General features: G+C 49.8%; 54 protein-coding genes and 2 tRNA genes (2 of these 56 cut by a window edge). 34 read left to right on the top strand and 22 right to left on the bottom strand.

Translation table 11 applies throughout. From position 1 onward, the window contains the following. Together HC248_RS08905 and HC248_RS08910 are read left to right on the top strand one after the other, a co-directional pair. Window positions 1–219, top strand: the 3' portion of a protein-coding gene (locus HC248_RS08905) for a hypothetical protein (protein WP_168922188.1). The gene continues 165 nt to the left of window position 1, outside the view; only the last 219 of its 384 coding nucleotides appear in the window; its start codon lies off the left edge, out of view; its stop codon occupies window positions 217–219. Window positions 220–472: 253 nt separating this feature from the next. Continuing rightward, complete coding sequence (locus tag HC248_RS08910; protein ID WP_168922189.1) at window positions 473–5,122, top strand: MBG domain-containing protein; 4,650 nt, start codon at window positions 473–475, stop codon at window positions 5,120–5,122. Between the two features lie 30 nt (window positions 5,123–5,152). On the opposite strand, the gene alkB is transcribed toward HC248_RS08910, so the two are convergent. Further along, window positions 5,153–5,845 (bottom strand): DNA oxidative demethylase AlkB, encoded by a 693-nt coding sequence (gene alkB, locus HC248_RS08915; protein WP_168922190.1) that lies wholly within the window; start codon window positions 5,843–5,845, stop codon window positions 5,153–5,155. A 137-nt stretch (window positions 5,846–5,982) separates the two neighbouring features. On the opposite strand from alkB, the gene HC248_RS08920 reads away from it, so the two are divergent. Continuing rightward, entirely contained in the window at window positions 5,983–7,242 is a 1,260-nt protein-coding gene (locus HC248_RS08920) for a DEAD/DEAH box helicase (protein ID WP_168922191.1), read from the top strand. A gap of 36 nt (window positions 7,243–7,278) precedes the next feature. Here HC248_RS08920 and HC248_RS08925 read toward each other — a convergent pair whose 3' ends face one another. The 3 genes from HC248_RS08925 to HC248_RS08935 all read right to left on the bottom strand — a co-directional run bounded on the left by HC248_RS08925 (window position 7,279) and on the right by HC248_RS08935 (window position 8,619). Next, window positions 7,279–7,620 (bottom strand): DUF6172 family protein, encoded by a 342-nt coding sequence (locus tag HC248_RS08925; protein ID WP_168922192.1) that lies wholly within the window; start codon window positions 7,618–7,620, stop codon window positions 7,279–7,281. Between the two features lie 153 nt (window positions 7,621–7,773). Beyond that, on the bottom strand, window positions 7,774–8,304 hold the full coding sequence (locus tag HC248_RS08930; protein WP_168922193.1) for a DsbA family protein: 531 nt from the start codon (window positions 8,302–8,304) through the stop codon (window positions 7,774–7,776). 39 nt (window positions 8,305–8,343) lie between these two features. Further along, entirely contained in the window at window positions 8,344–8,619 is a 276-nt protein-coding gene (locus tag HC248_RS08935; protein WP_168922194.1) for a hypothetical protein, read from the bottom strand. A gap of 546 nt (window positions 8,620–9,165) precedes the next feature. Between HC248_RS08935 and HC248_RS08940 the strand changes: the two genes are divergently transcribed. Then, entirely contained in the window at window positions 9,166–9,438 is a 273-nt protein-coding gene (locus HC248_RS08940) for an oxidative damage protection protein (RefSeq protein ID WP_168922195.1), read from the top strand. 20 nt (window positions 9,439–9,458) lie between these two features. Then, window positions 9,459–11,360, top strand: a complete 1,902-nt coding sequence (gene mnmC1 / locus HC248_RS08945) for an FAD-dependent 5-carboxymethylaminomethyl-2-thiouridine(34) oxidoreductase MnmC1 (RefSeq protein ID WP_168922196.1) — start codon at window positions 9,459–9,461, stop codon at window positions 11,358–11,360. A 15-nt stretch (window positions 11,361–11,375) separates the two neighbouring features. Here mnmC1 and HC248_RS08950 read toward each other — a convergent pair whose 3' ends face one another. Next, window positions 11,376–12,617: an ABC transporter substrate-binding protein gene (locus HC248_RS08950; protein ID WP_168922197.1), complete on the bottom strand. Its 1,242-nt coding sequence runs from the start codon at window positions 12,615–12,617 to the stop codon at window positions 11,376–11,378. A gap of 196 nt (window positions 12,618–12,813) precedes the next feature. On the opposite strand from HC248_RS08950, the gene HC248_RS08955 reads away from it, so the two are divergent. The 11 genes from HC248_RS08955 (at window position 12,814) to HC248_RS09005 (ending at window position 24,796) form a co-directional block, all read left to right on the top strand. Then, window positions 12,814–13,605: a sulfite exporter TauE/SafE family protein gene (locus HC248_RS08955; protein ID WP_168922198.1), complete on the top strand. Its 792-nt coding sequence runs from the start codon at window positions 12,814–12,816 to the stop codon at window positions 13,603–13,605. Between the two features lie 78 nt (window positions 13,606–13,683). Beyond that, window positions 13,684–15,522: a nitrite/sulfite reductase gene (locus tag HC248_RS08960; protein WP_168922199.1), complete on the top strand. Its 1,839-nt coding sequence runs from the start codon at window positions 13,684–13,686 to the stop codon at window positions 15,520–15,522. A gap of 9 nt (window positions 15,523–15,531) precedes the next feature. Further along, a complete protein-coding gene (locus HC248_RS08965) occupies window positions 15,532–15,942 on the top strand; it encodes a DUF934 domain-containing protein (protein ID WP_168922200.1) in 411 nt (136 codons plus the stop codon). A 14-nt stretch (window positions 15,943–15,956) separates the two neighbouring features. After that, window positions 15,957–16,805, top strand: coding sequence for a phosphoadenylyl-sulfate reductase (locus HC248_RS08970; RefSeq protein ID WP_168922201.1), 849 nt, complete (start codon window positions 15,957–15,959; stop codon window positions 16,803–16,805). Next, on the top strand, window positions 16,805–17,746 hold the full coding sequence (cysD, locus tag HC248_RS08975) for a sulfate adenylyltransferase subunit CysD (RefSeq protein ID WP_168922202.1): 942 nt from the start codon (window positions 16,805–16,807) through the stop codon (window positions 17,744–17,746). Before HC248_RS08970 ends, cysD begins: the two co-directional genes overlap by 1 nt. Further along, a complete protein-coding gene (locus HC248_RS08980; protein WP_168922203.1) occupies window positions 17,746–19,062 on the top strand; it encodes a sulfate adenylyltransferase subunit 1 in 1,317 nt (438 codons plus the stop codon). Before cysD ends, HC248_RS08980 begins: the two co-directional genes overlap by 1 nt. A 144-nt stretch (window positions 19,063–19,206) precedes the next feature. Continuing rightward, window positions 19,207–19,536: a ferredoxin FdxA gene (fdxA, locus tag HC248_RS08985; protein ID WP_168922204.1), complete on the top strand. Its 330-nt coding sequence runs from the start codon at window positions 19,207–19,209 to the stop codon at window positions 19,534–19,536. A 30-nt stretch (window positions 19,537–19,566) separates the two neighbouring features. Continuing rightward, entirely contained in the window at window positions 19,567–20,619 is a 1,053-nt protein-coding gene (locus HC248_RS08990) for an NAD(P)/FAD-dependent oxidoreductase (RefSeq protein ID WP_168922205.1), read from the top strand. A gap of 374 nt (window positions 20,620–20,993) precedes the next feature. Then, window positions 20,994–22,979 (top strand): glycosyltransferase family 2 protein, encoded by a 1,986-nt coding sequence (locus HC248_RS08995; RefSeq protein WP_168922206.1) that lies wholly within the window; start codon window positions 20,994–20,996, stop codon window positions 22,977–22,979. Beyond that, window positions 22,976–23,572 carry a hypothetical protein gene (locus HC248_RS09000; RefSeq protein WP_168922207.1) on the top strand — a complete coding sequence of 199 codons (597 nt, stop codon included), beginning with the start codon at window positions 22,976–22,978 and terminating at the stop codon, window positions 23,570–23,572. The genes HC248_RS08995 and HC248_RS09000 overlap by 4 nt, the downstream gene beginning before the upstream one ends. Window positions 23,573–23,992: 420 nt before the next feature. Beyond that, the gene (locus tag HC248_RS09005; protein WP_168922208.1) at window positions 23,993–24,796 is read left to right on the top strand and encodes a sensor histidine kinase; all 804 of its coding nucleotides are present in this window, start codon (window positions 23,993–23,995) and stop codon (window positions 24,794–24,796) included. 63 nt (window positions 24,797–24,859) lie between these two features. Here HC248_RS09005 and HC248_RS09010 read toward each other — a convergent pair whose 3' ends face one another. Then, window positions 24,860–25,840, bottom strand: a complete 981-nt coding sequence (locus HC248_RS09010) for an IS30 family transposase (protein WP_168921224.1) — start codon at window positions 25,838–25,840, stop codon at window positions 24,860–24,862. A 546-nt stretch (window positions 25,841–26,386) separates the two neighbouring features. Here HC248_RS09010 and HC248_RS09015 point away from each other — a divergent pair. The 5 genes from HC248_RS09015 to HC248_RS09035 all read left to right on the top strand — a co-directional run bounded on the left by HC248_RS09015 (window position 26,387) and on the right by HC248_RS09035 (window position 30,912). Beyond that, on the top strand, window positions 26,387–27,250 hold the full coding sequence (locus HC248_RS09015) for a branched-chain amino acid ABC transporter permease (protein ID WP_168923764.1): 864 nt from the start codon (window positions 26,387–26,389) through the stop codon (window positions 27,248–27,250). 2 nt (window positions 27,251–27,252) lie between these two features. Further along, entirely contained in the window at window positions 27,253–28,215 is a 963-nt protein-coding gene (locus HC248_RS09020) for a branched-chain amino acid ABC transporter permease (protein WP_168922209.1), read from the top strand. Further along, window positions 28,208–28,972 (top strand): ABC transporter ATP-binding protein, encoded by a 765-nt coding sequence (locus HC248_RS09025; RefSeq protein WP_168922210.1) that lies wholly within the window; start codon window positions 28,208–28,210, stop codon window positions 28,970–28,972. Before HC248_RS09020 ends, HC248_RS09025 begins: the two co-directional genes overlap by 8 nt. Further along, the gene (locus HC248_RS09030; RefSeq protein WP_168922211.1) at window positions 28,959–29,666 is read left to right on the top strand and encodes an ABC transporter ATP-binding protein; all 708 of its coding nucleotides are present in this window, start codon (window positions 28,959–28,961) and stop codon (window positions 29,664–29,666) included. Before HC248_RS09025 ends, HC248_RS09030 begins: the two co-directional genes overlap by 14 nt. Window positions 29,667–29,727: 61 nt before the next feature. Further along, a complete protein-coding gene (locus tag HC248_RS09035) occupies window positions 29,728–30,912 on the top strand; it encodes an ABC transporter substrate-binding protein (RefSeq protein ID WP_168922212.1) in 1,185 nt (394 codons plus the stop codon). Window positions 30,913–31,127: 215 nt separating this feature from the next. Here HC248_RS09035 and HC248_RS09040 read toward each other — a convergent pair whose 3' ends face one another. Then, window positions 31,128–32,330, bottom strand: a complete 1,203-nt coding sequence (locus HC248_RS09040; RefSeq protein WP_168922213.1) for an ammonium transporter — start codon at window positions 32,328–32,330, stop codon at window positions 31,128–31,130. Window positions 32,331–32,594: 264 nt separating this feature from the next. Continuing rightward, window positions 32,595–33,581, bottom strand: coding sequence for a Bug family tripartite tricarboxylate transporter substrate binding protein (locus HC248_RS09045; RefSeq protein ID WP_168922214.1), 987 nt, complete (start codon window positions 33,579–33,581; stop codon window positions 32,595–32,597). Between the two features lie 187 nt (window positions 33,582–33,768). Here HC248_RS09045 and HC248_RS09050 point away from each other — a divergent pair, with 187 nt between their 5' ends. Next, the gene (locus HC248_RS09050; RefSeq protein WP_168922215.1) at window positions 33,769–34,542 is read left to right on the top strand and encodes an SDR family oxidoreductase; all 774 of its coding nucleotides are present in this window, start codon (window positions 33,769–33,771) and stop codon (window positions 34,540–34,542) included. 42 nt (window positions 34,543–34,584) lie between these two features. Here the strand turns inward: HC248_RS09050 and HC248_RS09055 are convergent, their stop codons facing one another. Beyond that, a complete protein-coding gene (locus HC248_RS09055; protein WP_168922216.1) occupies window positions 34,585–35,541 on the bottom strand; it encodes a hydroxymethylglutaryl-CoA lyase in 957 nt (318 codons plus the stop codon). A 179-nt stretch (window positions 35,542–35,720) separates the two neighbouring features. Here HC248_RS09055 and HC248_RS09060 point away from each other — a divergent pair, with 179 nt between their 5' ends. From HC248_RS09060 to HC248_RS09070, 3 genes are all read left to right on the top strand, one after another. Continuing rightward, window positions 35,721–36,119, top strand: a complete 399-nt coding sequence (locus HC248_RS09060; protein ID WP_168922217.1) for a glutaredoxin family protein — start codon at window positions 35,721–35,723, stop codon at window positions 36,117–36,119. Window positions 36,120–36,208: 89 nt separating this feature from the next. Then, window positions 36,209–36,397: a hypothetical protein gene (locus tag HC248_RS09065; protein WP_168922218.1), complete on the top strand. Its 189-nt coding sequence runs from the start codon at window positions 36,209–36,211 to the stop codon at window positions 36,395–36,397. A 68-nt stretch (window positions 36,398–36,465) separates the two neighbouring features. Beyond that, complete coding sequence (locus tag HC248_RS09070) at window positions 36,466–37,026, top strand: pseudouridine synthase (protein ID WP_168922219.1); 561 nt, start codon at window positions 36,466–36,468, stop codon at window positions 37,024–37,026. 18 nt (window positions 37,027–37,044) lie between these two features. Here the strand turns inward: HC248_RS09070 and HC248_RS09075 are convergent, their stop codons facing one another. The 5 genes from HC248_RS09075 to HC248_RS09095 form a co-directional block, all read right to left on the bottom strand. Then, window positions 37,045–37,371: a c-type cytochrome gene (locus tag HC248_RS09075; RefSeq protein WP_202882355.1), complete on the bottom strand. Its 327-nt coding sequence runs from the start codon at window positions 37,369–37,371 to the stop codon at window positions 37,045–37,047. 74 nt (window positions 37,372–37,445) lie between these two features. Beyond that, window positions 37,446–38,726 (bottom strand): PQQ-dependent sugar dehydrogenase, encoded by a 1,281-nt coding sequence (locus HC248_RS09080; RefSeq protein WP_168922220.1) that lies wholly within the window; start codon window positions 38,724–38,726, stop codon window positions 37,446–37,448. Between the two features lie 329 nt (window positions 38,727–39,055). Next, window positions 39,056–39,865, bottom strand: a complete 810-nt coding sequence (hpaI, locus tag HC248_RS09085; protein ID WP_168922221.1) for a 4-hydroxy-2-oxoheptanedioate aldolase — start codon at window positions 39,863–39,865, stop codon at window positions 39,056–39,058. Window positions 39,866–39,941: 76 nt separating this feature from the next. After that, window positions 39,942–40,625 carry a 4'-phosphopantetheinyl transferase family protein gene (locus HC248_RS09090; protein ID WP_168922222.1) on the bottom strand — a complete coding sequence of 228 codons (684 nt, stop codon included), beginning with the start codon at window positions 40,623–40,625 and terminating at the stop codon, window positions 39,942–39,944. Next, window positions 40,589–44,593 carry a Pls/PosA family non-ribosomal peptide synthetase gene (locus tag HC248_RS09095; RefSeq protein ID WP_168922223.1) on the bottom strand — a complete coding sequence of 1,335 codons (4,005 nt, stop codon included), beginning with the start codon at window positions 44,591–44,593 and terminating at the stop codon, window positions 40,589–40,591. Before HC248_RS09095 ends, HC248_RS09090 begins: the two co-directional genes overlap by 37 nt. Before the next feature lie 698 nt (window positions 44,594–45,291). Here HC248_RS09095 and HC248_RS09100 point away from each other — a divergent pair. From HC248_RS09100 to HC248_RS09140, 9 genes are all read left to right on the top strand, one after another. After that, window positions 45,292–45,795, top strand: a complete 504-nt coding sequence (locus HC248_RS09100) for a transporter substrate-binding domain-containing protein (RefSeq protein ID WP_168922224.1) — start codon at window positions 45,292–45,294, stop codon at window positions 45,793–45,795. Window positions 45,796–45,879: 84 nt separating this feature from the next. Then, window positions 45,880–46,836: an IS30 family transposase gene (locus HC248_RS09105; protein ID WP_168921001.1), complete on the top strand. Its 957-nt coding sequence runs from the start codon at window positions 45,880–45,882 to the stop codon at window positions 46,834–46,836. Between the two features lie 45 nt (window positions 46,837–46,881). After that, complete coding sequence (locus tag HC248_RS09110) at window positions 46,882–47,292, top strand: type 2 periplasmic-binding domain-containing protein (RefSeq protein ID WP_168922225.1); 411 nt, start codon at window positions 46,882–46,884, stop codon at window positions 47,290–47,292. Then, window positions 47,289–48,089, top strand: coding sequence for a class I SAM-dependent methyltransferase (locus tag HC248_RS09115; RefSeq protein ID WP_168922226.1), 801 nt, complete (start codon window positions 47,289–47,291; stop codon window positions 48,087–48,089). The genes HC248_RS09110 and HC248_RS09115 overlap by 4 nt, the downstream gene beginning before the upstream one ends. Window positions 48,090–48,232: 143 nt before the next feature. Beyond that, complete coding sequence (locus tag HC248_RS09120; protein WP_168922227.1) at window positions 48,233–48,841, top strand: transporter substrate-binding domain-containing protein; 609 nt, start codon at window positions 48,233–48,235, stop codon at window positions 48,839–48,841. Beyond that, window positions 48,754–49,779 (top strand): type 2 periplasmic-binding domain-containing protein, encoded by a 1,026-nt coding sequence (locus tag HC248_RS09125; RefSeq protein ID WP_168922228.1) that lies wholly within the window; start codon window positions 48,754–48,756, stop codon window positions 49,777–49,779. Before HC248_RS09120 ends, HC248_RS09125 begins: the two co-directional genes overlap by 88 nt. Continuing rightward, complete coding sequence (locus tag HC248_RS09130; RefSeq protein ID WP_168922229.1) at window positions 49,772–50,410, top strand: polar amino acid ABC transporter permease; 639 nt, start codon at window positions 49,772–49,774, stop codon at window positions 50,408–50,410. The genes HC248_RS09125 and HC248_RS09130 overlap by 8 nt, the downstream gene beginning before the upstream one ends. 214 nt (window positions 50,411–50,624) lie before the next feature. Continuing rightward, window positions 50,625–51,551 (top strand): M14 family metallopeptidase, encoded by a 927-nt coding sequence (locus HC248_RS09135; RefSeq protein ID WP_168922230.1) that lies wholly within the window; start codon window positions 50,625–50,627, stop codon window positions 51,549–51,551. A 174-nt stretch (window positions 51,552–51,725) separates the two neighbouring features. Continuing rightward, entirely contained in the window at window positions 51,726–52,163 is a 438-nt protein-coding gene (locus tag HC248_RS09140; RefSeq protein ID WP_168922231.1) for a methyltransferase family protein, read from the top strand. A 159-nt stretch (window positions 52,164–52,322) separates the two neighbouring features. Here HC248_RS09140 and HC248_RS09145 read toward each other — a convergent pair. From HC248_RS09145 to HC248_RS09180, 8 genes are all read right to left on the bottom strand, one after another. Further along, window positions 52,323–52,398 (bottom strand) — tRNA-Lys (locus tag HC248_RS09145). Between the two features lie 27 nt (window positions 52,399–52,425). Next, window positions 52,426–52,501: transfer RNA gene (locus tag HC248_RS09150), tRNA-Lys, on the bottom strand. 78 nt (window positions 52,502–52,579) lie between these two features. Next, window positions 52,580–53,503 carry a tRNA threonylcarbamoyladenosine dehydratase gene (locus HC248_RS09155; protein ID WP_168922232.1) on the bottom strand — a complete coding sequence of 308 codons (924 nt, stop codon included), beginning with the start codon at window positions 53,501–53,503 and terminating at the stop codon, window positions 52,580–52,582. Between the two features lie 223 nt (window positions 53,504–53,726). Next, window positions 53,727–54,518: a tol-pal system protein YbgF gene (gene ybgF, locus HC248_RS09160; RefSeq protein ID WP_168922233.1), complete on the bottom strand. Its 792-nt coding sequence runs from the start codon at window positions 54,516–54,518 to the stop codon at window positions 53,727–53,729. Between the two features lie 51 nt (window positions 54,519–54,569). Next, a complete protein-coding gene (pal, locus tag HC248_RS09165; protein ID WP_168922234.1) occupies window positions 54,570–55,115 on the bottom strand; it encodes a peptidoglycan-associated lipoprotein Pal in 546 nt (181 codons plus the stop codon). Window positions 55,116–55,319: 204 nt separating this feature from the next. Next, window positions 55,320–56,621: a Tol-Pal system beta propeller repeat protein TolB gene (gene tolB / locus HC248_RS09170; RefSeq protein WP_168922235.1), complete on the bottom strand. Its 1,302-nt coding sequence runs from the start codon at window positions 56,619–56,621 to the stop codon at window positions 55,320–55,322. 43 nt (window positions 56,622–56,664) lie between these two features. Next, a complete protein-coding gene (locus HC248_RS09175; RefSeq protein WP_168922236.1) occupies window positions 56,665–57,507 on the bottom strand; it encodes a glycosyltransferase family 2 protein in 843 nt (280 codons plus the stop codon). Window positions 57,508–57,530: 23 nt separating this feature from the next. Further along, window positions 57,531–57,671, bottom strand: the 3' end of a protein-coding gene (locus tag HC248_RS09180; protein ID WP_168922237.1) for a glycosyltransferase family 2 protein. Its footprint extends 642 nt past the window's final position; the window shows 141 of its 783 coding nt (coding positions 643–783); its start codon lies beyond the right edge, outside the window; its stop codon occupies window positions 57,531–57,533.

Consider the following 57,671-nt stretch of genomic DNA (forward strand, 5'->3'; position numbering starts at 1 on the left):
TATAGCCTTTTTTCTGACTGGCCCAATTGGCTACATCGCATCGTATTGCCTCGTGATGAGGCCTTAAGTGTTTGGCGTTTGGAGTTTCGCCTTAAAACGTACAAAGTCATCGCTCAAAACGCCAAGTTTTTTTATCGTTTTTCGCCGACTCATTATTTCTTTCTTAAGTTTCTGCTTGGCGTGGTCACGCAGAGCGATTCATGGCACGCCATGACATGACATGACATGGAAAAATAAATTAATTTCGTAATACCCAAAAAATATGTTGCTTAATGATTCACTTCGTTACAACATGCACTCGTTAATTAATAAGAACTGATTAGTATTCATTCGCTATTTTTTCTCGACCACGTTTTTAATAAACCCTAAAACATCTTCAACTTTAAAAAACTCTTTGTCTCAGCTAGCAGGCATTGACACAATTCCCGCTGGTTCTAGGCCTTGAGACTGTTTAAACCCAAGGACATGCATCATGAACCATGTATACCGCTCAATCTGGAACGACAGCACAGGCACTTTTGTCGCCACCTCGGAACTAACCCAAAGTGCAGGTAAAAAAGCTACTTCTACCAACACTAGCGCTGGCAAATGTTGCGAAAAAAATGCAAGAAAATCGCATCACTCAACTCGCCATACTCGCTTTTGCGACACCTTTAAAGCCGCGGCCATAGCGCTGTTGCTGATGTTTGGTTCAAACCTTTACGCGCTGCCGTCTGGTGGTGAAGTTGTATCGGGTAGCGCGAATATCGCAAAAGATCCGTCGGGACTGCTTATTACCCAAACTACTCCAAAAGCGGCCCTTAACTGGCAGAGCTTTAACATCGGCGCGACTGAATCGGTCAAGTTTGTACAACCCAATGCCAGCTCAGTCAGCCTTAACCGCGTGTTGGGCCTTGAGTCCTCAGGTATTTTCGGAAGTCTCTCGGCTAACGGAAAAGTCATACTGATCAATCCAAACGGTATCTTGTTTGGTAAAAGCGCATCCGTTAATGTTGGTAGCTTGATCGCGTCTACCCATGACATGTCAGACGCGGATTTCATGGCCGGAAGATACAAGTTTGCAGGAAGCAGCAGCGCCTCAGTAATCAACCAAGGCGACATCACCGCAACTGCGGGTGGTTACGTAGCTTTACTTGGCGCTAGTGTTCACAATCATGGCACGATTTCTGCCAAGCTAGGCACGGTAGCGCTGGCGGCTGGTAATGCCATGACGTTGGATATGGCTGGCGACGGTTTACTCAACGTCACCGTTGACACAGGCGCAGTTAATGCAATGGTGGGTAATACAGGCTTGATTCAAGCCGATGGCGGCAAAGTATTTTTGACCACGCATGCGGCGACGGGACTGCTAAACACCGTGGTCAACAACACCGGCTTAATCCAAGCCCAGACCTTGGAGAACCACAAAGGCCGCATCGTGCTGCTGGGCGACATGAAAAACGGCACTGTTCATGTGGGCGGAACGCTAGACGCATCAGCACCGAATGGCGGTGATGGCGGCTTTATCGAAACCTCAGCCGCGCGAGTAAAAATATCAAACAACGCCAGCATCACCACCAAAGCCGCAAATGGAAAAACCGGCGAATGGTTGATAGACCCGGTTGATTTCACCATCGCAGCAAGCGGCGGCGATATGACAGGCGCAGACCTGAGCACGGACCTCTCCAGCACAAATGTGAGCATCAGCAGTACCAGCGGTGCAACCGGCACACTGGGCAATCTCAATGTTAATGACGCAGTGAGCTGGAGTACCAACAAGCTCACCCTTACAGCTGTCAATGATGTGAATATCAACGCCGTGATGACGGCAACTGGTGCGGCATCGCTTGAATTAAATCCAACCGGAAAAGTAAATGTGGCGCTGGGTGTGAGTGGGTTTACTGGGAGTGTTGATTTTTCTAATCTGAATCCGGGCGCTTTGACTATCAAGGGCTTTGCGCAAACCGTTATTACTAACCAAGCTGGCTTGCAGAGCATGGGAAACAGTCCAGCCACTTTATCTGGCCGCTATGTGCTGGGAAATAATATAAACCTAGGTGGATCTTTTTTTAACCCGATTGGTAATGCAATCAATTCATTTAATGGTTCACTCGACGGTCTCGGTCATACGGTCAGCAACCTTTCTATAAATCCAGCCATAACTAGCTATGTAGGTTTATTTGGATTTGTCGCTGCTCAGGGTGATATTCGCAATATTGGAATTGTTAACTCTAATATAACAACCGGAGCTAGTTACGTCGGCGCACTAGCTGGATATAGCAATGCAAGCATTGCCAACAGCTATTCTTCGACAAACGTAACTGCAGCGAATTATGTAGGCGGCCTAGTTGGAGTAAACATTGGTGCTATCAACCAAAGTTTTGTGACAGGATCAGTAAATGGATCATTTTACGTGGGAGGTTTGACTGGATATAACAATGTAAATGCAACAATAAATAATAGTTACGCTACTGGCTCAGTGCTTGCTTCTTCTAATTATGCTGGTGGTTTAACCGGGGTTAACGAGGGTTCAGTTCGTGACAGCTATGCCACAGGATCTACTTATGGTGTAAATTATGTTGGAGGCCTAGTTGGATACACTGAAAGTAGAGGCTCTATCGATATGAGTTATGCGACAGGATCAGTAAAAGGAGTATCTTATGTTGGTGGTTTGATTGGTTATAACAAGAGCTCTTCAACAATAAATAATAGTTACGCCACAGGCTCAGTGCTTGCTTCTTCTAATTATGCTGGTGGTTTAATTGGAAATAACTATGGAGCAGTTATCAACAGCTATGCATCAGGTTTTGTGAGTGGCACATCGTCTGTTGGCGGACTAATTGGGTCGAATCAGAATAGCTTAATTAGCAATAACTACTGGAAAATTAATGAAACAAATCCAAACCAGTTAGGTATTGGAAGCGGTATATCAACTGGCGCCACAGGTTTAACAGCAGCCCAAATGACTGATGAATTTAAATTTACAGGCTTTAATTTCACTCAACCAATATGGGGATTCGCCACAGGCGTCAATAATGACCAACCTATTTTGTGCGCGGTCAGTGCTTGCAGCGTCACTGTTTATGTGAACCCAACTGCTGGCACTAACGTCTATGGCACAGCGCCGGTATTTGCCTACAAACTGGTCGATCGCAATGGCGCCTCATACAGCCTTAACAATGCGTCGTTGAACGGCACTGCAACAAACACGTCGACAGCCCCAACTAAATTTAGTGACGTCGACAACTACACATTCAGATATGCCAGTGGCTATGGTTTGTCTGGAACCGATGCCAGTAACTACGTTTTGAAAGCCTGGAAAACACCAACAAACTGGACGGTTACCCCAGCTTATTTAACCATTACCCCTGACAACCTGTCTCGCTTATATGGTGAAGTCAATCCAGACCTGACCTACAAGGTCAGTGGTTTTGTTAACGGCGAGAGCTTGAGCACGCCCAATATTGGATCCCCTCTGCTCACCACAACAGCTATGCCAACAACCAGTGTCGGTAATGTCAGCATTAACGTCACCGTAAACGATCTTGGCGCTAGAAACTACAGAACTACTGGGCTCAACGGTAGGTTAACCATAAATAAAGCGCATTTAACCGTCACCGCCGACAACCAATCGCGCCTATACGGCCAAGCCGATCCAATCCTAACGACAACGGTCAGCGGCTTTGTTAATAGTGAGAATGCTGCCTCGGCAACAAGCGGTACCGGCAGCGCCGTAACGACAGCTTCATCAACCACTAATGTTGGTAATGTCAGCATCACCGCCGGCATTGGCTCACTGGCCGCTACAAACTACGACTTTACTAATTTTGTTGACGGTACGTTAACCATTAACAAAGTGCATTTAATCGTCACCGCCGATAACCAATCGCGCCTCTACGGCCAAGCCAACCCAAGCCTAACGACAACGGTCAGTGGCTTTGCAAACAGCGAGACGGCAGCCACGGCAGTTAGCGGCACCGGCAGCGCCGTAACGACAGCTTCATCAACCACTAACGTCGGTAATGTCAGCATCACCGCAGGCGTCGGCTCACTGGCCGCTACAAACTACGACTTTACTAATTTTGTTGACGGTACGTTAACCATAAACAAAGCGCATTTAACCGTCACCGCCGACAACCAATCGCGCCTTTACGGCCAAACCAACCCAAGCCTAACAACAACGGTCAGTGGCTTTGCAAACAGCGAGACGGCAGCCACGGCAGTTAGCGGCACCGGCAGCGCCGTAACGACAGCTTTATCAACCACTAACGTCGGTAATGTCAGCATCACCGCAGGCATCGGCACATTGGCCGCTACAAACTACGACTTTACTAATTTTGTTGACGGTACGTTAACCATAAACAAAGCGCATTTAACCGTCACAGCCGATAACCAATCGCGTCTCTACGGCCAAGCCAACCCAAGCTTAACCACTACGGTCAGCGGCTTTGTTAATAGTGAGAATGCTGCCTCGGCAACTAGCGGTACCGGCAGCGCCGTAACGACAGCTTCATCAACCACTAATGTTGGTAACGTAAATATAAGCGCCGGCGCCGGCTCACTGGCCGCTACAAACTACGACTTTACTAATCTGATTGACGGCACGTTAACCATTAACAAAGCGCATTTAACCGTAAACGCCGACAACCAATCGCGCCTATATGGCCAAGCCAACCCGAGCTTTACGACAACGGTCAGCGGCTTTGCAAACAACGAGACGGCGGCTACGGCAACTAGCGGTATCGGCAGCGCCACAGCAACAGCTCCATCAACCACTAATGTCGGTACAGCAGACATTACGCCTTATGCCTTTTTAATCGCTAAAAATTACGACCTCACAAATTTTGTGAAGGGCACGTTAACGATTAATAAAGCGCCGCTGCTTGTGACAGCCAATAACCAGACGCGTTACTTTGGCGCGATCAATCCGACGTTCACAGAAAGCATCACTGGTTTTGTCTTGGGTCAAAATTTACTCACATCCGGCGTCACCGGTACGGCATTTGGCAACAGTACTGCGACAACTACAACCTTGCCTGGAACGGCTGTCATTACGGGAAGTCTTGGCACTCTGGCGTCGACTAATTACTACTTTCTCGCCCCTGTAAATGGTGTTATGACTATTCTTAAAGCTAAAAAATAAAAGGATAAAACAGCCGCCTAAAAACGGCTGTCAATCAAAGCCAGAACTCGCCAGCTTTTCCCCAGCGTGGCGAAAAGTCAGGTTGATACGGCGTGACCCGAGCAGGCCGTGCCAGCCGTCTGCAAGTGGGGCGACGCCATGAAAGGCCAGTCTTGAGGGGCCGCCCCAAACCACTACATCGCCATGCGAAAGTAACAAGCGCTGCGGCTTATCAGATCGACTCAATCCACCAAATAAAAAAACCGCCGGCAGTCCCAACGAAACCGACACGATGGGAGAAGTCATATGCCGTTCATTGCGGTCTTGGTGTAGCGACATGCGCGCTGCTGGCAGATATTCATTAATCAAACAGGCGTCAGGCGCGAAGTGAGGAAAACCAGCGGCGAGTGCTGCGGCCGTGGCCAAAGTTAAAAAGATTTCTGGCATAGCCGGCCAAGCCAAGCCGCTGATTGGGTCTTGTGCTGTATAGCGGTAACCGTGTTGATCAGACCCCCAACCAAAACTGCCGCAATTAGTCATGGCCACTGACATCGGATAGCCGCCCGGCGTGACCAAATGGCGTAGCGGCGCGTGTTTTATAAGGTCTTCAATATTGGCTAAAAGTTGCGCTGCTTGCGCACGTGCAAAACCGCGCAGCAAGGCAGCACCAGGCGCGATGGGGCTAAACGATTCACCGGGTTCGGGCATATCGCCAAAAAGATCAAGATTAAAACTACTGCGCATATACCCACCATATCAGCATGCAAGCACTAGCTGCTGTCTACGGCGATTAAACTCTATGCTTATGCGAGGCAAAGCCCCGCACCCGTTGCGCACTGCGCGGCATACAGGGCTAGCGCCTGTCTTGATTGATTTTTTTCATGCTATTTACTGATCTGGGTTTTTCGCCCGCTACATTGCCCGCTCTGCTCAAAGCACTTAGCGACAACGGCTACAGCGCACCCACCGAAATACAGTCGGCGGCTATACCGGCAATTTTGCAAGGCCGCGATGTAATCGGCTCGGCTCAGACCGGCTCCGGGAAGACCGCTGCGTTTTGTTTGCCTTTGCTTGAGCAGGTAATGCTTGCCCAACCGCAATCAGTATCACCCCGCCGCATTCACGCACTGATTTTGGTGCCGACGCGAGAGCTTGCTGCTCAGGTCGGCGCAGCGATTGATGGCTTTGCCAAACACCTTGCCAAACGTGTCAAGGTTGCGGTTGTTTTTGGCGGTGTGTCGATTAATCCGCAAATGATTAATCTGCGCGGCGGCGCTGATATTTTGGTCGCAACGCCGGGGCGACTACTCGATTTAATTGAACACAATGCAGTCAGTATTAGCAAGGTCAATTGCGTGGTGCTAGACGAGGCAGATCGTTTGTTAGACCTAGGTTTTGGTGAGGAGTTGGGGCGTGTTTTGCAATTGCTACCAGCCAAGCGCCAAAGTTTGTTTTTCTCGGCCACTTTTGCGCCCGCAATTGAAAAGCTTGCGCAAAGCATGCTCAGCAATCCGTTGCGAATAGAAATTGCAGCGCTGGCTGCGACTGAACCCGACATCACCCAACGCGCTATTGCGGTTGATGCTAGCCGCCGCACACAACTGCTCAGGCACTTGGTGCAAACTGAAAAATGGAGTCGGGTTTTGGTCTTTGTCGCAACCAAACATGCAGCAGAAATGATTGCCGACAAGCTGCGTAAATACGCTATCGAGGCCGAGCCGTTTCACGGCGAATTAAGCCAAGGCAAACGCAATCAAGTGTTGATGGATTTCAAAGCCAAAACCGTTCAAGTGGTGGTGGCCACTGACGTGGCGGCGCGCGGCATAGACATCAATCAATTACCCGTCGTGGTGAACTACGACTTACCGCGCTCAGCGACCGATTACACCCACAGAATAGGTCGCACAGGTCGCGCTGGCGAGAGTGGTATGGCGGTGAGTTTTGTCAGCGGCAGCACACAGGCGCATTTCAAGCTGATTGAAAAACGCCAACGTTTATCGGTGGCGCTGGAAGAAATTGTTGGCTTTGAACCCATTGAAACCGCAGTCGTCAACGCGGTTGATCCGCTGTCAGTAGGCGGCATTAAGGGCAAGCGCCCAAGCAAAAAAGACAAACTGCGCGCCGCTGCTGCTGAAGAATAAAATGCAAAAAAAGTCTGCCAAGCAGACTTTTAGCTGTTAGTTATCCTGATAGTCTGCGTCAGCTTGTGCTTGGGCGTCCCGACTGGCGTCATACGGTTTAGCCGTGCGTTGGCCGTGGCTGGTAACGACTTCGGCGTAGAACTGGCTTGCACCGTCTTTGGTCAGCGTATCAATCGCCGTAAATAGTGCGGCGAAGTGGACTTCAACAGCGGTTTCTTGGCTGCTACCAAGGCGGCAGTTAAAGTCAAAAAAATCAACCTCAGCCGGCAGAGGACGCGCACGTTCACGTTTGACGTATTTGCGAATGTCGTGCTTTGCCGCATCCAACAGACGATCACGGTTTTTACCCTCAACGTTGAGGAGGTATGTTTTTTTCATGGGGACCTTGTAGCGTGCTGTGCGTGGCTTGAATAGCCAAGCTATCTGAAGATTATCAGTGCCAAGCTGGCACTAAATGAGAAATGAATGGTGAAAAGATTGCGCAATGAAGGCGTACAACTTAAACAGCTAACACCTTGCGTGCATTAAGTTTTAATGCCGCAACACTAGCGCTTCCACCGATTTATGTAAATGATCTAGGCCGAACGACACATCGACTAATTGACCGTTAACGAAAAAGCTAGGCGTAGCGCGTAAAGCCAGTTTGTGGCCGTCCGCTATGTGCTCCCGTACGCGTTGCAGATAAACATGACCTTGAATGTCGTTGTGGTAGCGCGCCATATCAAGGTCAAGCTGTTGAGCCAATGTCTGCAAGTAGCTTTCGCTCAAATGTTGTTGATGGTTAAACAGCAAATCGTGCATAGGCCAAAATTTCCCCTGTGCGCCAGCCGCTTCTGCGGCTTGTGCAACCAATTCAGAAAGCGGATGCAATTCACGTACGGGGAAATGCCTAAAAACTATGCGCATCTGGCCTTCAAACTGCACTGACATGATCTTAAGTGCGCTTTGCGCTTGAAGACATGAGGGACAAGAAAAGTCAGCGTATTCAATCACCGTAATTGGCGCCGACAAAGGCCCCAAAATATGGTCTGATGATTCGCGGATTGTCAAAAGCGATTGCATAGTTTTAAGGCTCACAAATTGTTTGACTACCGCTACAACTTAAGTATTGTTAGATGCTGCGGCGGCAGCGGCAGCAGCTGCTGCGTTTTCTAAGGTCTCGTCGAGTGCTTTGCACGAAGGCGAGCAAACTGCTTGCGATTTACCCAGCACTTTACGCGTACCCATCAAAGAGCGGGCCCGATGTTTACCGCACATAAAACATGACATGGTGGCAGCACCAAAAGATGTTGTGGCGGCGAAAGGAGAGCCAGAGACCTTCGATTTGTAGCGCAGTCCGTCAGCTAGGACAGCAGTTTTAGCGTCAGCTCTTGCCATAATTTATTTCTTCCGTAGTTAAAGTTGATAAATGGCATACAGCAGTGGTGGTGTCCATGCCTAGCCTATTTATGAGTAGTACTTGTGAATGGAAACGGCTAACAAAATAAAGACTTACTAATTACGCATTTACCAAAAAAATAATCAAAGTTTATTGATTTGGATGACTGTTAAACTTGAAGTTTTGCTTCAGTTGTTAACTTATAGTTATCTTGTTGTCAAATTAATAACAATTAAATAAGAAATTTGATTTTTACAAGGCAAATTTGATGATTATTAAGTGCTATATTTTTGATAGCTCGCAATGCTTTTATACACTGCTCGAAAAACATAATTTTACCCTAGATATCGAAACCTTTAAGGTGGCAGCAAAAGCTTGAGGCTTATTTGAGGGCATTGGACTACACGTGCAAGCCTGCCAGCAAACGCCGTCTTAATCACCAATCAGCTCAAAAAACAATGGCTAGATAGTCATCACTGACCTTAGTGGTGGCGCCATTCCTTATACTCAAATAATCTTTAAAGTTAACGGAAATACATATAAACATGACACGTCTCGTCAAATGCATAAAACTCGGTGTTGAAGCTGAAGGTCTAGATTTCCCACCCTATCCCGGACCACTGGGCAAGCGGCTTTGGGAAGAAGTCAGCAAACAAGCTTGGGCTGATTGGATGAAGCAGCAAACCATGCTGGTCAATGAAAACCGGCTCAACCTAGCCGATGCACGTTCGCGTCAATACTTAGCACGGCAAATGGAAAAACACTTTTTTGGCGACGGCGCCGATGCAGTGCAAGGCTACGTGCCCCCTACTGCCTAAGTAGGTCTAAAGCGCTAGGAATGACAGAGCGCATTGAATGGCCAAAAGGCGGCGCAACCAGCACTGCACTTAAAAGTTCTAGCCTGTTGAGTCGCCAGCTTATTGACGACATTCATCTCAGCCAAGCAGCAAAGGTTTTTTTAGCCGGCTGTGGCCTACCCATGGTCTGGCGTAAAAAGTCTGACTGGCGAATTTTAGAAGTCGGCTTTGGATTGGGGCAAAATTTTCTTCTCACTTGGCTAGCTTGGAGAGACGATGCAGATAGGCCGAACCAGCTGCACTTCGTTGCAACCGATACCTACTTTCTCAGTGCGCAAGCCATGCTGGACGCTAACCAAGCCTACCCCCAGCTGTTGCCGTTAATTGAGCAGTTACAAGCGCAACTATGGGGTTTGCTACCAGGCATGCACCGATTGCTGTTTGAAGACGGATACGTGCTGCTCACCCTGTGTGTGGGAGATGCCAAAACCATGCTGCAGCAGCAATTGCTAGAGGTTGACTCGCTATACCTCAATGGTTTTGACCATCAACAGTCCCCACTTATCTGGGATTTACACACCATCAAAGCCGTTGCCAGTTGCTGCCGGCGCGGCACTCGCTTAGCAACAAACGCGACAGATCACGCATTACCAGAGCGCTTAAAACAATGCGGCTTTGAAACCGAAAAAACATCCGCTACAACACCACAGCAATACAGCTTACAAGGCCTATATAACCCGGCTTGGGAGCCAAGAAAAGCAATCGATCAACGGAGACCACGGGCATTGGCAGCGAGCAGCTGTATTGTCATAGGCGCAGGCCTAACTGGCGCGGCAATCGCAGCCAGCTTGAGTAAGCGTGGCTGGAAGGTCACGGTATTGGACGCAGCCGCTACGCCCGCAAGCGGGGCATCGGGTTTACCTGCAGGACTATTGGTGCCGCATATCTCTGTCGATGACAGCTTGCTGTCAAAACTATCACGCAGCGGTGCACGCATCACGCGCCAACAGGCCAAAGCATTGCTGGAAGATGGCAAAGACTGGTGTCACAACGGCGTTCTGCAACGCGATTTGGATGGCACAGGCCCGCAGTTACCTAAAGCTTGGTTCAACGAGTGGTCTAAAGCGGCTGCTGAGTGGAGTTGCCGGAGTTCTGAAGAACAAAATATTGCCTGCGGCCTAAGCCCCCAAGCAGACGGTATTTGGCATGCCAGCGCTAGCTGGATCAAACCCGCAAAACTGGTTGAAGCTTGGTTAAAAACGCCAGGTGTTAGTTGGCAAGGCAGTGCGCGAGTAGCAAGTCTTAAAGCCGCAAAAACTGTTCAAGCAGGTTGGCAAGCGCTGGATGCGGACGAAAAAGTACTCGCACAAGCTGATTTGGTGGTGATCGCCGCAGCATTTGACAGCCAAACGCTGGCGCAATCACTAGGCGTTGAACTGCGTATGCACCCGATACGCGGTCAAGTTTCATGGGGTTTGCATCAGTCTGGCGAGTCGCCCAATAAGGCGGCTCTAAACGGTCACGGCAGTTACACGCCCGCCCTGCCGTTAGAACAAGGCTTGGCATGGATGGTGGGCGCAAGCTATGAACGCGACTGCGCAACGGCTGAAATAAAAGCGCAAGATCACGCGCAAAATTTAGCTAAATTGCAGCAGCTATTGCCAGCAGCCGCAGAGCAGATGCAAAGCGAACTGGCAAAAAATCAAATTCATGGCTGGGCAGGCGTGCGCTGCGCCACACCTTCACGTCTACCCATGCTCACGCGCTTAGCTGGCGCTTCAGTCGGCCCGCAGGTTTGGGTTTGCAGTGGCATGGGTTCGCGTGGCTTGACGTTCTCAGGTCTTTGCGCCGAACTACTCGCCGCTTGGCTACACGCTGAGCCTTTGCCCATGGAGCAAAGACTGGTCAAGGCCTTGATGATAGATAAGGCCAAGGCAAGTTAAAAAGCCGCGCACTCTTTACTGCATAGCCTCAGCGGGACGCCGCGCTTTGACATAAGCATTGCTTGGCATGTAGGCTTTGCCATCGGCATAACGCCAATCCGTCATAGTGCCTTTGTTAGCGCGCACCTCTAATTTACCGACAAAAGCACCCATGGTGGACTGCTGATCCAAAGCCCGGAACTCGGCCGGTCCAAAAGGTGTGCTGAACTTCAAACCACGAAAAGCGGTCACTAGCTTTTCACCATCGGTGGAATTGGCCTTTTTGATAGCTGCAAAAATCGCTTGCATGGTGGAGTAACCCACGACAGACCCGACTTTTGGGTTCTCGTTAAAGCGCTTGTAGTAATTAGCTGCAAAGCTCGCGTGCTCACGCGTATCGATTTGATCCCAAGGGTAGCCGGTAACTATCCAGCCTTTTGGCGTTTCATCCTTGAGCACGTCAAGATATTCAGGCTCGCCCGAGAGCAGCGAGACAACTGGTGTTTTAGGAAAAATGCCGCGCTGATTGCCTTCGCGCACCAGCTTGGCCAAATCTGAACCAAAAGTCACGTTGAAAATGGCATCCGGTTTTGACTGCATAGTCGCTTGCAAAGTAGTGCCAGCGTCTAGCTTGCCAAGAGCCGGCCACTGTTCGCTGACAAACTCCACATCTGGTCGCTTGGCTTTGAGCAATTCTTTAAAACTAGCGACGGCGCTCTGACCATATTCATAGTTGGGCGCAATCGTCGCCCAGCGTTTGGCGGGTAGCTTGGCGGCTTCTTCTACCAGCATGGCAGACTGCATATAGGTGCTCGGGCGCAAGCGGAAGGTATAGCGATTGCCTTTCTCCCAGACCAGCGCGTCGCTCAAAGGCTCGCTGGCGATAAAAACGGTTTTGTTTTTATGTGCAAAGTCAGCCAGTGCAAGACCAACGTTGGACAAAAAACCACCGGCCAAAATATCAACTTTTTCTCGTGAACGAAGCTCAACCGCATGGCGAACTGCTTCTTCGGGTTTGCCTGCGTCATCACGCGAAATCACCTCAACCTTGCGGCCCAGCAGACCACCGGCGGCATTGATCTCTTCAACCGCAAGTTGCCAGCCTTGGCGATAAGGCTGGGTAAATTGCGGCATGGTGGAGTAGCTATTGATCTCGCCAATTTTGATATTGGCTTGCGTCGATGATTGCGCTAGGGCTGAGCTGTAAATGCCGGTTAAATAAACCAGCAGAGCAGCGCTCAGCAGCCGACGTTGTGTGAAATTCAATCTAGTCTCCATCCATTTAAAAATTAGCTAGGCAACCGACATGCAGGGTGCATTGAGGGAGGCTTTTATAGTTGAAGGGACTTTAACAGCGCAGTCGCTAGTTTTAGAAGAGACCTTTGATGAATAAGCCCTATATAAGCTTATGCACATAAAGGAACAACAATTTTGTAGTTTGTTTTCATAAAGACTGCCTCTACATTAGTTGCCTATGAATGAATTTGTCTTTATCTTTGCTGGCTTTGGTGTTGGTCTCATTGTTGGACTAACAGGTGTGGGTGGCGGCTCGCTCATGACACCTCTTTTGATTTTTGCGTTTGGTGTCAAACCGCATTTAGCGATTGGCACAGATTTGTTGTTTGCAGCTTTCACCAAAATGGGCGGGACGGTAAATCTAGCGCGCTCCCGATTAATCGACTGGCGAATCGTGGGTCAAGTCGCCGCAGGCAGCATACCGGCAACCTTAATTACCCTTTACATTCTTCGCGATTTAGGTCCGGCCGATCCAGCCATCCAATCTTTGATGACAACAACTTTAGGTGTGGCCTTGCTATTTACCGCAGCCGCTATGCTTTACAAGGCGATTCGGGGCAAGACTGCGCCCACCAAGATAGACCCTGCTCTGCTGGATCAAGCCACGCGGCCCAAGCACTGGTCACTGCCAGTACTGTTTGGCGCTGTTCTGGGCACGCTTGTTACACTGACTTCAGTCGGCGCGGGTGCCATCGGCGTGATTGTGTTGATGTTGCTTTACCCCGCACTGCCAATGCCGCGTATTGTGGCCGCCGACATTGCCCATGCAGTACCGCTCACACTGGTTGCGGGCCTAGGTCACGCCAGCATTGGTTCGGTAGACTGGATGTTGTTGGCTAAATTATTGGCGGGCTCCCTGCCCGGAATTTGGCTAGGCACGTACCTCATGCACAAAACCTCTGATCGCATCATCCGATCCTTGTTATCTGTGTTGCTTGCCTACGCTGGCGCCAAACTTATTTCGATATAGTCAAAGACACGGATTTTTCAAAACATTTATCTTCGTACGCATACATATTAATTACACAGAAACAGACAACTGATAGCCATGTACCAATACACAGAATTTGATCGCCAGTTTGTACAAGCCAGAGCCAGCCAATTTCGCGACCAGCTCACACGCTGGCAAGCCGGTGAATTAGCAGAAGACGAATTTAAACCCTTGCGCCTGCAAAACGGCTGGTATGTGCAGCGTTACGCACCCATGCTCAGAGTTGCAGTTCCTTACGGCGAACTCTCAAGCGCCCAGATCCGTGTACTAGCGAAAATCGCCAGAGACTACGACCAGCCCAGCACAGCACTGATAGATTCAGCCCAAGCAGCGCAAGACAAGCTGGGCAGCGTGCCGCTAGCGGGTGGCTTGTCCGTCAAGTCACACCTCAGCAAAGGCTACGCACACTTCACTACTCGTCAAAACATTCAGTACAACTGGATTCCACTCGACAAAGCTGCCGACGTGATGGATTTACTCGCCAGCGTGGATATGCACGGCATTCAAACCAGCGGCAACTGCATTCGCAACATTACCAGTGACGAGCGTGCCGGTATTGCGGTTGACGAGATGGCAGACCCACGCCCGTTTGCAGAAATCATGCGTCAGTGGAGCACACTACACCCAGAGTTTGCTTTTCTACCGCGCAAATTCAAAATCGCCATCACCGGTGCTCACGAAGACCGCGCTGCCACAGCTTGGCACGACGTAGGTCTGCACTTGATTAAAAACGAAGCCGGCGAGCTAGGGTTTCAAGTCGCGGCGGGCGGCGGCATGGGCCGCACTCCCATTTTGGCAAGCACGCTGCGCGAATTTTTGCCGTGGCACCAGTTACTTAACTACATCGAAGCGATTGTTCGCGCCTACAACCGTTTTGGCCGCCGCGACAACATTTACAAAGCCCGTATCAAGATACTGGTCAAGGCCGAAGGCCAACGCTTTATAGACCAAGTCGAAGCTGAATACAAAGACATTGTGGAACTCGACGGCGCACCACACACGATTACCCAAGCCGAACTAGACCGCGTCACCAGTTGCTTTGTCGCCCCCAACGTGAGCAACAAACGAAGCGCTGCACAAGACCAGACCGCCAAGGTTTTGCTCGCTGCAACCCAAGACGACAAAGAATTCATCCGCTGGTTAGAGCGCAATGTAGCGCCACACCAAAATCCAGATCTGCGCATAGTCACGCTGTCCTTTAAACGCCTTGGTCAAGCGCCCGGCGACGCCACTGCCGATCAGCTTGAGATCGCCGCCGATTTGGCCGATCAGTTCGGCGCTGGCGAAGCACGCGTCACACACGACCAAAATCTGGTGTTGCCTTGGGTGCGCTACGACCAACTCGCCGAACTTTGGACGCAAGCGCGTAAAGCCGGCTTTGCACGTGCCAACACACGCTTGCTTACCGACATGATTGCTTGCCCTGGCGGCGACTTTTGCTCCTTAGCTAATGCCCGTTCATTGCCTTTGGCAGAGGCAATTACCCAGCGCTACCAAGACCTCGATGAATTGCATGACCTCGGTGAAATAGACCTTCACATTAGCGGCTGCATCAACTCTTGCGGTCACCACCATAGCGGCCATATCGGTATTCTTGGTGTCGATAAAGATGGCAAGGAGTGGTATCAAATCACGCTTGGCGGCTCTGACGGTTCAACACTATCTGGCAAACCGGCAGTCGGCAAAGTAGTCGGCCCATCGTTTTCTGCAGCAGAAGTACCGGAAGTCATTGAGGCAGTTTTAAACACCTACCGCGATTTGCGCGAATCCACCGGCCTACAAACCGAAACCTTTATTGACGCCCTGCACCGCTTGGGCGCAGACCCGTTCAAAATCGCCGCGAATGGCGCACGCTTTTCCGCCAAGGTCAAAACTGACCTCGAAGAAACCGTCTGAATAAATACTATGAAACTCATTACAAGCCAAGAACTCAATGCTGCGGCAACGCCAGAAGAAATCACCGCTAATCCTGAAGTGGCAGTGCTGGCAAACGACAGCGACCCACGCGAAATCTCGCTAGAAGGTATTAAACGCATCGATTTAAATTTTCCAAAATTCACCGATGGCCGAGCCTTTACGCAAGCTTTTTTACTCAGCCGCAGGCTAGGTTTTAAGGGCGAAATACGCGCAACCGGTGATGTATTGGTCGACCAATTAGCGCAAATGGAACGCAGCGGTTTTACCCAAGCCGTCTTGCGCGCGGACCAGAGCGTAGCAGTCGCACAGCGTTTGCTGAGTCAATATCCGGGCCACTTAGTGGGCAAATATCAGGGTGACGCAGTGCAGGCTAGCCCGCACTTTGTGGTCTCGGCTTGAAAGGCTTAGCAGTTATGAACGCTATAGAACTCTACGCAAAACCGTCGGCCAATTTCGCAGAAAAACTCAAAGCCAGCCAAGACTTATTGCGCTTGGCCGCTAAAGATCACTCACCACTGACACAGGCTTCAAGCCTTGGCGCAGAGGACATGGTGATTACTCACCTGATTAGTCAGACCAGCATAGCGTCCAGCATTTTTGTGCTCGATACCGGCATGCTTCACACGGAAACGCTGGACTTGATAGGTCGCATCGAAGCGCGTTATGCGCGCAAAGTTGACAGCTACAAACCCGACGCAGAAGTTGCCGAGCAATTCATTGCCGACAACGGCAAAGACGCCATGTATAAAAGTTTGGCGCTGCGCAAAGCTTGCTGCGGCTTTCGCAAAATGGTGCCTCTGGATCTGGCCTTAGCCGGCAAAAACGGCTGGATTACTGGTCTGCGCCGCGAGCAGTCTGATGCCCGTGCCGAAGTGCATGATCTTGAAATGCAAGATATTAATGTCGATGGCAAGGCCACCCAGCGTGCGAAAGTCAATCCTTTAGCCGACTGGACTTGGGGCGATATCTGGTATTTCATATCGGAAGAAAAAATTCCCTACAACCCGCTACACGACGAATTTTTCCCCAGCATAGGTTGCGCACCTTGCACACGTGCCGTCACTCTGGGCGAAGACTTTCGCTCTGGCCGTTGGTGGTGGGAACAAGAAAGTGCCAAGGAGTGCGGCCTGCATGTCGACGGTGCGCATGACGAATCCTTGGTTTCCGAGCTACCAACCTCGTCGCCACTGTCATCACCGATGTCATCTCCGCTATCACCAAGCTCGCGCCTGTCGAGCATCCCAATCAAAGAAATTCCCTGATGAACGCAAGAGCCGAAAATCCCATGCCAATTTTGAGTAACGCCCACCTCGACGCCTTAGAGGAAGAAGCCATCTTCATCATGCGCGAGGTCGCCGCCGCATTCGAGCGACCTACCCTGCTGTTTTCCGGCGGCAAGGACTCTTTAGTGCTGCTCAAATGCGCTGAAAAAGCCTTTGTCGACACCCAGCGCGGCAGCACTATTCCCTATCCGCTGTTGATGATTGATACCGGTCACAATTTCCCGGAAGTCACAGACTTTCGCGACTTCAGAGCCCATCAGCTTGGCGCAAAACTGATTGTGTGCAATGTCGAAGACTCGATGAAACGCGGCACTGTGCGTCTAGCCCATGCCGGTGAGTCACGCAATGCGCACCAATCCGTCACGCTGCTTGAAGCGATTGAAGAATTTCGCTTTGACGCCCTCATAGGCGGTGCGCGCCGGGATGAAGAAAAAGCCCGCGCCAAAGAGCGTATTTTTTCGCATCGCGATGCTTTCGGTCAGTGGCAACCCAAGGCTCAACGGCCAGAGTTGTGGACGCTGTTCAACACCAAAATTCAACCGGGCGAGCATTTCCGCGTGTTCCCAATTTCTAACTGGACTGAGCTCGACGTCTGGCAATACATTGAACGTGAAAACGTTGAACTGCCGTCGCTCTACTATGCACACCAGCGCCAAGTTGTAGACCGCAAAGGCTTGTTAGTTCCTGTTACCGATTTGACACCGCTTAAAAACGGCGAAGTCGCTGTCGAGCGAACCGTGCGCTTTCGCACGGTTGGCGACATCACCACCACCTGCCCAGTCGCTAGCCCAGCAAGAAATGCCGCTGAAGTGGTCATGGAAACATTGACTGTAGACGTCAGCGAGCGCGGCGCTACCCGCATGGACGACAAAACCTCCGATGCGTCCATGGAAAAACGTAAAAAAGAAGGCTATTTCTGATGAGCAACCCCACCCTTGAATCAATTGCCGACTTAGCGTTAGCCGTCAGCCAAGACACACGCGCCGCATTGCGTTTCGTCACTTGCGGTAGCGTAGACGATGGAAAAAGTACCTTAATCGGTCGCTTGCTGGTTGACAGCCGCGCCGTGTTGCAAGACCAACTCGCCAGCGTTCACCGCAGCGGCAAAGTCGACTTGGCTTTGCTGACCGACGGCCTGCAAGCCGAGCGCGAACAAGGCATCACGATTGATGTGGCCTACCGCTACTTCAACACCGTGGCGCGTAAATTCATCATTGCCGATGCACCCGGCCACGAGCAATACACCCGCAACATGGTGACCGCTGCATCTAGCTCTGACGCCGCTGTAGTTTTAGTCGATGCAACCAAACTCGACTGGACCTCAAACCTGCCCGAGTTGTTACCGCAAACCCGTCGTCATTCACTGCTGGTTAACCTGCTGCGCGTGCCGTCGATTGTGTTTGCGATTAACAAACTCGACGCAGTTGAAAACCCAGCCTTGGCATTTGCAAACATTAGCGCCGCATTGATAGCGTTTGCCGAACACGCAGAAATACCGGTCAAAGCGATAGTGCCAGTCTCAGCGTTGGTCGGCTATAACGTGGTGGATGCCAACCCTGGTTGGTGCGACTACAACGGCCCAAGCTTGCTAGCGATTCTCGAACAACTCTCGGCGACGCCGACCGATACCGGTCTGCCGTTTGCACTGCCAGTGCAGTGGGTAGAAAAATTCTCATCCAGCGCTGACACCTCACAAGGCAGGCGTATTTTTTGGGGCCGCATCGCCAGCGGCGTGCTCAAGCCAGGCCAAAAGATCACCGCACTGCCGAGCGGCAAAACCGCTGTTGTGGCGCAAGTAATCGACCATTCACGCAAACCCACGGACGTTCTTGCGGGCAGCAGCGCTGGCGTGATTCTTGATCGCGAGCTGGATGTCTCACGCGGCGATTGGTTATTAGCGGATGGCGGTTTTGAACCGCCACTAGGCCAACGCACTTTAACCGCCACTGTCGCTTGGATGGACGAAGAGCCATTGCTGCCTGGCCGCATGTACTGGGCGCTGTCCGGCCACCGCTGGGTCAAGGCCAAGGTCACACGCATCATTAGCCATATCGATATCAACACCTTGGAAAGCCATGATGCAGTGCAGTTAGACACCAATGCTATTGGTGTTATTGAGTTGACACTGCTTGAACCGATTGCTGCCCTGCCCTACAAGCGCTCACGCATACTCGGCTCATTAGTGCTGGTGGATACGGCATCGCATAAAACGTCGGGTGCAGCGCTGATTCTTTAAATCACGCGGCCACCACGAGGCCTCAAAAACCAAGAACAGGCCTGTTGTATCAGCTCTGTTCTGCGTATTTTTTAACCCTTTTAAATTGCTGCGTTGGAATGCTCATAAAATTGAGCATTCCCTTAGAACAGCCAGACCTACAAAATGACCCACATCGTCTCAGACTCCTGCATACGCTGCAAATACACCGACTGCGTTGACGTATGCCCCGTCGATTGCTTCCGCGAAGGCCCCAACATGTTGGTGATTGATCCAGACGAGTGCATTGACTGCGCCGTCTGCATCCCAGAATGCCCAGTCAACGCGATCTATGCAGAAGAAGATTTGCCAGCTGATCAGATGCACTTCATCAAAATCAACATTGATTTAGCCACCGCTGCGGGCTGGAAAAGCATCACCAAGCGCAAAGACCCACTGCCAGACGCAGACGACTGGAAAGATAAAACCAACAAGCTCGCCGAGCTGGTTCGCTAATCTACAAACCCAAAGAAGGCCAAAAAACTAATGCCCAATCAAGTGCAGTCGGACTGCATTCAAACTGATGCCTTAGTCATTGGCGCAGGCCCTACTGGTTTATTCGCCGCATTCCAGTTAGGGCTGCAAGAAATCAAAACGCATATTGTTGACAGCCTGCATTACGCAGGTGGTCAATGTATAGAGCTTTATCCCGACAAACCCATCTATGACATTCCCGGCACACCACGTTGCACCGGGCGCGAACTGACAGAAAACCTGTTAAAACAGCTTAAACCCTTTGACCCTCAGTTTCATCTAGGCCAAGAAATCAGCAGTTTAGAAAAACAAGCCGATGGGCGCTTTTTAGCGCAAACCACAGCCGGTCAGTCTTTTTTAACAAAGACTATTTTCATTGCCGCTGGTGTGGGTGCCTTTCAGGCCAGACAAATCAAGCTCGATGGCCTTGAGCGCTTTAACGGCAGTCAGATTTTTTACCGTAGCGACGCCAATACTGTTTTTGCGAACAAGCATCTTTTAGTAGTGGGCGGCGATACTGCAGCGATTCAAAGCGCACTTAACTTTGCTACCGACAGCACGCAAAAAGCCGCCAGTGTGACACTGCTACATCGACGCGATGTATTGCAAGCTGAGCCTGAATTACTCCAGCAATTTCAAGCTGCATGTGAAGCCGGCAAGATTCGCTTTATGGTCGGCCAAGTCACCGCTTATAGCGAAGTTCAAGGCTGTATGACAGCGGCACACATTACTGATGTCGATGGCCAGACCGCACCACTTGCCTTAGACGTCATGTTGGTATTACTAGGTCTGTCACCAAAACTCGGGCCACTGGCCAGCTGGGGTTTGGCCATGTCACGCAAACAAGTAGAAGTTGACACAGAAAAGTTTTCTACCAGTGAGCCAGGCATTTTCGCTATCGGCGACATCAATAGTTATCCGGGTAAAAAGAAACTGATTTTGAGCGGCTTTCATGAAGCCACCCTCGCCGTTTTTGGCGCAGCAGAAATCATCTTTCCCGAGAAAAAAATCATGTTGCAATACACCACCACTAGCCCTCGCTTGCACGCGTTGCTAGGCGCTTGAACTAAAAAGTCTTTTGCACGCACGGCTTGAAGATTCATCGAGCTAAAAGGTAAGGGAAATTAAAAGGTGCAACGCCTTTTTCCACTCATTACATTACTCGATGTCAATTAAGTTTTCAAACTAGCAATACGACATACTGCGGTCATTTTTTGTTTTGATTAGCGAAGTTTTAAGCTTTGCTGTGACCTAGTCGAGCGGCTCAGTCGCACGGCTCAACACGCAATTACTCTCGCTGTGCTTTCAACACAGCGCAAAAAGTAGTTTTAAAAAGTCACACATTTGCTATTTTTTTACGTGAAAAATAGAAAAGAATTAGCTATTAGTCGTTGTTTCTTATTTTTTAAAAATTAGAAAAAGCTAGAGTTAATTGCCCTATGCCAGAACTTGTTCTTTACTTGAGTATTGCAGCCGCGGCTATCACAAGTTTGGCGATGTTCTGGCTGTCCCCTCAATGTCGTCAAGCCCGTCTGGGTGTCTTATTGGTAATGGCGTGGGTATTTGGTGTTTATTTTGTGTGGCGTTTAGGTCAGACTGTTCTATGGGGTGGATTTAGCTTTGCGGCGCTTTACACCCAATTTTTCGTACTAGTTGAGTTGCTTTGGCTTGCAGAAATGGTTCATGATTGCCATTTTTATACTTATGCATCACGGCCGCTGGTACAAGGCATCAGCCGCGCACTTCGCCAATCAAGCATCGATGTAGTCATTGCCAGTTATAACGAGCCCCGCGACATACTGGAAAAAACATTGCTTTGTGCCCTTCACTTAGATTGGAGTGCGCCTATAAAGATATATGTCATTGATGATGGTAAGCGTCAGTGGCTCGCTGAGCTTTGCTACAAGTTGGGCATTAACTACCTTAGCCGACCGGACAATCTAAACGCTAAGGCCGGCAACATTAATCACGCGCTTGATTATCTTCACGGCGATTTTGCGTTACTGCTAGATGCAGACTTTTTAGTCGCACCATTTGCAATTGAAAAACTAATCGCGCCTATGGTCGATGCCCAAGTCGCAGTGGTGCAATCACCGCACGATTTTTACAACCCCGATCCCATACAACGCAGTCTTGGTTTAGAAAGCCTAAGCCCTACTGACCAAATACATTTTTTCAACGACACACTGCGCATGCGCGATAACGGAGGCGCCGCTTTTTTTTGCGGTAGCAGCGGTTTAATAAGATTAAAAGCGCTCAAAGAGATTTCAGGCTTTCCCACTGATTCCATCACTGAAGATATTTTTGTCTCGCTCAAACTGAAGTCCCAGGGCTATCTATCAGTCACCATTAAAGAGGCTGTGGCGACTGGACTGAACCCGCAAAGCATTAACGATTTTTTTGCCCAACGCAAACGCTGGGGTGAAGGTGCCATACAGATGAATTCCTGTATTTGGGGCTCTACCCAAAGCTGGTTGCGCAATCTAGGCGTCATTAACCGATTGCAATTTTTCCCGGTGTATTGGTTAATTTCTTATCCCGTGCGGCTGATAAGTCTGTTGGTGCCTCAGGCCTGCCTGCTACTGGGCTGGCAACCACTTGTCAACGCGCCTATCAACCAGTTATTGGCAGCGCAGGGTGGCGTACTGATATTGATTCTGGCTTTTAACCAATGGATTTCCCGTTCACACAGTCAACTATTGTTAAGCCAGATTTGGCACGATGTTCTTGCCTTGCGCTTGACTTTTTACTTTCTCTTTAGGCTGATCAAACCAAATGACAAGCTTGTTTTTTCTGTCACGCCAAAAGGCAGCGATGCGGTTCATTTAGCAGAGGCTTCGGCCTCATCGGCTGCAGCCCAAAATCCAAACACAGCTACACCACCTCGATATTTTGATGTGTTGGTGTTAAGCCTTTTGATATTGACATTTGCTTGTCTAGCGTTGGGCGTGGTGAACTTGAATGACGCTCAAAGCACTGCTCAGTCTGGTGTTTATGCAGTCTCTTTATTTTGGGCCCTCATCAATTTCGCTCGTATATGGTTTGTTTATGCCAGCTTACGCCGTGAAAAAGCCGTGCGGCTCGAAGAACTTCAAGCACCGGTCAGAATAATGTCTGATTTGTGGATTGACGGCTTGCCGGCCAATGCCGTGGGAGAGTTTCAGGTCAGCGAAAGCTCACTGAGCAGCACTAATGAAAATCAAGTCATTGCTCACAGGGACTTAGCGCTCTTGCATAACGGCACACAGCGCCACATTGGCAGAACCAATGACCAAGGAAAAATACTTTTTCACACACTTAAATGTCGCGGCTTATGGCTTAGTCGATTGACTGTCGCTAGCCTAGAAGTGGGGCTTGAAAGGTTAAACGGCGGTTATAAATCAGCGCAGGCTGTTGCTCAAACCATAAAGGCTTCATTTACATGAGCTTTTTTCAACTCAAACTATTGGCTCTACTTTGTACAACCGTATTTAATGCGAATGCTGTGACGGGCGAGTTCTATCAACTCGACACTGGCTCGGCGGGCAGCACAGTTGTGGCGGTCAAAGCTTGGGATGACATAAAAATGTCGGCCAGCCATTCGCGCTGGAGTGAGCAGGGTCATGCGACCGGGATTGGAATCACAAAACAATTGCCACTTGTATTGTATGACGGCGTGCAATTTGCCTGGGGATTGCAAGGCATTGCGCATCGATCTGCGCCAGATGCAGCGCGACCCAGTTCCAGCGGTATTGGTCTTAAATTGAGCGCTGAATGGCAACCTAGATTTACTTCTGGTCAAGGCTACTTTTTAGTAGAGCGCGCCAGCATATTTGGCACTTGGCTTACGGTTGCTCAATACAAGCCTGACGGTTTGCCTGTAAGTATGGAATGGGTTGGCGTTGGCGATAAGCGCTGGTATGCCGGTCACAGCATTGCGCTGCGTTATGCACTGCCCGATACGCGCTTGTCTCTAAGGCTGGGTTACCGGCTAAACGACAAAAGCATATTTCTTGGTCTTTCTTACAACAGTTTTTAAAACTCTATGCTAAGACACCTGTTCAAACCGATTGATAAATCTGAGCCGCGCGAGAAGGTTTCTCATGCACTCGCCATACAGCGAATGCAGGCGCATATTGATGCACTAGAAGAAGAAAGGCGCTGTCTTTTTAGCCTATCTGAGAGTCCATTTTCTCTGATCACATTAAAATTTTCATGCAGTTTAGCGTCTCTTAGTCCATTAGATTTAGTCTACGCCAGCAGCAACGTCAGCAATATTCTTGCGACTACGACCAGTACGTTGATCCAAAATCCCCTTTTAATATTGGAATATTTGACGCCAGCGTCTGCTCGCAGAATCAAACGCCAATGGCAAGTTAGCGTTAAGCGTATGCAGCCTTTTAACGAATTAATCTGCCTCGCCTTGCGTAGCGACGCACATTGGCTACAAGTTCAGGTCATGCCCGCTCGTAGAGAAAAAAAGCTGGTATGGGAGTGCTTTGCCTTAGATGTGACGGCGCTGCATAACGATCACGAAGCGCAGAAAAAAATCCTTCATGATCAACTCATCTCGCTCGATAAGCTGAGTGTTCACACCCGCATGCAGCTACAAACTATTATCGATAGCATCCAAAAAATGCAGCAAGACGAAAGCGTAAGTGGCGGCGTCAACCTAGAACAAATCAGCCATAACTGCATTCAATTAACTGAAATCTTAGATGAGGTGATGGACACTGCAGCCTCGGTGCTAGATAAGGTCAGGCTAACGGATGATGAATTCCTCCTGACACCGTGGCTAGAAAGTTTGGCTAGTACGTGGCAACACTTCGCGGCAGATCGTGCGCTTAGTTTTACTCTGAGCTTAGACAACTGTGAGCACGTGGTGCAAACCGATCGCAATCGCCTAGCTCTGGTGTTGCGCAGACTATTTTTTTCTACGATCGCCACTGCCCAGCCCGGAGAAGTACGTGTGCATGTTGCTTGCCAAACTAAAGCACAGCAGTTGCACACCACAGTAGCAATTTCCTCTCTACACAAAAAAGACGGGATTGGCGTAAGCCATAGCTCGTTACTCGACTTCTATGACGCCGAGATAGAAATCCCGTCAACACTGACATGGACCCAGCAAATGGCGCGTCGCTTAGGCGGCTCTGTGGGTACCTCGTCCGTAGAAGACGGTAGATTTACTTTTCAACTGCGCATCAACTTGCCGTTAGCTCATGCACCAGTAGAAATTACAAAAACTGCTGCTGCTGCTCAATAAAATCCGTATTCCTTGATAGAGAAGCGCTACATCAGGTCTGATGCGCACTTTTATGTGGCGGATTCAAGCTTGAAGTGCAACCGTATGCTGATAGGACTCTAACTGTTCCATAAAAACCTGATGCGGCGTTCGATACCCTAAACATTTTCTAGGACGATGATTGAGCCTGTGCATCGCTAAAGCAATGTCATCGTCGGTGATGCAATTAAAGCGCATCCCCTTTGGGAAAAACTGGCGAATCAAACCGTTCATATTCTCGTTCGCCCCACGCTCCCACGAGGCGTATGGATGGGCGAAAAAGAAATCTGCACTCAGCGCAGAAGCTATTCGTTCATGCTGGGCAAATTCCTTGCCGTTATCAGTCGTGAGAGTGTGCACGCAATGAGCGAACGGTTTGAGTAAAGTGATTAACGCGTCCCCTACGGCTTGCGCTGTTTTGAATGGCACGTGGAAAATTATTGAATAGCGAGAGACACGCTCATTAATCGTCACTAGTGCTTGCTTCTGCCCGGCACCAATCACCAGATCAGCCTCCCAGTCGCCAAAGCGCGCACGCTCAAGCACGATGTCGGGTCGCAGTTCTATTGAGACCTGGCGAGAGATGGTGCCGCGCCGTTCACGGCCACTGCTGCGTTTTTTTCGCGTCTTCTGGCAACGCAGTGTTTTATGCAAGGTGCCGCCCGCGCGTTTGTCAGCGTAGATGTACTGGTAAATGCTCTCATAGCTAACACCGGGTTGGTGGCTAGCTTCGAGGTGGCCGCTGATTTGCTCGGGGCTCCAAGCCTCAGCCAACTTTTCCTCCACTACAGCCCATGTCGAGTCAGCAACTCTAGGACTATTGGCGCAGGCAAGTCTACGTTCTTGGGCTTTGTCATTTGCCTGCTTAGGGCGATAGCCTCGTAGACCGCGGTTACGACGCAACTCACGGCTGATGCTCGATTTATCACGGTCCATCATTTTTGCAATTTCACTTTGATTGAAGTTTGCTTTGACGAGGATTGCAATCTGGTAACGTTCGTCACGGGTGAGGTGTGTGTAAATCATTCTGGGCAACTTTGACTTGGTAGTCGGGAAGCTTGGATGCTCTCACATCTCACCCACCCGTACGGTTAATTTCAAAGTTGCACTTCAGACTTGAATCCGCGTGTCAAAAAGATAAGTGGCTTAACAGCAAATCAAGCTTAAGAGCTGATCTTTAGCATTAAGGATGGTCAGACAGCGTCCTCAGCCGCTGATCTTTGCTACACCTTGCGAAGCAAGGTTGTGAATGACTGACAAAGTCATTTAGGCGACTTAGATAGCCCCAATTCTCCTAGGGATTACCCTGTGGGTATTCCGCATTGCGAAATTTGCGGAGATTACGTACTTCCCGGCTGGTACTATCAAATATCAATTAAGCATCACCTCCTCATTGGCATCCGCAAGGCATGACATGGCAGGAACAGAGATGCGAAGTCCTCCCCCCTCATAGGAACAAAAAACGATGCATATGCTTCAGAATCCGACGACTTGGTCCTGCATGGCTTGGCTTTCAGGCACTGGTCAACAAGCGCAGGTCATTTCAATGACCGCAGCATTGAGGACTTAATGATGGACATGTTTCTTCAACAAGTGCTCAACGGTTTAACCCTAGGCGGCATCTACAGCTTGGTGGCGCTTGGCCTGACCCTCGTCTACGGTATTTTGCATGTGCCTAATTTTGCCCATGGTGCTTTCTACATGGTCGGCGCCTTCATGTCGTTTCATTTGATGTCGGCCTGGGGTTGGAATTACTGGTTGGCGATGACAGGCTCGGCAGCTACCGTGGCCTTGTTAGCAGTATTGGCTGAACGTTTGGTGTTTCACCCGCTACGCCATGCCTCAGGGCTACATCCGATGATCGCAGCTATCGGCGTACTGCTGTTTTTGGAAGCTGCTGCACAAGCCATATGGGGCGCGGACTTCCAACGCATGCAAACGCCTTACAACAGCATTATTGACTTAGGCGGTGTAACTGCGCCGGCGCAGAGATTACTCATTATTGGCGCGGCATTCACGCTAATGGTCGTATTGCATCTATTCCTGAAAAAAACCGTGATGGGCTCGACCATCATCGCCATGGCGCAAAACCGTGACGGCGCTTCCTTAGTCGGCATAGATGCCAACCGCGTGGCCATGCTTACCTTTGCAATTTCTGGCGTACTTGCCGCCGTGGCCGCTACGCTTTACGCGCCTATCAACTTGGTTTACCCAGCAATGGGCCATTTGGTCATTACTAAGGCCTTTGTGATCATTATTTTGGGCGGCATGGGCAGTGTGCCGGGCGCTATTGTTGGCGGCATGATCATAGGTTTTGCCGAAAGCTTTGGGGCGTATTACATCTCAACGGACTACAAAGACATCATCGCCTTCATGCTGTTAGTAGTGATTTTGTCGTTTCGCCCACAGGGCCTGTTTACCAAGGGAGTGCGCTAAGCATGGCAAACCTTAAAGGCAAACTGGGCTGGCTGCTGCTCATTAGCGTAGGCTTGGCGTTTCCTTGGCTGGCCGGGAACGACTATTACTTGACGGTTATGAGTACGGCCTATATTTTTGCAATTGCAACGATTGGCCTTAACTTGATTACCGGCTACACCGGTCAACTCAATTTAGCGCATAGCGGCTTTATGGCTGTGGGTGCTTATACCGTCGGTATTCTCACCGTCGACTATCACTTCACATTCTGGGCAGCGTTCGCGCTGTCGGGTGTGGTCGCCGCAGCACTCGGGTTTTTTATAGGACTTGTGTCGCTGCGCTTAAAAGGTCATTACTTTTCTATCTTCACGCTGTGCGTGGGCTACATCATGTTTTTAGTGATTGAAAAGTGGGATGGCCTGACACACGGAACTGTGGGTATTTTGGGCATTCCAGCGCCCGAAGCTATTGGTTCTATAACTTTCACCACGCCACTGGCGCTTTACTACTTAGTCTTTTTCTGGCTAGTAGTGGGTATGTGGGCGATGCGACGGATTGTCAATTCACTGCTAGGCCGTACCTTTATAGCAATACGCAACGGTGACGAACTGGCGGAATCCTTGGGCATAAACTTAATGCGCAACAAGGTGTTGGCCTTTATGTTGTCGGTTTTTTATGCCGGCATGGCCGGTGGTCTCTATGCTGGTTTTGTGCGCTTTATCGGCCCAAGCATAGCCGGCGTAGAACACACTTTTGACATGACCATGTACATGTTGGTTGGCGGTCTGGGCACGCTAATTGGCCCACTCTTGGGCGCACTAACAGTGCCTTGGCTAACCCAGTATCTGCAGTTTTTGCAAGAATACCGATTCATTGTGTTCGGCCCTATCTTGGTATTACTGGTTATTTTTGTTCCCAATGGCATCGTCGGCAGCTATCTTGCTTGGCGCACGCGTCGCACTGATTTGAAGGGCAAGAATGCTTAAGATTGATCACCTCACCATACGCTTTGGCGGTTTGGCTGCTGTCAATGATGTCAGCACCATCATCGAAGAAGGAAAAATTAACGCCATCATCGGGCCTAATGGCGCTGGTAAAACGACGTTTTTCAACTTAATTAGCTGCGTCTATAAACCCACTTCAGGCACCATCACTTTAGACGGACGCGACGTAACATCCCTGCGTACCGACCAAGTTGCCCGTCTCGGCGTAGCGCGTACTTTTCAGACGACGTCGCTGTTTAACGGGGCAACCGTACTCGACAACCTCATCGTTGGCCACCGCTTGCGCACGCGCTCAGGCTTGCTCGATGTGCTGTGCAACTCTAGCCGGCTCAGGGAAGAAGAACGCATCTGCCGCGAAAAAGCCCGCGATGCGCTTGACTTTGTGAGCCTCTCACACATTGCCAACCGACTAGCCGGCGACATTACCCAGGAAGAACGAAAACGCGTAGCTTTTGCACTAGCGCTGGCCACCGACCCCAAGCTGCTGCTGCTAGATGAGCCAGCCGGCGGCTTAAACCCAGAAGAGACGCTGGGCTTGGCTGAGTTGATACGAAAAATGGTTAGTCACGGTCTAACGGTGTGCTTGATAGAACACAAAATGAACATGATCATGAGCCTAGCCGACAAAATTTTGGTGCTTAACTATGGCGAAAAAATCGCTGAAGGAACACCTGCAGAGATTCGCGCGAACCCAGCGGTGATCGATGCTTACTTAGGGAGCGACCATGCTGGCATTTGAGAATTTATCGCTACGCTACGGCAGTTTTTTGGCCTTAGACGGCGTGACAATGCATGTAAAAGAAGGCGAGTTGGTGGTTCTTTTAGGCGCAAACGGCGCCGGTAAAAGTTCGATTTTTTTAACCGCCAGTGGCATCCATAAAGCTGCCGGTGGCAGCATTCGCTATGGTGACAAAGAACTCGTAGGAATGCGTGCATCACAAATCGTTGAAGCCGGTGTGGTGCAGTGCCCTGAGGGACGCAAGTTGTTTCCCGGCATGTCGGTGCTGAAAAATTTAATGCTGGGCGCTTATGTTCACAGACGTGATCCAGCGCCGAGTAAACGCATGTTGGAAGAAGTGCTTGCACTGTTTCCGATTCTTGCGGAGAAAAAAGACGATCCAGCAGGCTCACTCAGCGGTGGTCAACAACAAATGGTGGCCATTGGCCGCGCCATGATGGGCCGGCCCAAAGTGCTGCTGCTCGATGAGCCGTCGCTAGGTTTGGCGCCACTGGTGATCAAGCAAATGTTTGAAGTCATACAAAAAATCAATCAGTCCGGTACGACCGTGATGCTTGCAGAGCAAAACGCATTTGCCGCACTCAAGATCGCTCACCGCGCCTATGTCATAGAAAGCGGACGCATCGTGATGGAGGGCGACCCAGAAAAGTTACTCGCCGATGACACGATACGCAAAGCCTACATAGGCACCTAAGCAACTTAGCAACTAAGCGACTAAGCACTTTTCTTTTTTTCACACCCAGGAGACAAAACCCATGAGAAAAAACCCATCAGCTTCAAAGCTGCCTTCACGCCTGCGTATGTCGGCGCTTATTCTGGCTTGTGCAACCCTCACAGCCGGCCCCGTATTAGCGCAAGAAATTGTCAAAATCGGCTACTCTGGTCCACTCTCAGGTGGTGCTGCTCAGTACGGTAAAAACGTGCTCGATGGCGCGCTGATGGCGATTAACGAAGTCAATGCGACGAATCCAGAAATCGCAGGCAAAAAAGTCAAGTTCGAGATGGTCTCACTAGACGATAAATATAGCCCGAGTGAAACCGCCATCAACGCCCAGCGTCTGGTGCAGCAGTACAAAACCGCAGCTATATTGGTACCGCATTCAGGCGGTATTTTCGCCTTGCAAACGACTAACGAAGCGCAAAAATACCTGCTGCTGGCGTATAGCAGCGTGCCGCAAATCACCAACCGCGGCAACAAACTGACGCTGCGAATTCCGCCAGAGTTCACCTCTTACATCAAGCCTTTTTCGGCATACTTGATGACACGCTACGGCAAGAAGATCGCTTTGATCGGTGCCGACCACGATTACGCCAAAGCTTGGGTTGCAGCCTTTAAACCCGCATGGGAAGCCGCTGGCGGCACGGTTGTGGCAGAAAACCCCATGTCTTACAACCGCGCGACCGACTTCTACAGCGGCGTGAGCAAAGCTTTAGCGGCCAAACCTGACGTGTTGTTTGTTGGCGGCGCTTCTGAGCCGACTGGCTTAGTCGTCAAACAAGCCCGCGAATTAGGTTTTAAAGGCGGCTTTTTCGTCATCGATCAAGCCAAGCTTGACGAAATGGCAAAAGTGACCGGTGGCTACGGCGCTCTTGAAGGTGCGATTGGCGTGCTGCCAGTGGTGGATGACCCAGCGCCTGAGATGAAAGACTTTGTTGTTCGCTTCCACAAGATTTACCCTAACCGTGATCCAGGCTCTGAAGTGGTCTGGAACTACACCGCCATCCACGCCACGTTGCAAGCTATGAAATTAGCTGGCACTACGACCGATGCAGTCGCCATTCGTGCCCAACTGCAAAACGGTTACAAAGCCTTGAGCTCTGCACAAAATCCTGGCGGTGTAACCGGCGTTGACGCACAAGGCGGAACCATCACGGTCACTCGTGGCGGCGCTGTTGAAAACGGCAAAGTTAAGGTCATAGAGACCCCGGCTGCTAAGTAAGCATCTTCATAGTCATTGAGATACCGGTTGTTTGCCGCTTGCGGCGCAACCGGTATTTTTTTGTCTGCTAACAGAAGGTCTCTCACCTTAACGAAGGCGTTGCAAACGCTCTTTTGGAAGCGCAATTTATAACAGTAGTAACGCCAAAAATATCGTCTGAATTTTTAGCGCCCTACTCATGTAAGACTACTCCGATTTATGCCGGCTAAATCACATCACCAATTCACATCCCGATCCGGCGTCGCGCTGATTCGGTGAATGGACAAATCTGCACCGTCGAACTCTTCTTCTTGCGTCATGCGTAAACCCATAGTGGCTTTAAGAATACCGTAGACTAAAAATCCTGAAAGCAAAGCCCAAGCCACACCCATCAAGCTGCCAATCACCTGCGCACCAAGGCTGACTCCTCCTAAACCGCCAAACGCTTTGCTGCCAAAAATACCAGCAGCAATACCGCCCCAAAGACCACATAAGCCGTGCAGCGGCCAGACGCCAAGCACATCATCAATCTTCCATTTGTTTTGAGTCAGTGTGAACATCACCACAAACACTGCGCCGGCTATACCGCCAACCACCAATGCGCCCAGCGGATGCATTAAGTCGGAACCGGCACAGACTGCAACTAGTCCAGCCAAAGGGCCGTTGTAGACAAAGCCGGGATCGTTCTTACCAAGAACTAACGCAACCAGTGTGCCGCCCACCATCGCCATGACGGAGTTAACAGCCACCAAGCCTGAAATTTTATCTATGGTTTGTGCGCTCATGACATTAAAGCCAAACCATCCAACCGTTAGCACCCAAGCGCCTAGCGCAAGAAAGGGAATGCTTGATGGTGGATGAGCCGAGACACCACCATCTTTGCGATAGCGGTTGTTTCGTGCACCAAGCAATATCACTGCCGGCAGCGCCAGCCAACCGCCGACAGCATGCACGACGATAGAGCCGGCAAAATCATGAAACTCAGCGCCGGTCAAAGACTTAATCCAAGCTTGGACACCAAAGTGTTGGTTCCAAACTATGCCTTCAAAGAAGGGGTAGACAAAGCCGACTATGACAGCCGTTGCTATGAGTTGTGGGTAGAACTTTGCCCGCTCCGCAATACCGCCCGAAATAATGGCGGGAATCGCGGCAGCAAAGGTCAGTAAAAAGAAGAACTTGACCAGCTCATAGCCATTTTTTGCGGCCAACTCTTCTGCACCCATGAAAAAATGCGTGCCATAAGCCACGCCATAACCGACTGCAAAATAAACCACGGTAGAGACTGAGAAGTCAGCCAGTATTTTCACCAAGGCGTTGACCTGATTCTTTTTTCTGACCGTCCCGAGTTCGAGAAAAGCAAAACCTGCGTGCATGGCGAGCACCATGATGGCGCCCAACAGAATGAACAAGACATCTGAGCCCTGTTTTAGTGCTTCCATAAATTCCTTTTCGAGCAATTACTTTAAATTTGGTGCGATATTGTGCAATTTATTTTAAATTGCACCAATTACAAGCAATTTTTGCGCCAGAAATGTGCTTTTGAATGCACTGAAAACACTCTTTTTTAAAAAAGCTTTTTTAGATTTTTGTAATCAGAGAAATATTTAGCTGGCGGACAACTGGGCAAAAAAAAAGCGAGCTTTTAACCCGCTTTTATACAAACTGACGCCGCTCGCTTCAGCACCAGTCTGACTTGAAGCAAGCTAATCGATTTTTGCGCCCGAGTCCTTCACCACTTTTGTCCACTTGGTGATTTCAGCTTTTTGATGTGCGGCAAGTTGCTCAGGCGTTGAGCCGATTGGCTCTAAGCCAAGGTCAAGCAAACGCTTGGCGACCGCTGGTGACTTAATGATTTTGCTGACCTCTAATTGCAGCTTATCAATAATTGGCTTGGGCGTATTAGCCGGTGCAAAAAGTGCAAACCAAGAAACCGCTTCAAAGCCGGGCAAACCAGACTCGGAAATGGTGGGAATGTCCGGTGCCGCTGGCGAACGCTGCAAGCTGGTCACACCCAGTGCGCGCAGTTTTCCCTCCCGAATGAGGGGCAAACTAGACGGCAAATTATCAAACATCATGGTCACCCGACCACCGAGCAAATCGGGAATAGCGGTCGCCCTGCCCTTGTAGGGAATGTGCGTCATATCAATGCCGGTCATGGTTTTAAACAACTCGCCAGAAATATGAATAGAGGTGCCAGTGCCCGATGAAGCGAAATTCATCTTGCCCTCTTTTTTGCCCAGCGCAATAAAGTCTTTGAGATTTTTAGCCGGTGAATCGTTGTTCACCACCAGTACATTTGGCGTTGAGGCCAGCAGAGTAATTGGGGTGAAGTCCTTGACCATGTCATACGGCATCGAAGCGTAAATAGCACCATTAATGGAGTGCGTGCCCACCGTGCCAACCACAATGTTGTAGCCATCAGGTGCTGACCTTGCCACATAGTCTGAGCCAATATTACCGCCGCCACCGGGCTTATTTTCAACGATCACACTCTGGCCCCAAGCAGTTGTCAAACGTTCGGCCAAAATGCGTGCCAGCGTATCAGGTGCGCCGCCGCTGCTAAAAGTAACAATGATGTGAATCGGCTTGGCAGGATAGGCTGACGCATTACTAGTTTGTGCGATTACGGATGCAGCAGCGCTAATAGCAAGCAGTGTCAAACCAGCACGAAAAATCAATTTTTTCAGCATCTTATCTTTCGGTAAACCTTCATTGTGAATAGCTTAGAGGCCTAAGGTAGAGAGGGTTTTCCAGTGTCTCTGACTCGACAAGTCATTGACAGTTAAGCCTCTAAATTAGAGGGCTAAATTTTTTAAACAACACCTGAACAAACGTCGCTGAAATGCGGCCATTCAGATTGATGAAAGTGTGCTGAAAATGAGTGTTAAAAAACTGTTTGACCTGACTGGCCAAGTCGCGCTGATAACCGGCGGCTCGCGCGGCTTAGGCCTGCAAATGGCGGAGGCCTTGGGCGAGATGGGTGCCAAGCTAGCCATCACAGCGCGTAAAGCAGATGAGTTGGAAGCGGCCAAAATTCATCTTGAGGCCATGGGCTATGAAGTTCAAACCTTGGTCTGCGACTTGTCTAAGTTCGACCAAATACCGGGCTTGGTAGACCAAGTGCTGGCACGCTACAAAAGCATTGATATTTTGGTTAATAACGCAGGTGCTACTTGGGGTGCAAAAGCTGAAGATTATCCCGATGCAGCGTGGCACAAAGTAATGGATTTAAATGTCAGCGCACCGTTTTTCTTATCCCGCGAAGTCGGCAAGCGCTGCATGATTCCGAATGGGCGTGGCAGCATTATCGTCACCGCTTCAGTCGCCGGTCTTAAAGGCACGCCACCAGGCATGCACACGATTGCCTACAACACCTCAAAAGCAGCGGCAATTAATTTTGCCCGCACACTGGCCTCGGAATGGGGCCATTACGGCATTCGCGTGAACGCAATTTGCCCGGGCTTTTTTCACAGCAAACTCGCCAGTGGCTTAATAGAAAAACTAGGCGCTGAACTGATTGACCGGTCTCCGCTGCGGCGTATTGGCGGCGACGAAGATCTAAAAGGCGCAGTGGTATTTCTGGCTTCAGATGCCTCTAGGCATATCACGGGTCAAGCTTTGGTGGTTGACGGTGGAGCGAGCATTATTTAATCAGCTTAAGAACACGCCTTTGCAGGCGGTGGAAAAACTTTTCTAAATCCTGCCCTGCGCCCTAGCGCGGGTCTGCTCAAAATCAGCCGGCGTTTCATAGCGTCGGTCTGATTTACCCGCTTTGAGCACATAGCCTGGAACGCCATGGCCAACCAAACCTGGCATTTGCGCGGCGCACGCTAGCAATGCATCGAGGTCAACGCCACTGCTGTAGCCCATGCTCTCAAGCATATGGGTCAAGTCTTCGGTGCAAATATTCCCTGTCGCGCCCGGCGCATAAGGGCAGCCACCAAGTCCGCCAAGAGACGCATCAAAATGATCAATTCCAGCCGCTAAACCGGGCAATACATTGGCCAATCCCATGCCGCGCGTATTGTGAAAATGCAGCGTGATTTCAACCCCATGCCAGCGCTCGACCAAGCCTTGGCAGATGCGTTCTACCTGCGCTGGATTGGCCATGCCAGTGGTGTCGCATAGCGTGATTCTGCCTACGCCCTGCTCTTTAACAAACCAGTCGCCCAAAGCCAAAACCTCGGCCACCGGCACATCGCCTTCCATGGGGCAACCGAAGGCAGTGGATATCGACAAATTAATCGCACTTTGACCTTCGGCAAGACGGCAGATATCAGCGAGCACGCGGCGCGACTGCTGGCGCGTCATGCGGGTATTGCACAGATTGTGCGTCTCGCTGGCTGACATAACCAGATTGAGTTCATCAGCCTTGCATTCGAGTGCGCGTTCAGCGCCACGCATATTCGGCACCAGTGCAGCGTAACAAACGCCGGGTAAGCGCTCGATTTGGCAGAGCACCATTTCGGCATCGCGCAGCGCAGGTATAGCCTTAGGAGAAGTAAAAGATGTGACCTCGATTTTGTGCAGGCCGGTGCGTGATAAGGCGTTGATCATGCGCACTTTGTCTTCGGTTGCGACAAATTGACTTTCAATCTGCAGGCCGTCACGCATGGCCACGTCGTGAACATAAATTCGTCTTGGCGTCATCAGCTAATCTTTCATTGAGGGGTCGAAAACAGAACCGTATTTTTGACATTACCTTAGCACTTTCTACAGCAAACGCGGAACACATCTAGACCAATAAGCGCTGAGTCAGGCATTAAAATGCAAGGTTAAGCTAAGTACTTAGCGCCGAGCAGACGTCAACAACAGCCAAGGTATATCGAATGAAATTTTTAATCCGTCTGTTTTTTAAAACAGTGCGAACCGTGATGGGACCGCTATTACTAATTTGGGAAATCATCAAACGCCCAAAGCCGATGCACAGACAAGCCGCACTGCAAGCCAAGGTCGACAACGAATGCCGTGATCTTGCGCTGTTTCAATTCAAGACTTGCCCGTTTTGCATGAAGATCAGGCAAGAAATGCACCGCTTGTCTTTACCGATTGAGCGCCGTGATGCGCAGCACGATGCAGCGAATCGAACCGCATTAATAGCCGGCGCTGGCTCAGCCAAAGTACCCTGCTTAAAAATTACCAACGCCAAGGGCAAGGTCGAGTGGTTAACAGACTCAAAAGCCATCATCAGTTATTTACGCGGTCGATTTGAAAACGCTGGAATTTAAATAATTTTAAAACGCAATAGTTTGTGTCTACGCCTAGATATCGCCTAATTTGTGCATAAATAAAAACCTCAATTGAAAGGATTTTTATCATGTCTGACATCGCAAATATTCAAACTGAAAATGTTGCCTACGTGGCACCGCAAAAAAACCCAGCCGTCAGTTTTGGCGGCGATCGCGATGGCTCTAAGGCCGGTGCACCAGAGATGGCGCCGCCACAACCACCGCCGGTCTCCAAGCCAACCGCGACTATTGGCAACAACATCAACACCACCGCATAAGCCAGGCGTGCATTGCGTCTCAAGAGCGATGGGCTTGAGACCTAGCAGCAGTGCTATGCTGCGCAACCATGATTATTCACAATCCACCGCGTCTTATTTGCTTTAACAAGCCTTATGGCGTGCTGAGCCAATTCACACCTGAAGGGCGCTGGCAAGGTTTGGCGGATTTCATTCGTATTCCAGAAGTTTATGTAGCCGGCCGGTTAGACGCCGACAGCGAAGGACTGCTGCTGCTCACCAACGATGGAAAGCTACAAGCGCGCATCAGTGACCCGCGCTTTAAAATGGAAAAAACCTATTGGGTGCAAGTTGAAGGCATTCCCGACGAGAGCGCTTTGTCGGCTTTGCGAGAAGGTGTGATGCTCAAAGACGGCATGACACTACCAGCATCTGCACAAGCTATAGATACGCCGCCAGTGTGGCTGCGTGAGCCGCCGGTTAGGATTCGCCAAGCTATACCCACAGCCTGGATTTCACTGGGTATTCGCGAAGGCCGTAATCGCCAAGTGCGGCGCATGACTGCCGCTGTTGGCTTTCCCACGCTGCGTTTAATACGTGCCGCTATTGGCCCCTACTCACTGGAGGGCTTGGCCTTGGGTACTTGGAGAGATGCTATAGAAATTATGTAGGCAAGTGCGCTAAGCCGATTATTTCGGCATAGTCACTTCAATTTTAAAAGCGGAGTACCAAGCTGATAAATCATTAATATCTTTATCGCTCAAAGGTTTGGCAATAATGCTCATGACTTGATGTGAGCGTTTGCCGCTGCGGTAATGTAGCAGCTGCTCCTGCAAATAGATTTCCGATTGACCGGCTAGATTAGGCGCTTCAATCATGGTGGAAATCCCATTTTGACCGTGGCACACCACACACTGCGCAGACTTAATTTTACCCGCTTCGATATCGCCAGCTTGCGCCCATTGCAGTGGACTAATGATTAAAAATAGCGCTGCTGTTAACTTCAATATTCGCATTATTAATTTCATTTCATTTCAAAAAAATGGGGCGATTAAAAAACCGCCCCACAGCTTGGGTTGCCCAGGCCTTATCAGTTGGAGTAGGTCACGCGGTAAATTGCGCCAGCATAATCATCAGAGATCAGCATAGAGCCATCCTTGAGCATGGCCACATCGACGGGACGACCAATATAGGTTCCAGTTTCAGGACTGAGCCAGCCTTCTGCGAAGACTTCAGATTTCTCACCCGAACCATTTGGTTTGAGTGAGACAAAATTAATCAGCGCGCCGCTGGCTGGTGAGCGATTCCAAGAGCCATGGGCCGCGACAAAAATACCGCCTTGGTATTTAGCCGGGAACATTTTTCCGCTATAAAAAGCCATGCCGAGCTGAGCTTGGTGTGCTGGAAATTCAACTTCCGGAAAAACTGCATTAGCCGGCTCTTTCATGTCCTTAAGGTCTGGCGCGGCGGCACTGCCCGCCACTTTGTAATGACCATTCCAATACGGATAGCCAAAGTGTTGACCGACTTTAGTCGAGCGATTGAGCTCGCCGGGTGGAATTTCATTGCCAAGACCATCGGTCTGGTTGTCAGTCCACCACAAGCTGCCGTCTTTCGGGTTGAAGTCTTGACCAACAGAATTACGCACGCCGCGGGCAAAGATTTCCCGGCCGCTGCCATCCATATTCATACGTACGATAGCGCCAACACCTTGACGATCAAGCTCTACGTATTTGTCAACTGGTGGCACATTAAACGGCTGACCGACGGTGATGTAGAGCTTGTTATCCGGGCCAACTCGGCAAGTGCGTGCGCCGTGGTTGTAAGACTCGAATTCGACCGGAACGAGTTTGCCTTGTGGCACGATTTCGCCAACAGCGACATCCGGGCCTTCATAGAAAAACTCAGCCGCAGGGAAGCTCAGCACTCGGTTGTGTTCAGCAATTACCAGCACACCGTCTTTAGTCCAGCAAACGCCATTCGGATTTTTAAAAGACAGTGAGGGTGCGAAAGCCTTAACCTCGGTGGCTTCGCCGCCATTATTTCTATCGGTCACTGCCCAAACTCTGGTCTTGCGGGTGCCAACAAACAGCATATTCGTCGATGGTGCAACCGCCATGTGACGGGCATCTGGCACTACCGCGTAGAGATCAATCTTAAAGCCCGGTGGCATTTTGATTTTCTTCAGATTGGCGCGCAACGCGTCTGCATTTTTTCCGGTTTGCGGAACTAATGGGATATCTAAATCCGTAGTTGCCACCTTCATTTGCTTCAAATTGCTAAGCGTGCCATCTGCACTTTGAGCACCCGCTTGCATAGCGAATACGCAAAGGCTGCTTAAAAAAGCAACCCGGATTTTTGTTAATTTCATTTTGTCTCACCTTTTTTATTTAAAAATACAAGCTAGCTATTTACTGGAAATACTCACCAACAGTTATCTTATTCAAAATGTAAGTTGATGATCTAAGCCAATCCCAGTGAAAACCCTTAAGCAAAGGTGAAAACACGCGTTAATTTGTAACTATTTGCTCGTATTTCTAAGTGCTATTTTTTTCATACTTTTGTGGTTCGTTAGGTCTTAACAAAGTGATGGTCAGCATGGTTTAACTCCACTTAAGGCACACGGCGGCTGATGGCAGCTTGAACATGCAAGGCGTAAATCAAGCCAGCGAATAGGCACTTGTAAGGAGATGACTGGTTTTAATAGGCAGCATTGATGCGGTTTGCTGTTAGGCGATGGTCACTGGTTTCGCGAAACGCATTGGCAAGTTGCCGCGCTGCATTCGCATAGACCAGCACATCAACACCGACCGCTACAAAAGTGCAACCCAGCTCAAGATAACGGCGAGCCAGTGCGTTGTCTGAAGTCAGCGTACCGGCAGCCTTGCCCGAAGCGACTATGGTCACAATCGCTGCCTCAATCGCCGCTTGCACCTCAGGGTGTGCCGGGTTGGAGCGGTGGCCCATTGACGCAGCTAAATCAGCCGGGCCGATAAATACACCGTCGACACCGTCTACCGCACAAATTGCCGCTAGATTTTTGAGCGCTAAAACACTTTCCGCTTGAACCAGTAAACAGACTTCGCTGTCCGCTACATCCATGTAATCGCTGCGCGCGTTCCAGCGCGAGGCGCGTCCCACGGCACTGCCCACACCCCGAACGCCCTGCGGGGGATAACGCACTGCCGCAGCCATAGCGCTGGCCTGCTCCGCAGTCTCGACCATGGGAATGAGTAGCGTCTGCGCGCCAATGTCGAGTAACTGCTTGATCAGCGCCACATCACCCTCAACAGCTCGAACAACCGCATGCGCCGGGTAAGCCGCTAAAACCTGTAGCTGAGCCAGCGTGCTGCGCACATCATTGGGTGCGTGCTCACCATCAATCAGCAGCCAATCGAAGGCTGCGCTGGCGCTGACTTCAGCCAGATAAGCATCAGCCATGGATAACCACAATCCGATTTGTGGACGACGCGCTAACAGCGCTGATTTAAAAAGATTACCGGATGCCATGAAGTGTCCTTGTAAAAATCACACAGCGCATTGCACGCAAGTGATTCGATTCATTGTCACCTAGCTTGATTTCTAGTTATTCTATTGCGCACAATTCAAATGACAATGACTGCGCGCGCGCCACCGCACCAACAAAACCCGCTGGCAATTGCAGATCAGAAAATTGACACGATTGAATTTTCAAGTCCAAAGCAAAGCGCCATTCTTCCAAACCCAGCCCAAGGCATTTCAAGCCAGCTTCGATGCGCGTCCACTCATGGGAGAAAGCGATCATTTGTTCCGCCGCTTTATTACTCGCTATACGCTTATAGGCGGCTTGGCCCAGATAGTCTTTTGCCAGCGTGTGCCAATCGAAATCTTGCGGTACTTGCATCAAGTCGACTCCAACCGGCGCTGACCAGTCCAGCACCGCAATAGATAAACCCGGTTGGTGGCTAAAAGATAAAAACAGCTTAGGCAAAGGAGCCGGCATCGAAACGTGCAGCGGCTGACCAGCAATAGAAGCAATAGAAATTGCGCTTGGCGCAAGTTTGTAAAGCGCCGCTAAAAATGCTGTGACTGCCGCACGCAGTTCAATCCGTGCGACCTCACGCTTAGCGCTTTTGGGCACAGCCAGACTAATCACCAACAGATCTAGATCAGGTTTAACAGCCTCAATCTGCGCAATCGATAAGGGCCAAGAATGAACGGTTAGCCGCTCTACAAGCATGGCCGCCGAGAGATTCAAAATTGCGCCGGAGCAGCCGGGCAACCGCGCCAAGCACTGGCCGCAGGAATCACTTCACCCTTCATGACCAAAGTCAGCGCACCTAATTTTGCGTTGTCCACGACCACAGCGCTGTAGAGCACGCAGCTGCGAGGCCCCATATAAACGCGGCTGCCAATAGTGACGTGATCGACCTTCATGACTCGGTCTTCAAACAAATGGGTTTGCGGGCAAGCCAATGCATTCAATTCGCTGTAGTCGCCAATTTTTACGCAATCGAACTCAGTGATATCGGTGGTGTCAAGATAAACGCCGCGCCCAATCTTGGCGCCCAACAAGTTTAGAACTAGCGGCAGCCACGGCGTGCCGCGCAGATAGCGCAAGAAGTTAGGCACGGCAATTCCTTCATAAAGATTGGTCACCGCTTCTGAGAACCAGACGAACGGTGTCCACATCGGTACGCTGCGTTTTTTGTAGCGAAACACCAGTAACCACTTGAGCATGGCAACGAAGAAGAACGTACCTATGCCGTAGGCCAAGCCAGCAATTGCCAAGTAATAAACCACGCGAATCCACAAACCATCAGAGGCCAAAGGCATGACGCCCAGCACCACAGTAAAACCCACAGCGATCACAAAGGCGTGCGGCGTGATGATGCGAAACGCCTCCACCGTGCCGCGTCCTAAGCGGCGCAATAACGATGGATTAAAGGTCAGGTGCTCATCGAAACATTGCACTGCTTCGCGCGCTGGCAAATTAATAGGCGGCGAGCCCAACCATGTATCACCATCGCGCATGACGGCGTTGGCTGGTGCCGAGGAATGCACACCAATCAATACATTTTCTGGCAATAAAGTGCCATCAGGAATGTAAGCACCGTTGCCAACAAAGCTACGCCGAGAAATCACGGTCGGCCGTAGCGTCATCCAGCCCGCATCGATTTTCTCGTCGCCCAGCATGACGGCGTCCGCAATAAAAGACTCGTCACCAAGCGTGAGCATATCGGGCACCAAGCCGAGCGCGGTGGATATTTCTGCGCCTCGGCCGACTTTGGCACCCAATAATCGATACCAAAATGGCGCGTAAACAGTGGCGTAAACGCCGTGTAAAACGCTAAGGCTGGACTCTTGAATCTGGTTCACCAGCCATTTGGCGCAATACAAATTGCTGTGCACCGGCCAGCTCCCAGGTTTCATACGCGGCAACACTAGCCAACGCACACCAGCCGAGAGCAACACGGTGCAGACAATTAACAAAGCCGTGGCGGGAAAAGCCAGCAAAAAGTATTTCACCAGTTGCTCAGTCACAGCGCCTTGCGGGATTGGCGCTAAACCATCCGAGCCGTCGATTAAATCTATCAGTATGAAACTGGGGAAAACCGGCAGAAAAAATAACGTGGTGATGACAAGCGCACCGCACAGAAAAAATATCGCTTCAAGCACATGTCGCAGCTTTGAGACGACTGGGCGCGGCTGGTTCGAAGCGGGATCAAAAGCCCCAATATCAAGCGCCGGTGAGCCACTAAACACACGCCCTGCCCCAACTTGCATACCGTCGCTCAAGGCCGATTGACCCTCTAAATGGCCGAGTGCGCCAATCTCAGTATTGCCTTCTAAGACCGCGTAAGAAGACACGTTCGCGTCAATTCCAATTTTGATAGTCCCAAGATGCAGCACACCGTGCTCAACCCGCGCATTTTCAAAATTAACTGCATTGCCAATACTGGCACCGTCGCCAATCTCTAAAAGATCGGCGACACGCAAAGTACCAGAACCAATCATCACATCCCGACCAATCTTCGCGCCCAGTGCGCGCAGCCACCAGGTGTAGAGTGATGAGCCGTTAAGCATATAAGTCGGCGCCGCCTCAATCATGCGGTCGGCCAACCACCAACGGTAATAAGTCAGGCCCCAAAGTGGATAACGGCCCGCCTTTAATCTGCCGGCAACCATCCATTTAGCCGCAATCGCCAGCACAAAAGTCAACAAGGTCGCGAGCAAAAAAGCACCAGTCGATGCGGCAATCGCAAAGGTGATGGACTGGTCTGCGTCGCCGGTATAAAAGTGATAGGTGAAAAACGGTGCTAACCACTGGGCCATGTGCAACGTCACCAACAGCGGTATGACTGCTGCCTGGGCTAAGCCGCAACGCCAGCGCTTTAAAGCTGACGGCGGCGTCCATTGGGTATTGACGGGCGGCAGCGCATCATGATCCAGCGCCAGCACTTGAGCAATCCGGCCAATGATGCGATTTTGATAGATGTCACGCACCGTGACATGTGCAAAACGCGCATCGGCTCGCAAGGCCGACGCTAGCCTTGCTGCAAATAAAGAATGGCCGCCAAGATCAGTGAAGAAATCTGCATTGCGGCGTATCGGTTGCCCAGGAAAAAGCTTCGCCAAAGCGGAAAACAAGGCTTTTTCAGTATCCGTATCGGGCTGATCCGAGGCCGTCACATCACCAACAAATTGCGTCAGCGGACGCGCTTTCAAAGCCTTGCGGTCAATCTTTCCTGAAGTCAGGCGCGGCATTTCAGTGAGTAACTCAAACACACTCGGCACCATGTAGTTGGGTAAGGCAGAGGCTAAAGCGCTGCGCAACCAGGCCACGGCGGGTGGTTGATCAATGCTTTGCGGCACGAGAAAAGCCAGCAATTGATCAATACCATTTTCAGAGCGCAGCACAACGGCAGCCGCACCAACACCGGCTTGCTGAGACAGCACGGCCTCGATCTCACCTAGCTCAACCCGAAAGCCGCGAATCTTGACCTGGTCGTCAGTGCGACCCAAACACTCCACAAGTCCATCGGGCAATATGCGCGCTAAGTCACCGGTTCGGTAAAGTCGGCCCGGCTCAGCACTCGGAGCCCAAGGATTGAGCAGAAACTTGTCGGCAGTTAAATCCGCCCGACCGAGATAACCCTGAGACAAGCCAGGCCCGGTAATACACAGCTCACCGACCTCGCCCATAGGCATGATTTGCAGCGGCCCTTCAGCAGTGGCGTTAATCACCAGCATGCCGTAATTGGGCAGTGGCCGGCCAATCGTGACAGGGGTGTCCGGATAAAGCTCAGCCAAGCTTGCCGATACGGTGGTTTCCGTAGGGCCATAGGTATTAAAAAGTTGCCGGCCTTCACGCCACCAGCGTTTAACCAGCGGCTGAGGACAAATTTCGCCGCCCAAATTAATCAAGCGCAGGCTGCTGACATCGCGATTAAACAAAGCCAGCAGCGTCGGAACTGCATGCAGCACAGTAATTGCATTGTCTGACAAGGCCAGCGGTATTGCTTCAGGATCAGACGCAATTTGACTAGGCGCGATCCAGACGCTGGCGCCGACCAAGTAACTAATCCATATCTCTTCAAAAGACATGTCAAAGGCCAATGAAAAACCTTGGTAGACACGATCGCTTGCGGTCACACCAAGCAAGGCATTTTCACTGCGTAAAAAGTGGCAAATACTGCCGTGGTTAATGACTATGCCTTTGGGTTTGCCGGTAGACCCTGAGGTGTAGATGACATAAGCGGGATGACTGGGCAATAAATCTACGCGTCTGCGCAAGTCCAGTTGAGACTGCTCGCTCAAAACTTCTGCAGTCCAGACCGGACAACTGCATTCGTCAAGTCGGGGCTTAAAAATTTCGCAGCTCACAACTCCAGCCGCATTAGCATCCAACAGACAGACCAAAATCCGCTCAACAGGCGTATCGGCGTCAAAGGCTAACCAAGCTGCACCGGCCTTGCTAATGGCCAGTTGCATGACCAAAAGCTCAATACCGCGCGGCAACCACAGGCCGATAATTTGACCCGGCACAATCCCCGAAGCTATCAGGTGTGAAGCTGCCAGGTCGGCCCTATTGTTGAGTTCTAAATAACTCAAGCTGTAGGAGCCAAATAACAACGCCGTCTGTGCTGGCGTGCGCTCAGCTGTCGCTTCAAACAAATCGGCTAAGGACTCGTCACGAATTAACTCAGGACGGTGTTGACCTTGTAGAAAACTGTCGACTAAAACTTCATTTCTCATCTAGTGGGCTTAAAAAAATAAGCCAACATTTTCATAATTCGGCCTTGTCAATTGAATTGTGCGCAACTTACACACTTAGTGATCATAAACAAAGCGAAACGATTTTAAGTTTTGAATCGTTACAACATTAAGTTGTAAATTTTTTACGCCTCATGCTTTGGATTGTCTTTTCTTAAGCGGTAGATAAATGACTCTTTGGTCACTCGACAAACACTGCGGATAGGACTTTCCAAAAATCGTCATTACCAGTAGCAAAGACTAGACAACGACTCTAGAAATTGAATACATTATATCAATAGTTGTCACAAAATAAATCACTAAACTAAACTTAAAAATAACGACATAACCCGTGTTCAAACAAACTGATTCACTCAAACCCTTTCGAGCCCACTTGTTCAAACATGACAGGCGGGCGATGTTTCTAACAGGTGCCAGCCTATTAGTCGCTACGGTTGGATATTTTTACCTTAGGCAGCGCAAGAAGTGTCAAAAGAAAGTTTTATCGACTTCAAATTGTGTAGCACCAGAAAGCGATTTTTTTGATTCGGCCCTACCTTTATCTGAAGATCAACTGCAGACATTAGATCTACAGACCGGAACGGCTATGTATTAACGATCACTGCACAAACCACCCACCACCCACCACCCATTTCTGCCAGCTCAGTTCTGCCAGCTCAGTTACCACCATACACAGTTTTATGAAACCACGCTTTAAATCTAAAAGCTGTCGATTAATAGCCAACGTTTTATGTCTAGCGGGATGGCTGGCCTCTACCACTACAACTGCCAATGCTGACTTAATTGAACAAATAAAGCAGCGTGGAATCATTGTGGTTGGCGTCAAAAAAGATGTTCCGCTGTGGGGTTTTAAAAATACCACTAATGGGCGTATAGAGGGACTTGAGCCGGATCTGGCAGAAGACATTGCGCGCCGACTTGGCGTTAAGTTGGAACTTCGTGGCCTAAGCACGGATGAGCGCATACCCGCGTTACAAAGCGAGCGAATTGACGTCTTAATCGCAACCCTGTCGCATACGCAAGAGCGTGAAAAATTAATGACCTTAGTCGCGCCAGACTACTACGCATCTGGAGTAAGTGTTTTGGCTAAAAAGCGCGATAAATTTAACGTGTGGGATGATTTAAGAAACCGGCGAATTTGCAGCCGCAGAGGTGCTTTTTATAACCCGCGGATTCAAGTCTGAAGTGCAACTTTGAAACTAACCGGACGGGTGGGTGAGATGTGAGAGCATCCAAGCTTCCCGACCACCAAGTCAAAGTTGCCCAGAATGATTTACACACACCTCACCCGTGACGAACGTTACCAGATTGCAATCCTCGCCAAAGCAAACTTCAATCAAAGTGAAATTGCAAAAATGATGGACCGTGATAAATCGAGCATCAGCCGTGAGTTGCGTCGTAACCGCGGTCTACGAGGCTATCGCCCTAAGCAGGCAAATGACAAAGCCCAAGAACGTAGACTTGCCTGCGCCAACAGTCCTAGAGTTGCTGACTCGACATGGGCTGTAGTGGAGGAAAAGTTGGCTGAGGCTTGGAGCCCCGAACAAATCAGCGGCCACCTCGAAGCTCGATGCCAACCCGGTGTTAGCTATGAGAGCATTTACCAGTACATCTACGCTGACAAACGCGCGGGCGGCAGCTTGCATAAAACACTGCGTTGCCAGAAGACGCGAAAAAAACGCAGCAGCGGCCGTGAACGGCGCGGCACCATCTCTCGCCAGGTCTCAATAGAACTGCGACCCGCCATCGTGCTTGAGCGTGCGCGCTTTGGCGACTGGGAGGCTGATCTGGTGATTGGTGCCGGGCAGAAGCAAGCCCTAGTGACGATTAACGAGCGTGTCTCTCGGTATTCAATAATTTTCCACGTGCCATTCAAAACAGCGCAAGCCGTAGGGGACGCGTTAATCACTTTACTTAAACCATTCGCTCATTGCGTGCACACACTCACGACAGATAACGGCAAGGAATTTTCTCAGCATGAACGAATAGCTTCTGCGCTGAGTGCAGATTTCTTTTTCGCCCATCCATACGCCTCGTGGGAGCGTGGGGCAAACGAGAATATGAACGGTTTGATTCGCCAGTTTTTCCCAAAGGGGATGCGCTTTAATTGCATCACCGACGATGACATTGCTTTAGCGATGCACAGGCTCAATCATCGTCCTAGAAAATGTTTGGGGTATCGAACACCGCATCAGGTTTTTATGGAAGAGTTAAAGTCCAACTAACACGCTGTTGCACTTCAAGCTTGAATCCGCCACCGCCTTATAACTGTGAAGTACGGCATTAATTTAGTTGCCCTCTACAACAACCAAGCCTCTATTAATGCACTGGGTGACGGTCGTTGTGACGGCTTACTCTACGACGACACCAATATCGTTGCACTGCTGCAAACCACGCGCTGGAGCAGTGACCATGAAATGCGACTGCCAACACTTTATGTCACACCATGGTCAATTGCACTGAGATCACAAGAACACGGCAGTGCTTTTGAACGACTCATTTCTGATGCAATAGTTGATTGGCATAGAACCGGTCAATTATTAGAACTTGAGCGACATTGGAAAATCCCCGCATCGAGCTTTGCGCTCAAACACAATCAAATTTGGAATCAAAAAAAAACTGACGGTACTTATTTCTGTGGAGAAAAACTCAACCCAGATACACCAAAGGAATGTCGATGAATGTGCCCGAACCACTGGGCGAAAGCGATCTTCGCGCAACCTACGATAGCTACTTCGCGTCGAAGGAATATCAACAGCGCTATCCACACCCCAACATTGGAACGCTGGCATTTTTGCAGCGCCATGTCATGGGGCAATGTCAAAAAATTCTTGATGTGGGATGCGGCGATGGACGCTATGCCATCCCTATTTTGCAAGGCTGCAATGCTAATGTCACAGGCTGCGATATTTCCGCTGCAGCGTTGAAGTCATTTCGCGATACAGCAGCAGCGCAGGCTATTTCTGATGCGCGGTTTGAGCTGCTGCATCATTCAGTTGAACAGATACATCAAAACAAATATTTTGACGCCATGCTGATGATTTTTGGCGTGCTAAGCCACATTAAAAAAAGTAATGCTCGTAAAGCCATGTTGCAAAAATTAAGGCAACTGGCTAAACCTAACTGCAAACTTATTTTGTCAGTTCCCAGCATTTGGCGGCGCAGACCTTGGGACTTGTTGGCATCAGCTTTTCATCATGACAGCATGCTTTGGGGGGACATCAGTTTTAACCGAACTATTGCAGGTAAAACCCAAACCTTTCCGTATCACTTGTATAGCGTGAGCACGCTGAGGCTAGAGCTTAAACAAGCCGGTTGGCACTTAGTAGCGTGTGAAGCAGAAAGTTTGTTCCCAGAGTGGCTAGTTACCCAACACGAACGACTTGGAAAAATTGATCATTTTGCCCAACGTCTACTGCCAGCTTCGTTGGGGTACGGCATTCGGGCGATGGCGGTTGCTGTTGAGGGGAGCGAATAACTTTGAAGAACGCTAAATCGTGTGAAATCTTAAATTGCAGACGATTCGTCACCATTTTCAGATTTTTGTTTAGCCCAAGTTTTTTTCTTAGCGTGCTCGCACTAAGCCTGCTTGTGATGGTGAGGCCATTAATGGGCGAGACTTTGGCACAAATCAAAAAACGTGGCGAAATCATAGTCGGCGTAAAAACTGACTACCCACCATTCGGTCAGCTAACGCCTGATGGGGAGATGCAAGGTTTAGAGCACGACTTGGCACAAGACTTAGCCAATCGAATTGGTGTGAAGCTAAAACGCGTGAGTGTGACGGGTGCTAACCGATTACAAAAACTCGAAGAAGGCACGGTTGATATTTTGATTGCTACTTTGGGCGACACCGCTGAGCGCCGCAAAGTTAGTGCCTTAGTTGAACCCGGTTATTACCAGTCTGGCGCTACTTTACTGGCACGTCCACTTTCAAACTTAAAGAGCTGGCAAGACCTTCAGGGTAAAACCGTATGTATTTCGCAGGGCGGATATTTCAACGCTTCAATGGCGCAAATGTATTTATTTACGCCACTCACATTTGACACGCCAGGCCAAGCCAAGCTCGCCTTACGAGATGGGCGTTGCATCGGCTATTTGTTTGACAACATAGCAGCATGGACAGAGTTACAAAAGCCTGAGTGGTCGGATTATCAAGTTTTATTGCCCGCAGAAAAAGTCGTGACCTGGCGATTGCAATGCCAAGATCAGCTCAAACAAACGCCTTAGGACAAGTCATAAGCGACACCGTTATAGATTGGCATAGAAACGGATTTTTATTGGCATTAGAGAAAAAATGGAAACTTTCTGCATCGCCTTATCTCAGTAATATGCACAAACTGTGGTCACAAAAAACTGCTGACGAAACGGCCTATATATGCACAAAAAATAAGCATGGTTTTTTTCCTGTGCAATGTCAAACCCGCAGCTTGGTTGCAGCACACACACAAGAAAGCAAAGCCACGCGACAAATAGGTTTATATTTTAAAGAATTCAGCGGTATAGACCTAAGCTTTATCTATGACGACTATGACAGACAACGATTTTTAACAGGTCTTGAAGGCACTGTTTTCTTAATGCTCTCAACACTTATTTTAAGTTTACTTTTAGGAATAGGTGGCGCATTCGTTGTGGAGTCGAATCAAAAAATTTCTAAATATATGGTGCAATTAATCTCTGTTTATGCAGGTATGACGCCACCACTTTTACAAATTTATCTGCTTTTATTTGGTGTCGGCAGTCTTTTGAGAGAGTTGTTTGAGCTGCAACTGAGCACATGGTTGGTTGTCGTATTTTGTCTAAGTCTTTACACCGCTTCTTCAGTCATGCGTGCAGTGCTGGAATCATGCCAACATTTACGTATTGACAGACCAAATTTTCGCCTGCGGGTGAGCTCTCACCTGAGCATTGCACAGGCCTACGAAGGCGCGGCTGGATCAATCAGCGCATCCTTAATTAACGTCTCAAAAGCAAGCATGATCGCTTCAGCCATTGCAGTCCCCGAGCTGCTCTCTGCGACGACGTCAATCATGTTGGACAGTGGCAATGTCAGCGAGATGATGAATACTTTACTCGTGACCTTCGTCGTACTCATCGCCTTAACCAATCGCTTGATTAAAACCTTAGAAAATAAACTGCGGGAAAAAGCGGCAGAAATTTATGAGTGAGATGTCAGCGTTAATCAAATGGACACCCTTTTTATTGGGTGGCTTTGTCTGGAATATTGTGATTGGTGTTTTAGCCATGACGATAGGCTCGTTACTTGGCGTAGTGCTGGCCAGCTTGCGTCTGTCAGATAAAAAATGGCTCAGAAACATCAGTTATGGACTGACAACGCTGAGCTGCAATGTGCCCACTATTGTGTTTCATTTTTACTTGGTGATTATGCTGCCCAGCGATTGGGCGATACCGGGACTTGAGTGGACGATTAATTTTCCCGCTTGGCTAAAAGCATCCTTGGCCTTAGCTATCGCCGTATTGGGTTTTACTTCTAATAATTTAATGATTGCCCTGCGTCAATGGCGTGCTGGGAATCACGCCGCAGCGATGCTGTTTATTCCCGCATGGATTAACTATATGCTGATCATCATCATGGCATCTAGTACAGCGTCAATTATTGGTGTTAGCGAAATACTTAGTCGCTGTAATATCGTCATCTCTGCAAGTAATTACGGCAGTGATGGCCGGCTGATGCTACCGGTATATTTGTATGTGAGTATGATTTTTTTAAGCTTTTGTTATCCACTCAATTGCTTGATGAAAAAACTCCAGTCATACCTTCGCGAAAAGTACGTCTAAGACTTAGTTTTAGTTTTAGTTTTAGTTTTAGTCGCTTATTTGCAGCAAAAACTGATCTGCAATATTTTTCAGACACGAGCTGTCAACGCTTTATGAGCGCAAACTCAAAAATCTAAGCCATCAAAGTATTTTGGAAGTGTGAGTTATAGTGAAAAAAGCTGTGTCCAGCTTGGCAGGCTTGGCCTGTTCCCATTCATTAAAGAACTGATACAACATGCTCCAATCCGCAATCGAAGTTATGCCGCGCGACCTCAGCGCATACAAAACCGGTAACACCGGCATTGACTATGTGCACCGCTTCGAGTCGGGCAAACCCGGCCCACATGTGATGATTAACGCATTGACACATGGCAATGAATTTTGCGGCATGACAGCTGCTTGCCACTTGTTAGACACCGGCTTGCGCCCACTGCTAGGCACTTTAACGATCAGCTTTGCCAATGTCCAAGCCTATGAAACCTTTAACCCAGAGAGTCCGTTCGAGTCTCGCTTAATCACCCACAATCTCAACCGTGTTTGGTCTAGCCAATGGTTAGATGGAAATGAAGACAGCAGCGAGCTGCGCCGCGCTCGCGAAATGCGACCAGCTGTCGCAGCAGCCGATCACATACTAGACATACATTCAACCAGCCAAGATGTTGTCCCCTTTTGGGTCTATCCCGGCTTTGCTCGCAACGCCGCCGTAGCTATGGCCTTGCCCAGTCCTGGCGTTCATTTGGTCATGCCCAGCGGTATGAACTCTGGCACGCCACTGATTCAACACGGTCAACATGGAAAAGCCACCGGCAGCGGTACTGCCATGGTGGTGGAATGCGGTCAGCATTTCTTGCAAGCTACTGGCGACCTCGCCATAAAAATCAGCCTAGACTATCTCGCTCATTTTGGATTGATTCAACAACGCCTAGAATCAACCACGCCGCAACGCCGCTTTGAATTGATAAGTACACATGTCATTGCAAATGATGACTTTGTATTTAGCCGGCCAGTAGTTGGTTTCGAGACCTTCGCGAATGGCGAACTCATAGCCACAGATGGCGACCAAGAAGTACGCTCACCTTGCGATGACTGTACTATTTTCATGCCTGCACGCAGTGTCAAAGTCGGTCATGAAGGTGTTTACTTAACGCGGCCGCTGAACTGATGCCGCGCGTGGCTTAAGCCACGTTTGATTGGCGGCGCAAACTTGTCTTTAGATAAAATCTGTCCAGGCAAGCGCCAACTGTTGTTGTATAAAAATTAACTTGCCCAATTACGCGGCTAATTAATCAACACGGCCGCCAGCATCAATAACTCGCTTAACGAAGGAATATCATTCATGGGGTTTTTTCTAGTCGCGCTGCAATTTTCATTGCTACTGCTACTGGCCAACTTAGCTGCACCAAATGTTGCGCAAGGCCAAATACCAGCCGGTGCATTACTGCTGGCGCTAAGCTCACTAGCCTTAATGGGCTGGACACTGATGCATAACCGTATCGGTAATTTCAACTTTCGCCCCATGCCCAAACCAGAAGGTCAACTAATCACAAGTGGACCGTATCGCTGGATTAGACACCCCATGTACACGGCGGCCTTGCTAGGCGCCTCAGCCATGGTATGGACTGGCAACTTGTTGCCTGGCTTGTTGCTGTGGTTTGCATTGGCCAATGTACTGCTGCTAAAGTGCCGTCTGGAAGAGCGCTGGATGATCTTGCAACATCCCGATTACGCTAACTACGTGCTCCGCACTAAGCGATTTATCCCCGGTTTGATTTGAAGATTAATAGGTTTAATGGGCTGAGTGAAGACTCAGCGTTTTAGCCAGTTATCTGAAAAATTGGATTGGGCACTAGAAACTAAAAAGCCCCGCATTACTTTGAAAGTAAAACGAGGCTTATACAACTTATGCACAACAAGCGCATAAGTTGCAAGTGACTGGTGGGTCCTGCGGGGGTCGAACCCACGACAAACGGATTAAAAGTCCGCTGCTCTACCAACTGAGCTAAGGACCCAAAATGGATAAACCATTAAGAGTTAAATGGTGGGATGTGCGGGGGTCGAACCCACGACAAACGGATTAAAAGTCCGCTGCTCTACCAACTGAGCTAACATCCCAAATTTTCTCTCTATTTAGACATCTTTAAAGAAGTCCAGCCTCAAATTATAGCGTGCTTTATCGGCTCTTTTTAAAAATCAATCGGCTATTTTCCCAAGCACCCAACCAGCAGCGCAAATACCAAAAGTTGCGGTGACGCTGACCACAGATCCATAGCCATGACAATTGAGACTATTGTCGCTTTGAACAAAGCTTTGATCATCGTTTTGAGACGCCGCAATAGGCATAACAAATTCCTTATCTTCTAGCGCCTGATCGCTAGCCAAAATATTCTCGTCAATTAATGCTCGAGCCGCTGGTGCTGGGCGCGCCACGGCTTCGCGGCTAAACACACAATTGACACCGATTTTTCCTTTACGTGCAGCACCTTGCTCTTTGCGCAAGCGGTAGCGCAACTGGGCTAACAATGGGTCGTGCGTGGTCAAGGACAAATCTTCAATATCGACCTTGTGCGCTTCGCGTTTTCCACCAGCTGCGCCGACTGAGATGAAATGCAGCTTTGCATCAGCATTTTGAGACGCATTAAATTGCAGCGCCCAAGCCGCCATGGCGGTCTTAGCGCGCACTTGGTCACAGGCATCAATCACCGCAATACCGGCACCGCTTTGACCTTGAACTCTGCCCAATTGGGCTATTGCTGGCCAGTTGCTGGCGTCTACAAATTCTTCAATACAGCGCACATCGCAGTCGGGATTGATCTGCGCAATCCGTTCCCGCATAGCTTGGACTTTGGCTTGGCCTAACGTGCTGTCTAAGGCGTGAATTTGACGATTAATGTTGGACTCGGCGATATTATCCAAATCGATTAAAGTTAAGCGTGCCACTCCACTGCGCGCCAACGCCTCAGCAGCCCAAGAACCGACACCGCCCAAGCCAACCACGACCACGTGGGCAGCTCTTATTTTGCTGGCGCCAGCCACGCCATAAAGACGCGCCAAGCCATTAAAGCGGCGTTCTAAGTCCGCATCAGGTAACGGATTTTGATGATTAGATAAGCTCATGTTGAGGTTTGAGTCATGCGCCAAACTTGAAACTTCAGAGCGGAAAAACTCACCGCCACTTTAATAGCCATTGATGCCATCGTGAACCGCAAAACCTGCGGTGTCAGTGCGCTGACTGCGCTGCTTGAAAAAATATTCATGAGAGGATTTTAGGCGCGAAAAAAAGCGACCTAAGAGCGCCGATGAAAACGCTTTTGGCCGCACAGGAACAATTACAACTAAATTATTTCAACTGAGCCAGTCGAGTTTTAGCCACGCCGGCCGCTTCAGACTGAGGATAAACCTTAAGAATATCTTCAAACGTTTTACGCGCGCCCTTGCCGTCTTTGAGTTCGACCTGGCAATTAGCAATCGACAGAGCAGCTTCCGATGCACGTAAATGCGCAGGCGCTACTGACAGCAAAGCCTTGAAGTTAACAATCGCATCTTTGTAATTGCGCAGCGCGTACTGCGCATTGCCCAACCAAAAAAGTACTGATGGCTTGTAGCCGCTGTTAGGGTAACGCTTGTCAAAATTTATGAAAGCAATCTGCGCAGCAGCAAATTCTCCTTGCCTAAGACTAGCTAGGGCCGCATCAAAATCGCGCACTTCAGCGGGTGCCGCAATAAATTCTTGACCGTCAACCAGCACCTTGGAAGGCTCGAATTTCTTCATACGCTCTTCCACCCCTAAAGCCATGTCTTTTTGCTGACGCTGCAGCTCAGAGACGGTACGGGCAAGTTGCTCATCTTGACCACGTTGCTTGGCCAAGTCGATACGCAGCATCTCGATCTGATTGGAAAGGTCAAGCAGGCTGCGCCGAAACGCAGCATTGTCATCAGTAGATTTTTTAACTTCGTCGCTCAAACGTTGCGCCGACAAATCGGATTTTTGACGCAGCTCTAAAATCGCTCGGCGCGCTTCGTCGTCCTCCAAGAGACCGGCATGGGCAGCTAAAGCGAACATGCTGGTCACCATACCAGCGACCAAGCTGCGTTTTGCTGAAAGAATAAATTTACCTTGCTGCAAGGACATAGCGACCGCCTTAAATTTCAAAAATCTGCTTATAAATGCGTCAAGTTTGGATTAACGGTAGTTGATTTCAGCGCGGCGATTTTTGGCCAATGCATCTTCGTCTGTACCCACAACAGCTGGCTTTTCTTTACCAAAACTCACCGCTTCAACCTGTGCATCGCTCACACCCATCAAACCCAAATCACGGCGAACCGCTTCGGCACGTTTTTGACCCAGTGCTAAATTGTATTCACGGCCACCACGCTCGTCGGTATTACCTTCAATAACCAGCTTGCGTCCTTTGTTAGCCGCTAAGAAGTTGGCGTGGGCTTGAATCACGGATTGAAATTCAGGTTTGACGGTGAAGCTGTCGTAATCAAAATAAATTATTCTTGCCACATTGGCTGGACCTGCGCCTGAGCCAGCGGTGCTGCCAAGCTGAACTGGCTCGACACCGCGGTTGGCTACGCCAGAAGCGTTACCGCCTGCGCCAGCCGCATTGGCGCTGGTACCCAAACTCTCGACCGGTGCTTCATTGAGTTTGACCCCGGAACTGCAAGCCACCAGAGCGGACGACAACAAAATGGCAGAAAAAATTGAATAAAGTGAGCGTTTCATGGTGTTCCAAAAAGAGAAGTAAGAAGAAAAACTGCGAGCTTTAACACCAACAGACAGAAAGACAAGAGACAAAAAGAGAAACAAGAAATAAAGCGATTAAGTAAAGAAATTAATCCTCAAAGGAAATCGAAAGCGTTTCTTAACTCTTCATTAGGTTTAGAGCGTTGAACTTTATCAACAGAGCTTAACGCACCAGCAAAACACTTAGCGCATGAATGGACCCCAATCGGGCTCACGAATATCACCACCAGCACCGGCGAGCCGAGTTTTAATCTTGCCGTCAAGCGTGGTCGTCATTAACGATTCACGGCCTTGCTGGTTAGTCGCAAAAACAATTAAGCGACTATTGGGTGCAAAGCTAGGACTTTCATCCGAAGATGTATCAGTGATTTGCGCGACATTACCAGTGGCTAACTCCATCACCTGTAATTTAAAGGCACCACTCACGCGCGAGATAAAGGCCAGCCAGCGACCGTCAGGACTGAGTGCTGGCGAGATGTTGTAGTTACCGTTAAAGGTCACGCGTTCAGCGTTAGAACCGGTCGGACTCATTCGGTAAATTTGTGGCGCACCGCCGCGGTCACTGACGAAATAAATATATTTACCATCAGGCGAGTAAGCCGGTTCGGTATCAATACTAGAGGTTTGGGTTAAGCGGCGCGGCTCTCCGCCGTTAGCGTCCAACACATATAGCTGGGAGCCACCATCGCGGCTTAAAGTGGCTACAACCTGTCGACCGTCCGGTGACCAAGCCGGCGCGCTGTTAGAGCCGCGAAAGTTAGCCAACAAACGACGCTTGCCGGTCGCCACATCATGCGAATAAATCACTGGTTTACGCGATTCAAAAGACACATAGGCCAATTGCGTGCCACTAGGCGACCAAGCCGGAGAAATGATGGGTTCTGGGCTAGCCAGTGCGGACTGCGCATTTTCACCATCGGCGTCAGCTATCCACAAGGTGTAGCGCTTGCCGCTCTTAGTCACATAAGCAATACGGGTGGAAAAAATACCTTTTTCACCGGTCAATTTCTCATATACAAAGTCGGCAATGCGGTGCGCTGACAAACGCAGATCGGCACTGCTAGCGGCAAAGCTTTGGCCGCCAAGATCGATGCCGCGCACCACATCCCAGAGCCTGAGACGCACATCAAAGCGGCCATCGGCAAGAGACGTAACGCTGCCAGTCACAAGCGAATCTGCGCCTTTTAACCGCCACTGCGCGAGGTCAGGCCTAGTGGTTTCATCGGCAGCAAAGCCGCTGGTATCGACACTACGAAAAATACCGCTTCGTGCCAAGTCGGCCATCACTATACTGCCAATTTTTTGCGGCGACTGTGCTTCGCCGCGAAAGGCGGCCACAGCTACCGGCATCTGGGTCAGGCCAACGCCGCTGACTTCAATTCGGAACTGTGCCAGTGCCGGCGCTGAGCTGATGACGCCACCAACGCAAAGCAAGGCCAGCATGGAGCGTCGGGGGAAACTGATTGCTTGGGGGGTAGTACTCATAAGAATTTGTGTTCAATTTAGATTCATAGTGACGGGTGATTTTTCATTGCAACACGCTAATGCGAACGGACTCTGCAACAGAGATTTGCGCGAGGCCTTTTGTAGCCATTACTAAGTCGGTCTGCATGCGCTGGGACACAACTTTATGGTTACTAGACTCATGGTCTCTGGCGTTTTCGCTGTGCCATAAATGATAAACCTCAGTCGCAAAAAAACCGTCTTTTCGGCATATGCCAAGGTGACTCAAGCGTAGCACTAGGTCGGCATCTTCATGACCCCAGCCGGTAAAGCTCTCGTCAAAACCATTCGCAGCAAGCATGTCCGCACGCCAAACGCCCATATTGCAACTGCGTATTCCACGCCAGATAAAACCTTGTTTTACCCTAAAAAGGGAACTCGGCCAGCCCAGAAAATGCAACAGTTTGTTTGCATCACCTGAAATTCTGGCTTTAATCCAAAACCACAGCCTCTGATGCGGCAATACAATTTTTTCGGCCAGCACTTTATTAGTCAAACGTTCACTGAGTAAGACGCGACTGCCATTTACAAACATTCCAGACTCAGCCAAACGTTGGTGCGACTGGACAAAATGGTGATTAGGCACGCAGTCACCATCAAGAAAAATGAGATAGTCTCCGGTAGCCTGACTGATAGCTAAATTACGCGCCGCCGCTGCGGTAAAACCTATATCTGGGTGCCAAATATGACGAACAGGGCAGTTAAAGACGGGGCAGTTTTTTTTAAGCATATCGACTTGCTCAGGGCGCGAGCCGTCATCCGCAATTAACACCTCGTGCCCTGCCCCGCATTGATCCGCTAGCGACGTAAGAACAGCCAACAAAGCATCGACTCGGTTGTAGGTCAAGACGATAAAACTAATTGTCATGGCTGATTTTTTTAGGAAAATATTTAATTCGGATCTCGACTCGGTATAGCGTTCTGCTCTGTTTGACGCTGCATTAGCCAGAGCTTTAGATAGCGGTAATAGCTGCCCTCGGCATTTGATATCGCCAACGCCAAACCCATGCTGCCATCAAGAAAACCGCGGCG

The sequence above is a fragment of the Polaromonas vacuolata genome (assembly GCF_012584515.1).
In the GTDB taxonomy this organism is placed as follows: Bacteria; Pseudomonadota; Gammaproteobacteria; order Burkholderiales; family Burkholderiaceae_C; genus Polaromonas; species Polaromonas vacuolata.

What these genes read in the sequence shown, in the direction of transcription:
- alkB (WP_168922190.1), bottom strand. Translation starts at nt 5,845, where the DNA reads ATGCGCAGTAGTTTTAATCTTGATCTTTTTGGCGATATGCCCGAACCC.
- HC248_RS08925 (WP_168922192.1), bottom strand. Translation starts at nt 7,620, where the DNA reads ATGAAAAAAACATACCTCCTCAACGTTGAGGGTAAAAACCGTGATCGT.
- HC248_RS09155 (WP_168922232.1), bottom strand. Translation starts at nt 53,503, where the DNA reads ATGAGCTTATCTAATCATCAAAATCCGTTACCTGATGCGGACTTAGAA.
- HC248_RS08955 (WP_168922198.1), top strand. Translation starts at nt 12,814, where the DNA reads ATGAATGAATTTGTCTTTATCTTTGCTGGCTTTGGTGTTGGTCTCATT.
- HC248_RS09030 (WP_168922211.1), top strand. Translation starts at nt 28,959, where the DNA reads ATGCTGGCATTTGAGAATTTATCGCTACGCTACGGCAGTTTTTTGGCC.
- HC248_RS09105 (WP_168921001.1), top strand. Translation starts at nt 45,880, where the DNA reads ATGATTTACACACACCTCACCCGTGACGAACGTTACCAGATTGCAATC.
- HC248_RS09130 (WP_168922229.1), top strand. Translation starts at nt 49,772, where the DNA reads ATGAGTGAGATGTCAGCGTTAATCAAATGGACACCCTTTTTATTGGGT.
- HC248_RS08960 (WP_168922199.1), top strand. Translation starts at nt 13,684, where the DNA reads ATGTACCAATACACAGAATTTGATCGCCAGTTTGTACAAGCCAGAGCC.
- HC248_RS09010 (WP_168921224.1), bottom strand. Translation starts at nt 25,840, where the DNA reads ATGATTTACACACACCTCACCCGTGACGAACGTTACCAGATTGCAATC.
- HC248_RS08920 (WP_168922191.1), top strand. Translation starts at nt 5,983, where the DNA reads ATGCTATTTACTGATCTGGGTTTTTCGCCCGCTACATTGCCCGCTCTG.
- HC248_RS09070 (WP_168922219.1), top strand. Translation starts at nt 36,466, where the DNA reads ATGATTATTCACAATCCACCGCGTCTTATTTGCTTTAACAAGCCTTAT.
- HC248_RS09140 (WP_168922231.1), top strand. Translation starts at nt 51,726, where the DNA reads ATGGGGTTTTTTCTAGTCGCGCTGCAATTTTCATTGCTACTGCTACTG.
- hpaI (WP_168922221.1), bottom strand. Translation starts at nt 39,865, where the DNA reads ATGGCATCCGGTAATCTTTTTAAATCAGCGCTGTTAGCGCGTCGTCCA.
- HC248_RS08950 (WP_168922197.1), bottom strand. Translation starts at nt 12,617, where the DNA reads ATGGAGACTAGATTGAATTTCACACAACGTCGGCTGCTGAGCGCTGCT.
- HC248_RS08940 (WP_168922195.1), top strand. Translation starts at nt 9,166, where the DNA reads ATGACACGTCTCGTCAAATGCATAAAACTCGGTGTTGAAGCTGAAGGT.
- HC248_RS08980 (WP_168922203.1), top strand. Translation starts at nt 17,746, where the DNA reads ATGAGCAACCCCACCCTTGAATCAATTGCCGACTTAGCGTTAGCCGTC.
- HC248_RS09115 (WP_168922226.1), top strand. Translation starts at nt 47,289, where the DNA reads ATGAATGTGCCCGAACCACTGGGCGAAAGCGATCTTCGCGCAACCTAC.
- HC248_RS09175 (WP_168922236.1), bottom strand. Translation starts at nt 57,507, where the DNA reads ATGACAATTAGTTTTATCGTCTTGACCTACAACCGAGTCGATGCTTTG.
- HC248_RS09040 (WP_168922213.1), bottom strand. Translation starts at nt 32,330, where the DNA reads ATGGAAGCACTAAAACAGGGCTCAGATGTCTTGTTCATTCTGTTGGGC.
- HC248_RS08995 (WP_168922206.1), top strand. Translation starts at nt 20,994, where the DNA reads ATGCCAGAACTTGTTCTTTACTTGAGTATTGCAGCCGCGGCTATCACA.
- tolB (WP_168922235.1), bottom strand. Translation starts at nt 56,621, where the DNA reads ATGAGTACTACCCCCCAAGCAATCAGTTTCCCCCGACGCTCCATGCTG.
- HC248_RS08935 (WP_168922194.1), bottom strand. Translation starts at nt 8,619, where the DNA reads ATGGCAAGAGCTGACGCTAAAACTGCTGTCCTAGCTGACGGACTGCGC.
- HC248_RS09015 (WP_168923764.1), top strand. Translation starts at nt 26,387, where the DNA reads ATGGACATGTTTCTTCAACAAGTGCTCAACGGTTTAACCCTAGGCGGC.
- HC248_RS08970 (WP_168922201.1), top strand. Translation starts at nt 15,957, where the DNA reads ATGAACGCTATAGAACTCTACGCAAAACCGTCGGCCAATTTCGCAGAA.
- HC248_RS09055 (WP_168922216.1), bottom strand. Translation starts at nt 35,541, where the DNA reads ATGACGCCAAGACGAATTTATGTTCACGACGTGGCCATGCGTGACGGC.
- HC248_RS08990 (WP_168922205.1), top strand. Translation starts at nt 19,567, where the DNA reads ATGCCCAATCAAGTGCAGTCGGACTGCATTCAAACTGATGCCTTAGTC.
- HC248_RS09020 (WP_168922209.1), top strand. Translation starts at nt 27,253, where the DNA reads ATGGCAAACCTTAAAGGCAAACTGGGCTGGCTGCTGCTCATTAGCGTA.
- mnmC1 (WP_168922196.1), top strand. Translation starts at nt 9,459, where the DNA reads ATGACAGAGCGCATTGAATGGCCAAAAGGCGGCGCAACCAGCACTGCA.
- HC248_RS09080 (WP_168922220.1), bottom strand. Translation starts at nt 38,726, where the DNA reads ATGAAATTAACAAAAATCCGGGTTGCTTTTTTAAGCAGCCTTTGCGTA.
- cysD (WP_168922202.1), top strand. Translation starts at nt 16,805, where the DNA reads ATGAACGCAAGAGCCGAAAATCCCATGCCAATTTTGAGTAACGCCCAC.
- HC248_RS09005 (WP_168922208.1), top strand. Translation starts at nt 23,993, where the DNA reads ATGCCCGCTCGTAGAGAAAAAAAGCTGGTATGGGAGTGCTTTGCCTTA.
- HC248_RS09100 (WP_168922224.1), top strand. Translation starts at nt 45,292, where the DNA reads ATGAAACCACGCTTTAAATCTAAAAGCTGTCGATTAATAGCCAACGTT.
- HC248_RS09000 (WP_168922207.1), top strand. Translation starts at nt 22,976, where the DNA reads ATGAGCTTTTTTCAACTCAAACTATTGGCTCTACTTTGTACAACCGTA.
- HC248_RS08910 (WP_168922189.1), top strand. Translation starts at nt 473, where the DNA reads ATGAACCATGTATACCGCTCAATCTGGAACGACAGCACAGGCACTTTT.
- HC248_RS09065 (WP_168922218.1), top strand. Translation starts at nt 36,209, where the DNA reads ATGTCTGACATCGCAAATATTCAAACTGAAAATGTTGCCTACGTGGCA.
- HC248_RS09095 (WP_168922223.1), bottom strand. Translation starts at nt 44,593, where the DNA reads ATGAGAAATGAAGTTTTAGTCGACAGTTTTCTACAAGGTCAACACCGT.
- HC248_RS09045 (WP_168922214.1), bottom strand. Translation starts at nt 33,581, where the DNA reads ATGCTGAAAAAATTGATTTTTCGTGCTGGTTTGACACTGCTTGCTATT.
- HC248_RS09050 (WP_168922215.1), top strand. Translation starts at nt 33,769, where the DNA reads ATGAGTGTTAAAAAACTGTTTGACCTGACTGGCCAAGTCGCGCTGATA.
- HC248_RS08965 (WP_168922200.1), top strand. Translation starts at nt 15,532, where the DNA reads ATGAAACTCATTACAAGCCAAGAACTCAATGCTGCGGCAACGCCAGAA.
- HC248_RS09035 (WP_168922212.1), top strand. Translation starts at nt 29,728, where the DNA reads ATGAGAAAAAACCCATCAGCTTCAAAGCTGCCTTCACGCCTGCGTATG.
- fdxA (WP_168922204.1), top strand. Translation starts at nt 19,207, where the DNA reads ATGACCCACATCGTCTCAGACTCCTGCATACGCTGCAAATACACCGAC.
- HC248_RS09135 (WP_168922230.1), top strand. Translation starts at nt 50,625, where the DNA reads ATGCTCCAATCCGCAATCGAAGTTATGCCGCGCGACCTCAGCGCATAC.
- HC248_RS09075 (WP_202882355.1), bottom strand. Translation starts at nt 37,371, where the DNA reads ATGCGAATATTGAAGTTAACAGCAGCGCTATTTTTAATCATTAGTCCA.
- HC248_RS09060 (WP_168922217.1), top strand. Translation starts at nt 35,721, where the DNA reads ATGAAATTTTTAATCCGTCTGTTTTTTAAAACAGTGCGAACCGTGATG.
- HC248_RS08930 (WP_168922193.1), bottom strand. Translation starts at nt 8,304, where the DNA reads ATGCAATCGCTTTTGACAATCCGCGAATCATCAGACCATATTTTGGGG.
- HC248_RS09025 (WP_168922210.1), top strand. Translation starts at nt 28,208, where the DNA reads ATGCTTAAGATTGATCACCTCACCATACGCTTTGGCGGTTTGGCTGCT.
- ybgF (WP_168922233.1), bottom strand. Translation starts at nt 54,518, where the DNA reads ATGTCCTTGCAGCAAGGTAAATTTATTCTTTCAGCAAAACGCAGCTTG.
- pal (WP_168922234.1), bottom strand. Translation starts at nt 55,115, where the DNA reads ATGAAACGCTCACTTTATTCAATTTTTTCTGCCATTTTGTTGTCGTCC.